Genomic DNA, 57671 nt, shown 5'->3' with positions numbered 1-57671 from the left:
GCATCAAATTCCACTTCATAGACCTCTCTGATCCTGAGGTCATCAGGGAACACCTTAACGACAATACCAAACTCATCTGGATTGAAACACCGACCAATCCTACGATGAAAATTGTAGATATCGAGGCTGTTGCGGCTATTGCTAAGGCAAATAACGTTTTGCTGGCAGTAGACAATACTTTTGCATCACCATACCTGCAAACGCCCATCGATCTGGGAGCAGACATCGTCATGCATTCTGCCACGAAGTACCTTGGCGGGCATTCTGATGTGGTGATGGGAGCGCTCATGCTGAACGACGAGGAGCTTTATCAAAGGCTGTGGTTTATTTACAACTCCTGTGGAGCTACCCCGGGACCTCAGGACAGCTTCCTCGTTTTAAGAGGGCTTAAGACCCTGCACCTGCGGATGAAGGCGCATTGTGAAAACGGACGCGCCATAGCTGAGTTTTTGAAGTCCAATCCTAAAGTTGATAAAATCTACTGGCCAGGATTTGAAGATCACCCGAACCATGAGGTGGCAAAAAAGCAGATGCGTGATTTTGGCGGAATGATTTCCTTCAGTTTGAAAGGGGCAGATCTTGCGGCAACATTCCAGTTAGCCTCCTCATTCAAAGTATTTTCACTGGCAGAGTCGCTGGGTGGGGTAGAATCGCTGATTAATCATCCGGCTTCCATGACTCATGCATCTATTCCGAAGGAAATACGTGAGGCGGCAGGAGTCACCGATAGCTTATTGAGGCTAAGCGTTGGAGTGGAAGATATTGAAGACCTGCTTGAAGATATTAAACAAGCGATAGGAGCTTAATAGTGGAATTGAACAGACAAGACTTAAAGTCGTTTCTGGATATGAAGGCTGATCAGTATAATCAGCCTTCATTCATTGAAAACGACCCCATTGTGATACCTCATCAGTTCAGCGTCAGGCAGGACATCGAGATCATGGGCTTCTTCGCGGCGATACTCGCCTGGGGGCAGCGTAAGACGATCATCAATAAGTGCAACGAGCTGATAGAGCGTATGTCGGGCACTCCCTATGCGTTTATCACCGGTCATCAGGATGAAGACCTGAAGTCATTACTCGGCTTTAAGCACCGCACGTTCAACGATACAGATCTCTTATACTTCGTGAGTTTCTTCAGACAGCATTATGCCCGCTTCGACTCTCTGGAAGACGCTTTTTTACCATCGCGCACCAGTCGGTTTTTTGAGTTCAGCGAGCATCCTGTAGAGCAGAATGAAGATCAGCAGGCAGTCCGCGCCATGATGGCACTGAATACGACGGAGCACCGGGTCGAAGTCATACTCAATCACTTCAGAAGGTACTTCTTCAGCCTTCCCGATTTTCCAGGGCGTACCATCAAGCATGTTAGCTCCCCATCGCAGAAGTCGACCTGTAAACGTTTAAATATGTTCCTGCGCTGGATGGTCAGGAAAGACGACAAAGGAGTAGACTTTGGACTCTGGGACAGGATCAGTCCCTCGCAACTTATTTGCCCATGCGACCTGCACGTCGATCGTGTAGCCAGAAAGCTGGGTTTAATCACCAGGAAACAAACCGATTGGCAGACAGCAGTTGAATTGACAGAGCATCTGCTGGAGTTCGATCCGATGGATCCTGTACGGTACGACTTTGCCCTTTTCGGGTTGGGCATTGAAGAAAAGTTCTAATAGCACCATCATGACAAACAACGATACTATTGTAGCATTGGCCACCCCCTCCGGAAGTGGAGCAATAGGGGTTATCCGCCTTTCGGGACCAGAAGCTATTACGATAACAGATAAAGTATTCAAAGGGAAGAGCCTCGCAAAACAGGCTTCGCATACGATTCATTTCGGTACCATCCGTGACGGAGAGGCAATATTGGATGAGGTACTCGTATCTCTCTTCATAGGTCCGCACTCCTACACCAAGGAGCATGTTGTAGAGATCTCAACGCATGGATCGCAGTACATCATTGAGAGCATTATTAAACTGCTCATTAGAACCGGTGCGCGCGCCGCTAAGCCAGGAGAGTTTACTCTGCGGGCTTTTCTGAATGGAGGGATGGATCTCTCGCAGGCAGAAGCCGTGGCCGATCTGATCGCTTCCAACTCTGCTTCTTCACACCAGGTGGCTATGCAGCAGATGAGAGGAGGTTTTTCCAATGAACTGCAGGTTTTAAGGGAACAACTTATTCATTTCGCTTCCATGATCGAGCTTGAGCTGGACTTTGGAGAAGAAGATGTTGAATTTGCTAACAGAGATCAGTTGCGCGATCTGATTAACAAGATTCACAGGGTGCTATATCGTCTGATCAGTTCCTTTGAGCAGGGAAATGTGATGAAGAATGGTGTACCGGTGGTCATTGCGGGTAAGCCCAATGTTGGCAAATCAACTCTGCTGAACGCACTGTTGAATGAGGAGCGCGCCATCGTATCGGAAATCGCGGGCACTACGCGCGACACTATTGAGGACGAGATGTCGATCAAAGGCGTGGTATTCCGGTTCATCGATACCGCAGGGATCCGCGAGACCGCTGATATCATTGAAGCAAAAGGGGTGGAGCGGACCCGGGAGAAGATGAAGCAGGCGAAACTTATTATGTACTTGTTTGATCCGGTGGTGCAGGCGCAGGAGGAGATTAACGAGCAGTTGGAGGAACTGAAAGTACTCGGTATTCCGTTTGTTGGCATTGTAAATAAAAAGGATCTTCTTGATCTGTCTTTGATTGATTCACTGGATGGCTTTGGGTTGAACTTTATCTCCGCCAGGGAGAAGGAGGGGATCGAGGAGTTAAAGGGTGAGATTTTGAGGAAAGTGAATCTGCATAAGATTAGCAATGATGATGTTATTGTAAGCAATATTCGCCATGTGGAGGCGCTGCAGAAGACTGAGGAGGCGCTGGGAAGGGTTCTGTATGGGTTGGATAACCCTGTAACTTCGGATTTCTTGGCTATGGATATCAAACAGGCTTTGTATTATTTGGGGGAGATAACAGGGGCGGTGACAACTGATGATTTGTTGGATAATATTTTTTCGAAGTTTTGTATTGGGAAATAAATGCATGTAAGTAGATAAAACTAGATCGTTGTAGATATGTGTAAAGCCTTGAAAATGAAATATTTTCAAGGCTTTTTGTTTGACTTTCACTATATTCGTTTTTATATGTTAATAGATGTTTTGTACGTGGAGAGTATTTTGTGTACGTGTGACGTACAAACATACAAATACAATAGGAGTTGATTATTATGACAGATAAATCTATACGCGTTACTTTAAGGGAACAAAAGAACAAGTCGGGAAGGACTAGTTTATACCTGGATTTTTATCCGGCTATTTACGATGAAAAGAAAAAGAAGGATACTAGGCGGAAGTTTATGGATTTATATGTCTTCGAAAAACCAGCAAACAAGATGGAACGAGAGCATAATAAATTTACAATGATCAAAGCTAGGCAGATAGAAAATGAATACCAGCTTGAGTTTCTTAGTGAAAGACTCGGTATGCCCTCCATCTCAAATAAAGACTTAGATTTTCTGCAGTATTTCAAAAGTATCGTAAAAAAGCGTTACACATCAAAAGGAAATTATGATAACTGGCTTTCGACTTATAATTATGTAGTACGTTTCACGAATGGAAGCTGCTTGGCCTCTCAGGTGAATGAACGATTTTGTAAAGATTTTAAGGAGTATTTGGACACAACTACCACTATCAAATCAGCAGGATCAAAACTATCGGCCAATTCAAAATATAGTTATTTTAATAAGTTTAGAGCGAGTATTAACCAAGCATTTGAAGATAAGGTTATTAAGGATAACCCATTACGGAACATAAAGTCGTTTCCGCAAGCCGAAACCTTCCGTGAGTTTTTGACTATTGAAGAGGTAATAAGACTAAAGAACACTCCTTTGGACAATGAATTACTTTTTAAAGCAGGTATGTTTTCCATCCGAACGGGATTGCGGTGGTCGAGCTGTGTTGCATTAGAATGGGGGCAAATTCATCATACGGAAGAATTGGGTTATTTTATTAGGTATTTTCAAAAAAAGGTTAAAACCTATGAGACTTTACCAATTAGTAAAGATGCATTTTTGGAACTTGGTGAACCAAATAAAGAACAAAACGCAAAGGTTTTTCAAGGGTTAAAATATTCGGCACATAATAATAATAAAATCAGAAATTGGATTTTAAGGGCTGGAATAAATAAAGATATTACGTTTCATTGCTTTCGACATACTAATGCTACATTGCTTCTTTCTTCTGGAGAGGATATTTATACTGTATCAAAAATGCTTGGACATCAGCATCTTAAGACAACGGAAATTTATGCTAAGGTGATTAATTCAAAGAAGGTTGATGCTGCTAATAAAATTAAATTCTAGCTCGTGAAAAAATTATTGAACTCTTATCCACTGGTTTTATTCGGAGAAACGATCGGCTCAAAAGAAACGCTCAGTAAAGGTGTCCGATATAAGCTCTTATCCCTCTGTTTGAAGGTTTTATCGACTGTAAAAACGGATGAAGAAATTTGGGAATTCTATCAATGGAGAAAGAACGTTTATAAGAACATTAGACTCTTTACTGTTTTTATGATTTTTTTCCTCTTAATAATGACTTACATACTCTCCAGTTCCTTGATTGCCGCCGTTTCAGCAGGCTTTGTTTTTTTACTGGTTTACGGTTTTATAGCTGCAACCGTCAAGGTGGAAAGGAAGTATGCGTATTTATGGGATGATAAAGACCTCTTTATGGAGTTCCTGAAGCTAAACAAATCTGAATTGTTCAATCCTGAAGAGTTCGATCAACACGTACGACGGGACAAAGTAGAGCTTAAAAAGAACGAACTTGATTTCGACGAAGAGTTGTTGATTTTGAAAAACCAAACCAATACCTTTAATTCGGTTCCGATGGAAAATGTGATTCAATACTTTGATATCATGCGTGAAAATACGGATCACCCGGAAAAATTAAAACAGGTGCAAATATCTGACAAAGATTTTATCCGATTTATTAAGGCAAGATTTGTGGATAATTCAAAAATCCACTTGGATATAGCTCATATAAAAGGGAATAAAAGCAGCATCAAAGCCCTCTTCTATAATTTTTATGTTCTTTCTACTACACTTTACGGCGAAGCTAAAACCGACACTCAACCTAGCTATGTTGAACTCTATCTTTATTCATTCAGTGAGTTTGATAAATTAAATTACAGCAACTTTAGCGATGCGCTGACTGAACCAGCTTTGGCCTTTCGCAAAGCCATCCGAGATTTTACCAAGATGCATTAATATCCCTTATTATATAAGTGCTTCAATTTGTAGAAGTATATTATTAAAACGGGGTAGATATTATTAAAACGGCTTTTCCGAGCTGTGAGGGCTATAGTATTGCAGAAACAAATTTTTTGCAATATGGAAAATCCCTTTATTACCCTAGACCAGAGATTGAGTCATATCGAGCAGATATTACTTAATATGCAGCAAAACTTTCATCATGTAAAGGAGGCTGTAAACTTCAATCCCACAGTATCTGAATTCATGGATACCACCGAAGTGGCTGAATTGGCTCGTGTGGAGCTTACCACTATTTATTCTTATAACTCTAGAGGTTCAATACCTATATATTCTTCTGAAACGCCATTGATTTACAAAAGAGAAGAGATTCTTGAATGGCTAGCCAATAACAAGAAGCTTACTCCTAAACTTCAGAAACAAATGGAGGAACGAAAACTCTTGAAAAAATAAAAAGCGAAAACACGCCAATGTTTTCGCTTTAAATAACTATGCGGAATGGTTTCCTTTAGACAGGTCAAATATAACCATTTCGTAATTGATTATCAACTAATTGATTAAAAATGAATACACGACCATGCTATAATTTAGGCGAATCAGAGAGTAAAAGTAGCACCATTGAAATGATCAAGTTTTTATTTGAAAAATATGATTTCTTAAATAACATCATTTTGAACGAGGTTATGATAAGTCTAAAAAATCAGAATACTTATCTGCCTGTAAATCCTAATACTCTATACATAGAAGTAAGGCAGGCTGGCAAAAGAACAACTGTCAGCGAAATAAATACATTCCTAAGCTCGGATTACATCGTTAAAGTAAACCCATTCGAAGAGTATTTCAAAAGCTTAGAAAGGAGATTTAAGGAATTCAAAGAAGATCATATACAAAAATTTTCGCAGTATATAGAAGTAGAGAATCAGGAAAGGTTCTCTATTCAATTTAAGAAATGGCTTGTTAGGTGTGTAGTTTGCGCATTGATTGATGATTATTTCAATAAGCAAGCACTGACACTTGTACAAGAAGAACAAAATAGCGGGAAATCGACGTTAACTCGTTTTCTAATACCAGATGAACTTTATAATTATCAGGCAGAAAATATAGCGGTTGATAAAGACAGCCTCATCGCTCTTTGCCAAAACTTTATAATCATTCAAGATGAACTCTCTACCCTCTCTAAAACAGAAATCAATGCACAAAAAACTTTGATGAGTAAATCATATATCAAGGTTAGGCACCCATATGATAGGAAGCCTAAAATGGAGCCGCGAAGAGCCTCAATCATTGGATCAACCAACAGAACTGAATTTCTAAATGATGAATCAGGCAGTGTCAGGTGGCTATGTTTTAATATAAAAAAAATCAATTGGAATTATAAAACAGAAGTCGACATCAATGCTGTTTGGGCTCAGGCTTATTACCTATACCGTACTGGTTTTAAATATGAAATGACACCAGCTGAAATTAAGGAAAATGAGATTTCAAATAACCAGCATACCACCTTTACTGTAGAGATGGAATTGATACAAAAATATTATTCGCCTGGATCAAGTGATGATTACCAACAATTTTATACTGCTACTGATTTGGTTGAGCATTTAACAACCAACATTGAAGGGAAGTTAAAAATCAATCCGGTTGAAGTTGGAAAGGCCCTAAAGATCCTTGGTTTCGAACAAGTGCAAAGAAGAGGTCATGAAAATCAGAAATATCCTGTAAAAGGTTACCTAATTAAATACAATCCTCTTACTACTTACTACAGCTAACTGTAAATACTTGTATAACAAGTTGTTATAATGTAGTAAGCCTATGAATTTTTACTTACTATAAGTCACTACAAATATGTAGTAAGTAGTAGGTGTAGTAGGTGGTTTTTTGACTTTTCACAAGAATCAAAATAGATAACAAGTAAACATACGCTATGACATCCCGAGAAATAAATAAAAGCAGCATAGTGGATTACCTATACACTATGTCCATCAAACCAGAACGAAAAATGAATGGCTACTACATGTATTATTCCCCAATAAGACCTGCAGAAAAGACGCCTAGTTTTAAAGTTTCAATAGGCTCAAATCTGTGGGTTGATTTTGGGATCAATGAGGGTGGTACACTGATAGATTTAATTTTGAAATTAAATCCAGATTATACCGTATCTAAAATTGTTGCTGATTTTAACAAAGGTATTTTTTCTTTTCACCAGCTTGAAGGAAATAACAAGCTGCCGATTGCAAGCAAAATTAAAATTATTAAAACTGAACCATTGAGAAATTGTCCAGGAGCTTGTACCTACCTAGAAAGCCGAGGTATTGAATTTAGCAAGGCATGTGATTATGTATCTGGCATATCTTACGAAATGAACGGTATAGTTTACCGCGGCATAGCAACCAAAAACATTAATGATGGATATAATATCAGTTCTCAAAACTTTAAATGTGCCACAAAACAGGGTGTGACTTTTTATTCCCACAATATCGGAATGAGTATTATAGTGACAGAAGGAATAATGGATCTTTTAAGCTTTATTATGCTTTATCCCAAGCAGGTCGGACTACATGACCTTTGCGTTCTTAATTCTGTTCACAATCTTGCTGGTATTTATCATCTCCTAAAAAATAATAACCGGATCATTTGCTTTCTCGACAATGACCTTGCAGGCGATAGAGCCACTTCACTGATAGAGAATTATTCAAAAGCCAATGAAATTTCCTTTTTTGATTACCGAAGAAAATATAAAGGCTACAAGGATCTAAATGATTATTTGCTAGGGAAACCTATGTGAATCGTAGTGGAGCAAGCCATGTGCAGAGGGACTCTGCACGCTTGCTCCAACATACAATAACCTCACTTCATTCAGTTATGAAAGATAAAAAACTACCCATTGAAGATAAGCGAATCTATGAAATTAAGATTCGCCTAAATACGAAAGAAAAGGAGAGGCTGGACCAGGTATTGACTGATTGCCGAACGCATGCGCCAGATGTATTTAGACGGCTATTGATGAAAAATAGTTTTCCCAAGGCACAATCTCCCTTGCTTGATATCAATACATACTATGAGCTAAGAAAAATTGGTGTCAACATGGATCAGTATGTCAAAGCTGTACATCAAGGTAGGCTTACTGCCATCGACACTGCCGTTATCAATGAGTTGAGCTCCATGCTGAAAATATTGAGGTCTAAAATTATCTCAATATGATCGCTATTCAAAAAGTACACAGCTTTAAAACGGCATTTGATTACAACCACAAGAAAACCGAACTACTTGATCCTAAAGAACAAGCAGAAGTGCTTGCCCACAATTTCCTTAAATATGATCGAAGTGATATCATGGCGGATGTGGAGTTGCTCAGGCAGCTTAAACCGAATGTAAAGAATGATGGGTATCACGTGGCTTTGAGTTTTGCCAAGGAGGATGTTTTAGATAATAAACGTATTGTTTCGATTGCTAAAGATTATATGCAGGGAATGGGCTTCGATCCCGACGCAAACTACTTCGCTCTTTGGAGACACAATGATGGTGAGGATCACGAACATGTACACGTTCATTTACTATTGACACGAATCGGATTTAATGAAGGCAAAGCCATTGTAGTTTCTGATTCCAATAACTACAAACACAGTGAGGCACTTTGTCGGCGTATAGAGCAAAAATACGGCTTAGCCGTTGTACGCTCGTCTGATGAAGCCCAGGATCGTGCGCCAAACAAGGATGAATTGGAGATGGTACAACGAACCGGAAAGCCTTCGGATAGAATGCTGATGCAAGAAAAAGTAAAGTTAGCCTTGAATCAGTCCGACTCTGTAGCAAGTTTTATTCGAAAATGTCAGGAACTAGGAGTTTACTTGCTTTTTAACCAATCAACAACCACAGACAGAATTTCTGGGATAACCTACGTTATGGACAACGGTTTTATGGCAAAAGGCCAAAAGCTCGGCAATATGTATAAATGGAATAACATATCAAATAGAATTCAATATGAACAAAGCACAGACAGCAAGGCAATTTACGAAGCAAACAGTCGAACACGAGTACGATTTGCGGACTTGCTTTCTAAAGGAGACGAACGACATCAAAAAAGGGATGATGGTTCTTGGGAACGGACAAAAGACCATCATGCAGAATCAACAGATTATTCACGAGGCGATCAGCGAATTGAAAGGAATGGAGACGAACCAGAGCCAAGCGGCAATACTTCAGGAACTTTTGGAAACGAAGAGAGAATATCTGAAGATGAAAAGGCTAATCGTGATCAGTTTCTTGACGTTGCTGGTGCCGCTATTAGCAATATTAGCGGCTTTGTTGGTGGTGCATCTGCTTACGACATAGACGATGACGAACTAAAGAGAAAAAGACGACGTAAACGCTAGTTCTCATGCATTTATGCAAATACGTTTGGTTAAGTCTATGCATTAACGTATTTGCGCAAGTATATAAGTACACAAAAATAATAAAACAAGATAGTATTATGAATGAAGAAACCTTATTTGAAGAAAGCTTAACCTTTATAAAGTCAAATTTAGATGCCACCTTTGATGTGGTTCCGGGATATTTAAGGGAATTTTGGATGATAGAAGGTGATTCAGATCCTAATGATCCTTCTACAATTAAGCAATGGAGTGTTTTTATGTACGCATTGCTTGAGTACAAAAAATCGAAAAACATTACGGAATTCCGACTGGCACAAGGCGAGTTGTATGAACTCTTTAACACGTGGCAAGTAATTTTGTCTTTAGCGGAAATAAATGAAAAAACCGATATTTCAATCAAACCAGTAAAGCTTTTTGATTTTGATCACCTTGCTACAGAAATAGAAGTAATTGTGAAGGATTTGGAGTGAGTAACATTAACTATAAACATATGGATTCAGTAGACGATGGAAATATAAAGTGGCGATATCAGCTTATAACTATGGAACCGACGATCAGCCTGATCTGAAGTTGCACGAAATATATTTTGACATGAACACTGGAAAAATCAATGGTTGGACGGAACGTTCTTATCAAATTTCTGGTTATGAAAATAGCGAGGAAATTGTGGAAGATTTGGAATTGATTTTAGAGACTATTCAAAGAAATGGAATAATTTCTTTAATAGACTTGGAGCACTAAAGCCTGTATGGGAATAATATAACAATAATGTCCAGTTTTTTAGCTAAAAAACTGGACATTATTGTTATATTTGATTTTTAATTTCACATGAAAGTAACTGATTATATATCGTTTAAGATAGATAGGCTTCCTCGAGGCTTCGTTTTCACCTATAAGGACTTTACTACGGAGGTGAATAAGAAAGAAGCAGTTATCAAAGCCTTAAACAGAATGGTTGCTTCGGGCAATATTAAAAAACTAACCAAAGGGAAATATTTTAAGCCGGAAGAAACGCCTTTTGGACAGCTGAAGCCTTCGCAAAAAGAAATTGTGAAGGACTTATTAGAAGAAAACGGAAAGATTACTGGTTATTTGACGGGTTATAGTAATTATAACGAGCTTAAATTGACGACCCAAGTTGCTAATATAATTCAAATCGGAGCAAATTCCGTTCGACATACATTCAAAAGAGATCAATATACCATTTCATTCATCAGACAAAAAAACACCATAACCAGAGACAATATTCCACTGTTACAAATCTTAGATGCGATCAGAAACATCCGTAAGATACCAGGTGCATCCATTGCGTTCAGCTATACGCGAATTCGGTCAATTTTTAAGGATTTTATGGATGAAGAGATCCATAAAACAGTTCGACTGTCGATGAAGTATCCACCCTCGACAAGAGCCTTATTAGGATCAATAATTGACGATTTGGGATTTGATGACGAAGCTAACACACTCTTACGGACATTGAATCCTATTACTAAGTATAATTTTAAAGAGTTAAAAAGAGAGACTGGTGATCCTTATAAATGGAACCTACTATGAGATTGCATGAAAATAAAAGATTGTTTGAACAAGCAGTCAGATTTACGTCTCAACGATTGTCCATTCTTGATATTTATGTTGAAAAAGACTACTGGGTTACCTACGCCCTGTTTCAAATCTTTTCCCATGAAATAGGAGAGGACGTTGTTTTTAAAGGCGGGACTGCTTTATCGAAGTGTTACGGCGAAATAGAACGGTTTTCTGAGGACATTGATCTAGTTGTACTAAGGCGCAAAGGTGAGACGGACAACAAACTAAAAAGGAAATTAAAAGATATTAGCTTACTCGTTGCTGGCACATTGCCAGAAGTGGCAATTGACAATGTCACGAGAAAAATGGGTATGAACAGAAAGACTGCTCATACTTATAGCAAACAATTTCTGGGTGATTACGGGCAAGTACGTGATTCAATCATTTTAGAATCGTCATGGTTAGGCTATTATGAGCCATACACCACGAGTAATATCAATTCCTTTATTGGGGCGATGATGGAAAGTGCGCAGCAATTCGATTTAATTGAAGAGTACGATATGAAGGAATTCCAAGTTCGTGTACTGGAACCTATTCGTACAATTTGTGAAAAGGTAATGAGCTTAGTTCGTTTTTCATATGAACGAGAGCCTCTTGTAGCACTCAAGAAAAAGGTAAGACATACTTACGATCTTCATCAGTTGCTTCAATTGGAAGAGTTTTGTTCTTTTGTCAATTCTTCAGCTTTTGACGATATGCTGCTAAAAGTAGCCCAGGATGATGTTAGAAGCTTCAGGAATAATAACCAATGGCTTATTCATCACCCGAATGAGGCCTATTTCTTCAGCGAAATTGATGAGGTCTTCAACGAGTTGTCTTCCGTTTATATTGAAGAATTTCGGCCATTGGTGTATGGCCAATTACCAAAAATCGAATCGATAAAAGGTAGTATGCTTTTCTTAAAAAACCGAATAGAAAGAATCGAATGGAAGATCGAACTTTGAGGTAACTAAAAAGAAACCTAATGAAAACTACTATCTTTAAAAATAAACGATATCTTAATGAGATTAACCAAACTGAAACCTAGTAAAGCATTAAATTTAGCATTCCGAAAAGTAAAACCTCAACGAGAGCAAATTGAAACCTTTAAATTAAATCTGATCAGCCTGATAAATCAGATCGATATCAAGGAATCGGAAGAATTTCATAAAAACATCATATCCAAATTTCTTCACGATACGTATTATAACACCCGCTTCTATATAAACACAAAGCATAGAAACGATCTGGTGATCCATAACGATAAGACAGCAAAGAGTGCTGTAGGTGTTATTATTGAGGCGAAAAGCCCCATTAACAAATCAGAAATGCTGAGGGTAGACAACATAAATACCAAAGCATTTCACGAACTGATACTTTATTATCTACGCGAGCGAATCACCCATAAAAATCTGGAAGTAAAGCACCTGGTTGTTACTAATATTAATGAATGGTTTGTTTTTGATGCCAACATATTCGAAAAGCTTTTTGCCCAAAACAAAGGCTTGGTAAAGCAATTTGATGATTTTGAAAGTGGAAGATTAGCGGGGAAGACTACCGACTTTTTCTATAAAGAAATTGCCGACCCGTTTATTGGCTGTATCAGTCAAGAAATTGAGTTTACTTACTTCGACATCCGCGACTATGAAAAACCGCTCAGGAATGCCGACCAAAAAGATGATAACAAGCTCATCTCTTTATTCAAACTCCTATCCCCTGAACATCTTTTAAAACTTCCCTTTACCAACGATAGCAATACCTTAGACAAACGCTTTTACAGTGAATTGTTGCATATTATTGGGTTATCAGAATCGAAAGAAGGCGGCAAAAAGATTATAGGACGGAACAAAGAAGGACAACGAAATTCTGGCAGTCTCCTGGAGGATGCAATCATTCAGCTGGACAGTCTGGATAAAATTAGTCGATTAGACAGACCAAGCCAATATGGAAGTACCCATCAGGAGCGACTTTTCAACGTTGCACTTGAACTTTCAATCACCTGGATAAACCGAGTTTTATTTCTCAAACTGTTAGAAGCGCAGCTCATTTCTTATCACAAAGGCGATAAGTCGTACTCGTTTCTAAATCAGGACCGTATAAAGGAATATGATGATCTAAATATTTTGTTTTTCCAGGTACTCGCGCGGCGATTTGAAGAAAGAAATAACGATATAAAGCAGCTGTATGAAAAAGTACCTTATTTAAATAGCTCGCTTTTCGAACCTACGGAAATGGAGCAGGTTACTCTTTTCATCAGTAACCTGAAAGATGATAAAACCATCCCAATAATTTCCACTACCGTATTGAAAGACAAGCAGGGCAAAAAACAGACAGGCAGTTTGTCTACTTTAGAGTATTTGTTTGAGTTTCTAAATGCCTATGATTTTAGCAGCGATGGTTCCGAAGAAATACAAGAGGATAACAAAACTCTTGTCAATGCCTCGGTCCTAGGACTTATTTTTGAAAAAATAAACGGTTATAAAGATGGCTCTTTCTTTACCCCTGGATTCGTCACAATGTATATGTGCCGTGAAACCATCCGTAAGGCGATTGTTCAAAAATTCAATGAGACTAAGAATTGGAACTGCGTCAACTTCAATGAGCTATACAATAAAATAGAAGATCGGAACGAAGCAAACATTATTGTAAATAGCATTAAGATTTGTGACCCCGCCGTGGGTTCTGGTCACTTCTTAGTGTCCGCACTTAATGAAATGATTTCTGTAAAGAACGATTTGAAAATCTTGCAGGACCGAAGTGGCAAACGTTTGAAAGAATACCAGGTTACAGTAGTGAACGACGAACTAATCGTAACTGATGAAGAAGGAGATCTTTTTGAATACAATCCTACGAACAAGGAAAGCCAGCGCATACAGGAAACGCTATTCCATGAAAAGCAAAACATTATCGAAAATTGCCTCTTTGGCGTAGATATTAACCAGAATTCAGTCAAGATATGTCGTTTACGTTTGTGGATAGAATTATTGAAGAACGCTTACTATAAAAACGCGGCTGAATTGGAAACACTTCCTAATATCGATATCAATATCAAATGTGGTAATTCATTAGTGAGCCGATTTGCTCTCGATTCTGATCTCAGACAGGCACTGAAAAAAAGTAAATGGACGATTGACAGTTACCGAATCGCCGTAGACACCTACAGGAATGCGAAAAGCAAGGATCAGAAAAAAGAAATGGAACGCTTGATAGCCGATATCAAATCCGATTTCCGGAGTGAGATTTCTCTAATTGATCCAAAAGTAAAGAAGCTAAGAAAGCTATCGGGCGAGTTGTTTCAGATGACTAATCAAGTTCAGCTTTTTGAAAAGAACAAAAAGGAAGCTGCTGAGTGGAATAAAAAAGTAGACCTACTCACTGTTGATACAAAAAAACTGGAAACCGAAATTGAGGAGATCAAAACTAATAAGATTTTCGAAAACGCTTTTGAATGGCGCTTTGAGTTTCCGGAGGTATTGAATGGTGAGGGTGAGTTTGTAGGATTTGATGTGGTGATAGGGAATCCACCGTATGGTGTGAATTTCAATAAAGAGAACGGAATGTTTTTTGAAAATGAATTTGACACTTTCAACCTTCGAGGAGAAAGCTATGTTTTGTTTGTTGAAAGGGCGATTAAAATCTTAAATATATCGGGGCATTTTAGTTTTATAATTCCTGATACGATGTTAAATCTTGGATTTACAGAAACAATAAGAAAATATGTGTTGAAAAATACAAAAATTTGTGAAGTGGATTTGTTGCCTTCGTATGTGTTTGACGATGCTGCCGTTGATACAATTTTACTATTCTTTCAAAAAAATATTTCAAATGGAGATTACAATAAGCAGGACGTTCTGGTAAATATTTTTCATAAGAAAAATAAACTGCAAAATTTAAATAATCCAATTCGTAGCTTTGAAATTAGCAGTAAAATTTGGTATGACACAAATAGTTTCAATGTCCAAAGTAACTCAAATGAGTTAAAAATCATTTCAAGGATTGATAAGGAATTTTCGCATGTAGAGAGCTTTACCGAAATGTTTTCAGGCATAAAAGCGTATGAAGTTGGAAAAGGTAAACCCGCACAAACAGCTGAAACACGGGACACCAAACCTTTTACATCAAAAGAAAGGAAAACGCCAGATTGGTTGCCATTTTTTGACGGAAAAGATATCGGACACTACTCTTTATTTTGGAAAAACAATAATTGGATTCACTATGGTGCATGGTTAGCTGCTCCACGAATTCCAGAAAATTTTGATGGGGAAAAAATTCTGATAAGAAAAATAACAGGTAAAACTTTAATTGCCAATTACATACCATATACATCTTATTGCAATACATTGTTATTTGTCTTGAAGCTAAAACCAGGTTCGGCGAAAATAAGCTACAAAGCATTACTTGGTATTTTAAACTCAAAGTTTATTGGTTGGTATTTTAGGAAGAAGTTTCAGATTGCGGACTCAGATACGTTTCCCCAAATTATGATTCGAGATATACAGCAATTCGCGCTTCCAAATGTCAGAAACCAAATAACTGATGAAATAGAAAATTTAGTTGATAGTATTCTGGCAAAAAAAGAAGAAACTCCGAAGTCTGACATCATCGATCTTGAATGCCAAATAGACGAATTAGTTATCCGACTCTACGAGTTGACAGAAGATGAAGTTGAATTAATTAAAGGGAGATAAACACCATTTGCAATAATTCGTAACGGTAAGCGCATATAGCTACGGAGGTAGCTACTTAAACTGAGATATGATTTCATCATTGTTGTCACGCCATATTCTACCATATTAAAGATGACTGTAATTGGTTTATGGTTTAGTTACTTCAAACCAAAACCAAGGCGGCCTTTCATCTTGTTTTCAATGATAACTAAAATAGCACGGTGACCATATCTCTTTTTAATAGCAAATTATATAACTTAGTGTTGATTTTCACGTAAATTACGTTCACCCTCGATGCCAAAAAACTACCAAGATTTTAAAAAACTATTATTTCACCCTAAAATCAATAAGAAACAGCTATTTGAAGAACTCAAAGTTAAATATAGCTTCGAAGAACAAGAGTCTGTCTTAAAGCAATTGCCTAAAATTTTTACTCCGTTTGTCACAGGAAATAGTTTAATGAAAGACAAAGCGGCTCTCGGCTTGGCAGTTAGAAATTCAGATTACAGTTTTAAAATCTCTCTAAATTGGTATTGCCAACAGATTAAGCTTAATCAGATAGAAGTCAATGAATTCCTACGTCTACGAGAGGATTATGAACAACAGTTTCTTTTAGGTAAATACTCCGAGTCTAACAAGACTCTATTGAAAGTAAGCAATTCGATAAGTCATTCCCTTTGGTCAATAGAGAACGAATTTTTACAAGTCCAGTTTGAAAAGGGCTTAGAGCATAACTTCAAGCTCTTAAATGCGTCGCAAGCAATAAATGTTAAGGATAGATCATTCTATTTTCTTTTACACTTTTTCAGTGTCAAAGTTGAGGAGGACATATCTTATTTCAATTATGAAACATCATTAAATAGCTCGTTCAGCTCAGTTCCGAAGCAATACGTCAATTTTTTTAATTATCGTCTGAATCCAATGAATTATTCGTTTGGAAATTTAGAGGATTTATTTACAGTCTACTCGAATTATTCCATACTAGACAGATATATTCTAGTACGTGATGTGTTGGTTCAGCTTTGTACTGACGAGAGGAGTGAGGAAGAGAAGCTTCTCTGTCTTGAGCGCAGCCGCTTCCTCAGTAAGTTTATAAATGATCCAGTATTATTAAAGATAATAGCGCTTCTAGGAGATGAACAAGATTTTACCCAACTGATTGAAATCAAAAAATGTAAGATCATCGACCACTACACTCAAGGACGATACATTGAGACTATTGAACTTTCTAAAAATTACTTGTTAGAAATGCCAAATGATTTTAGCCTACTAGAATTATATGTCAAATCTCATATTCACTTAAATATCGAGCTTGAGTGTATTTCTATTAACCCATGTTTTTTGGACATCATATCCAAGTTGACCTACACTTATTTAAGCAAAATAGGAGATCCAAATGAATCGTTAGTTGATCTGCTTACTCAGGCAAATGCAATTTCAAATTTTGATTTTTCTAAAGAAATTGTTTCTTTTCTTGAAAGAAATATGAAAATAGACTATTTCAAGGAAAATAGTCTGAGTTACTTCTATTCTAGGAGCTTAAATCCATTACACTACACCGTATTTAAAAACGAAGCAAAACGAGCTAGTTTTCTTGGTTGTCTTGACACCGAGACGTCATTAACTTTCAATTTTTTTAGAATGCTTAATGGTTCCATTGATAAGGAGAAATTTAAAGGTATAATTCCGGAGTATAGGATTAATTACTATACAGCCATAACACATTTTGTACGAGGTGAATTCGAAATAGCTAAAAATGGTCTCGAACAAATCTTGAAAGAAAGTAACCATGCTGGATTTTTCTTCGAATTAGTTGTTGACTGCTTATTTAAATGCTATGTTGCTCTTTTTGAGATAGATTGCGCAATTGACTTGTATGTTCATACCTATCTTACCAATGAAACACTAGTTTCTAGAATTGATAGTAGTAAAGCGATCGAAGTGATAACAAGTCAGCGTTTTAGAAATGTAAGGCATGATAATATTAATCTTCCAGTCTTCATTTACAACACAGCAAGTGAAACTCATGCGAAATTTATTGCTTATGATCTTTTCATGAGAGCGGTAAAAGCAAATAGACCTACAGAGCTTTTTAGTATTCTTGAAAAAACTGAAGCTGCAGAAATGTTTTTTTTGAGGTTTGTCGCAACCTCCAAGATTATATCGAGAAAAGCTTTAGTTTTTAAGAACTCCTTACAGGTAATTGAAGAGAGAATTGAAATATGTCAAGGCTTATCTAAAATTGATACTACAAATATTGAAGAATATAATAATGAGATTTCCGAACTTACAAAGCGCTTGACCGTACAGCTAAGGATCAAGGAAATAGATCAGAGTATGATTTATGTGGATGAAAATGGAATAGTTGGACATGAGCTTGGCGAAACAAATAAAGGATTTAATCGATTCAGAAGTATTGCTGAATTATTGAACCTAAACAAGATAGATGCGACTGGTATGAGCTATGATGCTCTCTTGGAGCTATTAATTGGTAATATTGATAGGGATACATACAAAAAATCCATTAGAAAGGCAGATATTCATTTTGAGCACTTCATACAATTATTTATTCAAATTAGGGACAAATTTTTATTCAGCAATTATTACGGTCTTGATTATTATTTAAGCCAACGAATTCGACATGGCACTATCATCGGGCAATTAAGGAGACAATTTCAAGAACTGAATCTAGTCACATCACGAAGTTCCGAAGATGGCGACTATTTGCCAAATTTATACTGGTCCAGCACCCAACTTGGGCTAGATAAGGAAGTGAAGGAGAAGTTTGAGTTACGTATGTCCCAGTTCTCGCAAGATATTGATGCCGTTATAACGGAATTGAAAGATAGATATATCCAGATCAAAACTGAGGATCCTAAGACGCAGCAATCTGGTTGGTTCAATTACATGTACATACCTAATTGGCATAAAGATCATTTGTATTCTTTATTTATTTCAAAAATTCAATTAATTACAGATTTTAATGAGTTTACTACTAGTATCTTTGATATACTATGGGATATGACTGCACAAAATCTACAACGGATAAGGACAGCTATAGACCAACAGGTAAAAGCAATACTGATTAGCCATCTTGACGAATTGGAGTCTGATTTAATGATTATCCTAAAGGATTCTCAGCCAGGAAAGATAATGAAAAGTATTGCAGATTGTCGAACTAACGTACAGTCAGACGTGGATACAGTTATACGTTGGTTTAATAGAAGTAAAAACGATGAAATTGATTTCACTCTTGCAGATGCGTTTAACACGAGCTTGACAATCGTAAACAATATAAATAGCCCATTTCTAATCCACTTTGATGAGAACCTCGAAACACAAACATTCTTCAAAGGTGCTTATTTTACTCATTTTGTAGACCTATTAAAAATTTTTATAACCAACATATTCAACTATTCTAAGGCTAATGAATTATTGAATGTTGCTGCCAAAGTACGGTTTCATTTAGAGGGAGAAATTCTAACAATAGACTTTAAAAACTCCTTAGCAGAATTAGATTCACAAGAAGCGTTACTGTTGAAAATTGATGAAATTAAAACCGCTCTACTGTCGAACAATTACTCAGCAACCCGTGGAGAAGTTAAATCTGGCTTCTATAAGGCAAACAACATTGTAAAAAATGTTTTCCGAGATAAGTCTAATGAGATCACTGTTGATCTACATGCAAATACGTTCAAAGTAAAAATTAAAATTTCTGTCAATAACTTGTTAGTATGAAAATTTTAATTGTAGAAAATGACCCAAATAAATCTTCTGTTGTAGAATTGTTTTTACTTACAGAACTGGATATTTCGCCTGAAGAAGTTGAAATAAGGAGGTCTTTCCAAAGTGGGTTAGAGGCTATTATACAAAATGAGTATGACTTATTACTTTTGGACATGAGTCTACCAACGTTTGATATTACAGATTTTGATGATGGCGGCGAGACATTAGATCGTGGTGGTGAGATTATACTTCAAGAAATGGAAAGAGAGAAAATTGAAATTCCATCGATAATCCTAACACAATATGAAGATTTTGGCGGTGTTTCACTTTCGAAGATTGATGAAGCTCTGTTCACTGAATTTCCAGGCATTTATCTTGGTTGTATTTATTATAATACTTCTCAAACTAGCTGGGAGAAAGAATTAAAACTCAAAATTAATAACCTTTAAATGATTTCAATTTTAATAGTTGACGATGATAGCTCAAAAGTTGCTGATATTAAACAAGTACTTTACGAATTCCCAGAGATAAATAATAAAATTAGTGTCGTTGCGGATACAAATAATGCTAGACGGCTATTAGAAGAATATAAGTATGACCTTTTAATACTTGACTTGGTTCTTCCGAATGATTTTGGCGATGAACCAAGTCCAGATAATGGAGTCGATTTTCTGAACGAAATCAAACTTGACCCGAACAAGAAATGCCCTTATCATATTTTAGGCGTTACTGGGAAACCAGAACATATTTTGAAATATTCTTCAGATTTTAGTAAAAATCTATGGTTTTTGATAGAATACCAGGCTGGTGTCGAATCTTGGAAAGAGCTTTTAAGAAATAAAATTGAATATCTTTTAGATTCCAAAAAAGATATACAATTCTTAAATCTTTTAGAACACGACTTTGATGTAGCTATTATTACTGCATTGGATAAAGAGTTAAAAAAGATTCTAGCGTTAGATTGGAAATGGAAAGAAAAGCTTCTGACGAATGATCAAACAAGTTATTACATTGGGCAATTTGAGAAAGGAAAGGAGACTATCAGAATTGTAGCAGCATGTACTCCACAAATGGGAATGTGTGCCTCGTCCACTCTTTCAATGAAACTTATTCATCATTTCAAGCCAAAATATTTGATTATGTCAGGGATTGCCGCAGGGATAAAGGGAGAAGTCAATCTTGGTGACATAATGATCGCTGATGAAATATGGGACGCCTCAAGCGGAAAAATAAAAGGTGATAAAGACAAAGGCACTCTGTTCCTGCCGGATCCAAAGCACAAAACTCTTAATGAAGATATCAAGGAACTCTTACTTAGGATTAAAAGAAACCGAAAATATCTTGATGAGATACGTTCGCAGTATCAAGCCGATGCTCCATCAACTATTTTGGATATGCACGTTGGTCCAATGACATCGGTTCCTGCGGTAATACAATCGGATGCAGAAATTACTAAAATAAGAGCACAAAGCAGAAAACTTATCGGGCTTGAAATGGAAGCATATGGTGTATTTTATAGTGCTGCACATTCGCCAAGACCAAAACCTATTGCAATTTCGATAAAATCCGCCTGCGATTTCGCTAATGAGGAAAAAGCCGATTCCTTTCAAGATTATGCTGCATACACCAGTGCATCTTTTGTATATGAACTAGTGATGAATGAGCTTAAGTTTTGAATTGTTTTTGCAGGAAATTGACAACGTTCAGATAAGGATATGTTACCCGTTTGTACGTTTTTTTTAGTAACTATCTGTAAATGAGTATGGATTACTTCCTGTATTGGAAAGTAAGGAGCCCACTACAGCTCCTTAAGCCTTATACAAAGACACTGCCTTTTTAACTCCTGTCATAATAAGCACAACCCCCAGACCGGCTATCATACCGAACGCCAGCTCTTTAAACGTGCCTTGTATCTTAGGGAATACATGATGGAAGTACTCAATGTTATGGACAAAAATGCCCCCGGAAACAAGCAGTAATGCAATAGTTCCGACGACTCCTAACACGCGTATAATGACAGGAAGCGATTTTACAAGTAAAGCACCCAGCTTAGCCAATAAGCCCTTGTCTTTTGAATATTTCATGAGCTTATATCCCGCATCGTCCATTCTGACGATAAGCGCGACTATCCCATAGACTCCGATAGTAGCCAGTACGGCAACTACAGCGACCGTTATTATTTGAGTGGAGAGGGTCTCTTCCAAAACGCTTCCTAAAGCGATAATGACGATCTCAACGGACAAGATAAAGTCAGTAGCTACCGCAGATTTAATTTTAGTAACCTCCGCAGCGCGGTCATCCTGTTTTACCTGTTCAACGACCTGGTGACCCTTCTTCTGACGATGAAAAAAGTACTCAATTATTTTTTCAACTCCTTCGTAAGCCAGATAGAGTCCTCCTAAAATCAAGACAAACTTAATAGCCGCTGGGAAAAAGGCGTTTAGCAACAATGCTATTGGAACGATGATCAGTTTGTTAAAAAGGGAGCCCTTTGTAATCGCCCACAGTACCGGAATTTCTCTGGATGACAGAAATCCCGTCGCTTTCTCGGCATTTACAGCTAAATCGTCGCCCAAAATGCCCGCTGTTTTATGTGTCGCTACTTTGGTTGCTACAGCAACGTCGTCCATGAGAGCAGCGATATCATCGAAAATTGCAAAAAATCCAGATGCCATATTATGTTATTACCAATATTAAGAAGTTTTACTTTATTCAGATTCGATACATAAGCAATTTACGTTCCGCATGTAGTTGGAATTACCGAAATTTGCAAGACGCACAAATAAAGATGGATCAGCCCCTGGATGGAAAGCAGTTTGCAAAGCAGGAATTGAAAGGGATTTTTAGTTTGAATCCTACTAACAGACCCTGGTCTGTGCCACTTTTAGCGACCTTGTGTGTAAGCATCCCGCTGCTAATTGGACTGCTGACAGGACGTTTCCATTCGGCATTAACCATCAGCACTGCTGGTCTGGTCATCCTCTATATGCCAATTCATTCAAGCTTTGTTGCGAGGATGGCGAAAATGTTGATCTGTTCCTTCGGATTTATGGTTTCTAATGGCGTAGGTGCCGTCTCCAGTTTCAATCCCATAGTCCTTTGTATTGCCTTCGGGATCTTCAGTGCTATCGTCCATTGGATGTCGCTGTACTTTAAACTTAACCCTCCAGCAAATTTCTTTTTTATCATGATCGCCTCGACTTCGGGCAATCAGGCTTTCAATATCGACCTGATTCCAGAAAAAATTGGCTTGATAGCGATAGGAACCATCTTCGCCTGTTTTCTTGCATTGGTTTATAGCTTGATCAAAAAGACGCCCGACCTAATTAAGGAGACAACAGACATTCTTCGAGTGGTAAGCGTAAAGAAATACACTGACTACGTTGAAGCATTCATCGTGGGTTTTTTTATGTTTTGTTCGATCCTGATCGGCCATCTTCTGGAATTGAAAAACCCCTATTGGATTCCCATTTCTTGTATTGCTGTTATGCAGGGAGCAACGGCGTTTCATATCTGGAGAAGGGGATTTTACAGAATTCTCGGAACTGTACTGGGAATGGGCTTATGCTGGATTATTTTATCATCAATCAAAGAACCCTTGTTCATCTGCCTGGCCATAGCCGGTCTTCAATTCATCATAGAAGCGACTGTGACCAGAAACTATGCTCTTGCAGTATTTTTCATCACTCCTCTTACAATTTTACTATTCGAGGCAGCTAGTCCAGTTGCACAAAATCCTACGGAACTTATAGCGACCCGAATGATTGATGTGTTGATCGGAAGTGCCATTGGTGCAGTAGGGGGTTGGTTCATGCATCACGAAAAACTGCGATACCAGGCAGTCAGGAAAATAAGGATTGCGAAGGTGGCCATGCAGAAAAGAAGATAGGATCTACCTGCTTTATTCTAAGATTTGCGAATACTGGAGAACACCACGCTTTCCAAAAATGCTACTATCTCCATCTCGTTTTTAGAACTGCCAAAATCAGTCAATGAAGGTAGATTTCGCATAAAAAACTTCTGGGCCTGTGCCATTTCGATGATTGTGCTAGACAGCGAAAAAGAATACTGATATTCAGGATTGGCTTCCTTAATAAAGCCGGCTATGCGAGCACAGAGGTCTTTATATGGCTTGAAGAATTTCGCCTTGTTATCTTCCGTTACATGCTTCGTCAGATACGATTTCGCACCCTCGGCCATGACGATCTCGTACAGGAGTTTTTCGTTTATATGGTTGGTAGATACGTCATCGACAACTTGATCGGCAAGCAATCTAATCGTGATTTTTAACTTGTCTGCGGGATTTTCTAAGTTGTTTGTCTGAAAAACAATCCGGTATTCCTGCCAGCTCCAGTACCAGTCTACCAGATATAACAGCAGTCGGTGTTTATTTTCAAAGTATCGGTAAATCGACGCTTCCGTCGTCCCAATTTCCTTCGCCAACTTTTTAAAGGTAAACGATTCGAAACCCATCGCATGAATCGATAGTATTCCATGCTGCAAGATTTTTCTTCCTAATTCGGTCTCTTCCGGATCCCGCAAGTATAGCTTTTCGTTGATGTTAAATTTCAAAGAATGAATCATTGTAAGACAAATGTAACAGTATTTATGTTGATAGTATTACTATTATAAACTGTGATGTTACTATCTTTGTCGGAGCGCAGGCCTCTATTAACGGCGGCAATATAAGTAAACTGCGATTTTAGGAACTGAATATCAACAATCAAGCAAAACAAGAATGAAAACACTAACAAAGGAAATGCAGGCAGCCCTTACACCTTCCATGGCTGTTGAACTTTTGAAAGAGGGCAACAAGAGGTTTATAAATAATCTGAAGGTTAACCGTAATCTATTACAACAGGTCAACGAGACTTCTGACGGGCAGCATCCTTTTGCGATTGTTTTGAGTTGCATTGATTCGCGCACTTCAGCAGAACTGATATTTGATCAGGGCCTGGGGGATATATTTAGCGCTCGCATTGCTGGAAATGTGCTGAATGAGGATATCCTTGGTAGTATGGAGTTTGCTTGTAAAGTTGCTGGTTCTAAAGTTGTTGTGGTTTTGGGTCATACCAGATGCGGCGCGATAAAGGGGGCTTGTGATGGTGTGAAACTGGGAAACCTGAGTACACTGCTCGAAAAAATTCAACCTGCTATTAACGCTGAGACATTGGTTACTGTGAACCGTAATGCGTCGAATTCTGAGTTCGTAGAAAGGGTGGCAGAGCTGAATGTGCATCTCACTATGGAAAGGGTGCTGAACGAAAGCCCTGTGTTAAAGGCGATGGTCGACGACAATGAAATAGCTGTGGTTGGTGGGTTATATAATGTCGAATCGGGGGAAGTCGAATTCTTTGAAAAGGACCGGGCGTTGAGTTTTAACATGAACAATACTGAGGCTCACATTGTTGCCTCTTAAAAAATAAAAATCATATGGAAGTCACGAGCACCTTTTGGATAGGCTTTAATCTTTTTGTACTCTTAATGCTGGCATTGGATTTAGGGGTATTCAATAGGAAGGCTCATGTGGTTTCTGTAAAAGAAGCATTAACATGGTCAGGGGTTTGGATCTGCCTTTCATTAGTGTTCAACGGTCTCATCTATCACTGGTTTGGGGAAGCTAAAGCAATAGAGTTTTTTACCGGCTACGTAATAGAAAAGTCCTTGAGCGTAGATAATATATTTGTTTTCGTGCTGGTGTTTAAGTACTTCCAAATCCCTTCCATCTACCAGCATAAGATCTTGTTCTGGGGTATTCTGGGTGCATTAGTCATGCGGGTTATTTTTATTTTTGCGGGAGTTGCTTTAATAGAAAAGTTCCATTGGACTATATACCTCTTCGGGCTGTTCCTGATTTATACGGGATACAAAATGTTTACCGAACAGGATAAGCAAATTGAGCCTGAGAAAAATCCTGTCATCAAGTTTTTCCGGCGGGTCATGCCTGTGACCCACGAACTCAGAGGCGACAAGTTTTTTGTTGCCGAGAATGGCAGAAGGCATGCAACTCCGCTATTTCTGGTTTTGATACTCATCGAAACAACTGACTTGATTTTTGCTGTCGATAGTATTCCGGCGATATTGGCCGTCACTCAGGATAGGTTTATTGTATATACCTCGAATGTCTTTGCCATCCTGGGCCTCCGTTCTCTTTATTTCGCGCTTGCTCATGTAATCCACCGGTTTGTGTACCTTTCTACTGGTTTAGCCGTAATCCTGGTTTTTGTGGGCTTGAAGATGGTACTGGTAGACGTGATCAAGATTCCAACTCACATATCGCTGATTGTAATAGCACTCATCATTACAGCGAGTATCGTCTTTTCGTTAATGAAAACGAAGAATGAAAAAGGGCTGGATTCCGATGTAGTGTAAGACTTGTGCTTAAATACTTGGCAATAGATAGATAATCAGTAAAACTGCAATTATCAGCATCGCTATGGTCAAGATCATGGAAAGCTTGAAAGACGGATAGTAGGTTTGGCTTAATAGTTTTCGCTCTATATTTCTGTACCTCAAATAGGCCAGCAATACAGATACAGCTCCGAGGGCAACTAGTAATATTCCGATCACTGAAGAGTATCCTTTCTCAGGAAGGATGACTTCTTCGTTCAGGGCAATCGATAGCTGCCTGATGAATAAGGAGAACTTTACTACCACGAAGCCAAAACCCATAATTGCGATACCTGTTCTGATCCATGCGAGGAAAGTACGCTCGTTAGCCAAATGATCATTTGGAATTATCTTTGCAGGTGTCTCAGTAGCCTTTTGTTCTTTCATTAAGTTATATCTTATTAATTCTTTAAGTCATCTAACGGCGGTAATTTAAATAAGGTATTCTGATAACCGGAAATTATCGATCTTACAAGCATCGAGAGCATTGCTTCCTGAACGAGCACTGGATTTGTTTTTTCTAAGGAGGAAAGCATCCCCTCTGTAATCTCGCGTTTCATACCAAGACCAACTAATAGAAAGCAAATAGCCATCAAGACATCATTGATCTAAAATGTGATCGGGGCTGATAACCTAAAACGACTTAACGGCGGAATCCTACAATTACTGAATAACCAGCTTCAAAGAATCCACAGCGAACCTGCTCTTCAACCACTCCTGCATTCTTACCCGTTCGGCAGTACTGACAGCGGTGTTAAAGTTTACAACCACCTGTGTCAGAGTATCTGTAGCAACCGTATCCATTCTCTGTTCAACAACATTATAGGCAGAATAAGATTTGAGTGTCGGATATAGAGCTCTAAGCTCTGCCTGGATATCCGGAATGGGGGTGGCGAGTTTATCTCTTTTGTTGTCTACGGCATTATTCGCCGAATCTTTCCGGAATACATCCTCCAGTATACTGGCCTTAATCTGAGTGAAATCTACTTCTTGACGGGCATTCAACCCCTGTCTGACAACAAGGTTGGTGTTCAATAGCTTGTAATCAGAGAGTTTTTTTCGGATGCTGTCTATTTCTTGGTCTGGCAATTCATATCCAATCAATAGTAGATCTATTTCCTTACCATCCGAGGTGTATTTGAATGTACGGTTGACAACTTGTGTATTTTTGAAGCGGAACTGCTCACTTACAAAGTTTCGCGCATTATTTTCAAAGATGCTTTTGTCTACAATCCTATACGCCAGATAGATGCTAGGTAATATGGTGATAGTGATGATCGCAATGATATAGCGAGAGACCTTTTTTTCGTATTTTTTATTTTCAAAGTGTTTCACTTTAAACTTAAGAAAGCGCACGATCAGAAAAGTACTTATTCCTATAAAAACGGTGTTGATTGAATAGAGATACATGGCTCCCAGAAAATAATAGAGATTTCCAGAAGCTATCCCAAATCCTGCTGTGCATAATGGTGGCATCAAAGCAGTGGCAATTGCCACTCCCGGAATTACGTTGCTCTTTTCTTTTCGTGTCCCCGCTACAATTCCGGCAAGGCCACCAAAAAAGGCAATAAAAACATCCCAAAGAGAAGGAGTGGTACGAGCTAACAGCTCGCTCTGAGCGTCATGCAGCGGAGTAAGCCAAAAGTAGATGGTTGATGTCGCGATACTGATGAGCGTTGCAATCAGCAGGTTTCTTGCTCCCTTTTTGATTAACTCGAAATCGTTGGTGCCCAATCCCAAACCTATACCCATTATTGGGCCCATCAGAGGCGATATGAGCATCGCTCCGATGATCACCGCTGTTGAATTTACGTTCAAGCCAATTGAGGCAATGAAGATGGCGAATATGAGTGTCCAAAGGTTAGGGCCTACGAAGTCTGTATTCTTTCTGATGGATAGGATTACGTCATCTTCGTCTGCTTTGTCAACATGTAAATTGAATCTCCTGGATATGAAAACCTTCGTAATTCTTAAAATCCGATTTTGCTTTTTTTGCATGGCAGGTCCAATAATAAAAAAATATTTCTACTTAGAAATCATTAAAAAAGTTCATTATCGCTTCCTACCTATAAAAGAATATAAAATTAAGTGGTGATAATCATGCTTGTTACCTTACTTTTGCAACAGTCTTCCATCTATATCTATCGGCTATTGAAAAGGTTTAACACTATTAAAAAGTTTCACAGCTTTCTGAGGTTTAAAAAGGATTTCACGAAGTATAGTGTCAAAAAGGTTTTTAGTTTCGAGATCTTTATTCATTGGTTAAAAAGTAAGCTTTCCAAAAACCAATTTTTGCTTTTGTCGGGTATTCTTGTTGGTCTCACTTCTGGCCTGGCTGGCGTTCTATTAAAAACCCTTGTCGGTTATATTCATTACTTTATTACCGGAAAAGTGCATTTTACAGATCAGGTGCTTTTCTATCTCATATTTCCGTTTTTAGGGATTGTGCTGACCACCGGGGTCGTGATCGTTTTTTTTAAAGGTCAAGACAGAAAAGGAATTCCGGCTATACTTTATGAAATTGCACAGAATTCCAGCCTGGTATCCTCTGTTAAAATGTATTCGCAGATTATTCAGAGTGCTATTACCGTAGGCCTCGGCGGTTCAGCAGGCCTTGAGAGTCCCATTGCTGTAACAGGTGCTGCCATCGGTTCTAATTATGCTAAGAGGTACCATCTCGATTATAGATACAGGACCCTCTTACTAGCCGCGGGAGCGACCGCCGGTATTGCTTCTGCCTTCAATGCACCAATTGCCGGGGTGATGTTCGCATTCGAGATTCTGCTCACAGGAGTGGTTTTTACCGATTTTATTCCACTGGTAGTAGCGGCTGTTTGTGGGAGCTTACTTTCTAAGATCATACTGAATGAGGATGTGCTTTTTCATTTTAACGCCCGCGAAGAATTCAACTACACCAACCTTCCTTTCTACCTGGTTTTAGGAATTGGATGTGGCTTGTATGCAAGATATTTTGTAGTTGTCTCTGCACGTATTGAGCACTTCTTTAAGTCTGTTAAATTGTCTAAATTTAATAAGGCATTACTGGGGGGGGCGATACTGTCTATTTTATGTGTTCTTTTGCCTCCGCTTTTCGGAGAAGGTTACCAGACGATTAAAGACATCACGAATGGTCACATTGCAGAGGTTATAAAAAACAGCTTCTTCGATTTTTCTGGTTCTAACGACTGGATACCAATTGTTTTTCTTGGACTAATCTGCCTGCTGAAAGTCTTTGCTACTGCAACGACCATTCATTCGGGTGGAAACGGAGGGAATTTCGCCCCTTCGCTTTTTGCGGGTGGAATTCTCGGATGTTTTATCGCCAGCCTCCTTACGTTCATGGGTATTGAGAATGTTCCCGAAACGAATCTGATACTAGTAGGCATGGCAGGGGTGATGAGCGGTGTCATGTATGCGCCACTTACTGCAGTCTTCCTGATTGCTGAATCGAGTGAGGGCTACGACTTGTTTATACCCCTAATGATCGTATCTGTTATATCTTATGTGATAGGTAGATGGTTTTCACCAATATCCCCGGATCTTAAAGAGCTGGCCGGGCAGGGTAAAATATTTACGAGGGAACATGACAAGAATCTACTTTCGCGAATTCAAATGGACGATCTGATAGAGAAGGACTTTCAGACTGTTTATGTAGAGTCTGCCTTTGCAGACCTTCTTGATCTGATTAAGAGTGGGAAAAGGAATCTGATTGGTGTAGTTGACGGAAATGGTCAATTAGCAGGCACGATTTCGCTGGATGATTTGAGGCCGCACATGTTTAATGCTGAATCTTTCAGCAGGTTGACGATCAGGGACTTAATGAGGCCACCATCTGTAGTTATCGAACTTGGAAAGGATGTTGTGAGTATCATCCGACTTTTTGATCAGTCGGGTGCTTGGAATCTTCCGGTTTCAGATAGTGACGGTAAATTTGTCGGATTTATATCAAAGTCAACGATCTTGACCAGATACAGACAACTTCTCAAAACTTACTCATAAAAAGCAAAACCATCTTGTCAGAAGGTAGTTGAATTTACATAATGAACAAACTTAAACATCTGTTCCACCGCAACACCTTTAAGAAAGGGATAGTGGTACCCAGTTTGATTTTCATATTATTCGTTACATTTATTTCGTCATTTTTCCCATCCGGGACTACTGCATTGCTGGGCGTCGTACAGGAGTGGATATTCACCAATTTGAACTGGGTTTATGTATGGTCTGTGACGTTCTTTGTGTTATTTCTGTTGTTCCTTGTTTTTAGTAAATATGGATCTATCACATTAGGAGATAACGATTCTGAACCAGAATATTCGTTTTTTTCCTGGGTGTCAATGCTGTTTGCGGCTGGTATGGGTATTGGTCTGATGTACTTTAGTGTAGCAGAGCCGATATCTCACTTCTCAGACCAAGCCTTTAACGGCGGTAGCGAAATTCGTCGGGCCAAGGATGCGCAACTATACACCTTTTTTCATTGGGGAATTCACGCATGGGCCATTTATGGAGTAGTTGGACTCTCACTTGCATACTTTACCTACCGTTTTAAATTACCTCTTTCACTCCGAAGCTGCTTTTATCCGATATTAAAGGGTAAGGTTAACGGAATAGCGGGCGATATTATTGATACGTTTGCTTTGTGCAGTACATTTTTCGGCATCACGACCACCTTGGGATTTGGTGTAGTGCAACTAAATGCCGGGCTTGTTCAACTGGGACTTATCGATGGAACTGGATTTGGCTACCAGGTTATCATCGTTCTGGTAATCATGACCATATCCATCTTATCAGCTACCTCAGGACTGGATAAGGGTGTCAAGTTTTTGAGCCAACTCAATATTGTAGCGGCGATGGTATTTATGTTGTTCATACTTTTTATTGGACCAACTGTTTTTCTACTTGGCTCGTTCTCTGAAGGCATAGGATATTACATCAATCAATTTTTTGATCTCACCTTCAATACGCACGCCTATGAGCCTGATATTCAACCCTGGTTTTTTCAATGGACGATCCTGTACTGGGCATGGTGGATTTCCTGGGCACCGTATGTTGGGTTGTTCATTGCCAAGATATCCCGGGGACGAACAATCAGGGAGTTCGTAGGTGCCGTATTAATAATACCTACAGCGTTCAATTTCCTGTGGATGACAATTTTTGGCAATAGTGCAATCTGGCTTGACAGAAATGATGCCGGCGGACTGTTAAGTAGCATGGCTCATAAATCAGATGAGTTGTTGTTCAGATTCCTGGAGTATTTTCCTGTTCCGGAGCTAAGTAGCGCACTTGCCATCTTTATTATTTTTGTGTTTTTTGTGACATCTGCAGACTCAGGAATTTTCGTTATGAACAACATAGCGACGAATAACGCAGCCAAATCACCGAAATGGCAGTTGGTGTTCTGGGGAGTATTGCTGGCGTTATTAGCGCTGGTACTGCTAAACGCCGGCGGATTACAATCGTTACAAACAATGACGCTTATCACTGCTCTGCCTTTTTCAGTCATTATGATTATGTTCTGCTATAGCCTGTTGAAAGGACTGGCGGTTGATTACAGCTACTATACAAGGATGCTTTCGCCTGCTACTAACTATTGGTCTGGAGAGCGATGGAAAGAACGTCTGGAAGGCATCCTTTCTTTCAAGAACAGAGAGTTAGTATCCAACTTTATGCTAGGAACGGTCAAACCGGCTTTGGATGAACTTGCCGCTGAATTCAACAGGTCTGGGATAACGGCTACGGTACATACGAAAGATAAGCCGATGGAGCTGTCGCTTACCATTAAACATGATCTCATCGAAGACTTCACCTACGGTGTTCGCAATCAATCAAAAATGATCTCTGATTTTCTTGTGAATGAAGATAATATGCCTGGCGCTGACGAGAATAAAACGTTTGTGCCTAAGACATTTTTTGGAGACAGCCGTCCTGGTTATAATATCGAATACTTCACCAAAAACGAAATTCTGGCTGACGTGTTAAAACAGTATGAGCGGTTTTTAGAATTGTCATCTGAAGTAAGGAACGAGATATTTACTGATACAGCGTCTCGTAGGATTAGAAACGAAGGCAATGGCTCGACTCAACTTTAAAAGATGCTCGGTTACGCGAATCATCTGGACTCGTATGCTGAGATGCTTGGAATATTGGGAGAGCACCTTGGGAATGTTCTCCAGGTCCTGAAGTGTTCTGCCACTTCCGCTAGCCATTAGACCATTTAAGAAGTCTTCAAGATCTGCTATGTTTGCAGTTATAGACAGATGAATAATATGCAATACTCTTTTAGAAAAGCCACAGAGAAAGATCTGAATCAGGTCTGGGATATCCTCCAGGACGCAATCAAGCGAAGAAGAGAGGAAGGGAGCAATCAATGGCAAGACGGCTATCCGAATGCGGAAGTCATTCAAAAAGATGTTGAGAAAGATGGAGGCTATGTGTTAACGGACGGTGAAACCATCGCTGGTTATTGCGCCATATTTATAAATGATGAACCGGAATATGCTAATATTAAGGGTGAGTGGCTGACGGACGGAGATTTTGTGCTTTACCATAGGGTAGCTATCTCCGAAAAGTATCTGGGGCAGGGCTTGGCTCAGAGGATGCTAAGGCATGTTGAGGACTTTGCCCGTACGAGCAACATCTGGAGTGTCAAGGCTGATACTAATTTTGACAATATTGGAATGCTCAGAATATTTGAGAAAATGGGATATACGTATTGCGGAGAAGTTACCTTTCGAGGCAGTGCGCGAAAGGCTTTTGAAAAAGTGCTGGACGAATGATTATGCTGACTCTTTGAAGGTGTTAAGCGCTCTTTACCTTACGGACTTTCTCATTTTTATCTGATTTATCAATTATTAAAAGTTTCCCGTCAATTTTTGAAATGAAAGAATGCCTTTCATAATTACGTTTGCAGACCAAGAAACCAGTTATTGTTCTCAGATAAGTAATCTAATGAAGATAGTATTTCTATTCCTTTTCTCTTTTATATGTTCTCAGGTCGTTCAGGCGCAAAAAACCGGAGTTCTTTTTGCTGAATCAGAAATGAAACGTTTCCCAGAAGCATGGCAACTGGATCATGGTAAAAGACTGTATTTCGGCTATGCGCAGGGGGTGGGCTGTACTGCTATGTTACTTGCCTGGAAGGAAACAGGCGACCGTAAATACCTCGATTATGTGGAGCAATGGGCTGATACTATAATCAATGAGAAGGGCGAGATCCATCTTTATAAGCAGGAAACCTATAACCTGGATTATATAAATCCCGGTAAAATCCTGTTCGACCTGTATAAGGAAACGGGAAAAGCCAAGTATAAGCTGGCTATGGACCTGCTCATGAAACAGCTGAACAACCATCCCCGGACACTCGAAGGCGTATACTGGCATAAGTTGATTTATCCTCATCAGATCTGGCTGGATGGATTATATATGGCAGATCCATTTATGGCTCAATATGCGGTGACTTTTGATCAACCAGCACTGATCAACGATGTGGTAAATCAGTTTTTGGTTACTGCAAAACGAACATACGATTTCAAGACAGGACTTTATTATCATGCCTTTGACGAAAGTAGGAAGGAGAGATGGGCAGATAAAGTGACCGGGCATTCTCCCAATTTCTGGGGGAGGAGCATCGGCTGGTGGTTTATGGCTTTGGTTGACGTACTGGATTTTGTTCCGGAAAATCATCCGCAAAGGCCTGAGATTATTAAAATTATACAAGGATTGGGAGATACGCTTCCTAAGTATCAGGATACGAATGGCTTATGGTATCAAGTAATGGATAAGCCTACCTATAAAGGAAATTACCATGAGGCGTCAGTTTCTTCTATGTTTATGTACGGATATGCCAAAGCAGTCAAGATGGGCTATTTGAATAAGAAGTATCTGAGGATTGCGGAAAAGGCGTATGAAGGGATCATGAAAGATCTAATCGTAAAAAACGCCGACGGTACGCTTACTTTGACGAAATGTTGTGCGGTGTCTGGACTCGGCGGTCGCCCATATCGGGATGGAAGCGTTGGCTATTACGTGAACGAGCGCATAAGAGACAACGATTCAAAGGCCACAGGTCCGTTCATTATGGGCTGCTTTTATCTGGGTAAGTAAGCCTCTTATCCGATTACAGTATCTCTTACTTGTACTTTTTCCCAGTATTTCGAATATTCCTGAGCGGCTTTTATATGGTCGGGATGCGTTTCGTAAACATTAATGTCTTCAAGTGTTGCGAAAGTAATAATGAGATTATAGTCGAAAGTGTTGTCGGTAACTTCTCGGGTGGTAGTTGGAGCAGGCTTTCCGAACGTTAGAGTGTTCGTAATGGGTATATTTTTCAATACTTGAAAAAAATTTAGGAATTCCATTTTTTCTGAAGTTGTGAGACCCTTTTTCAGCCAGAAATAGACCGAATGTATGATCGTACCCGGAGTCTGGGTGCTTTCTGGTTTTGGCTGGGAAAGTGCTTCTGGCACCGACGAAGCGAATATGGCTGCTGCAGTGCCAGCGATCGTCGTGCGCTTGATAAATGATCTTCTTTTCATGATCGGCTTGGTGGAATTAGAGAGTTCCTGCGAATTTAGATCATCCGGAGTGTTTTCCGGATGATCTTTAAGTCGAGAACCATTAACGTTTCTTTGCTGTTGCTACTATTGCGATTCCCCCGATGATTAGAAGCCCTCCGAGGTACGGTGGCCAGTTAACCGTTTCTTGTTTGTCGGCAGACACTTGTATAGGACCTGCGTCAATAATCTTTTCTTTTTTAGTATAACTGAACCCTGTCCAGATTAACATTACTGCTCCAATTACTATTAGGATTAATCCAATTGTCCTATTCATAAGTTTATATTTTTTAATAAAAGGATTGAGATATCGCTATTGTTTTAACTAATACTTAAGATGTGTGCTTCATGAATGGAACTATAAAGGAGATACGCTAAATCGAAGCAAGCAGTAGTCGGTCATTAATCGAGACAGCCCGAGGTGCCTCCGGTTTTGTACTTCAGTAAAATCTGGTAAGGACCAATGACAGACGCCGGTGATTTGCAGTCTACTTCTTTATTAGTGGCGGTTTCTGATCGGGGATTATTGCTTGCTTTAGACCGTATTACGTAATTCTTCTCCAGGCATCGGATCGGAAGTTGATTAACAACATAAATACGCAGTTCTCTAACGTTGTCTCTCGTACCACCTCCGTCTTCAAAAGACCATGATACACCGTTTAAGTATGCGAAGTATAGCCTGTCATCCTCCACAAAGTAACTGTCTACAGCAGAATAATGGTCGTATTCATTGTATCGGTGAACAATTAGTCGGAGCCGGCCTTCATGAGAGAAATAGGTTACCGCTCCATTTTTTTCCCCTTGGCACGAGTACTTGAAAGATGTGGAGTCCATTGCTGCCCCCTCAAGTTGTTTCATCACAGAAGCGTAGCGTTCCTGTATGTCGGCCACTGCACTCAGCGTTTGGTTGGCCTTCACTGCGGTATCAACCGAATCGCTAAGCGTGTCTTTAGTGTGCATGTGTTTATGCTCAGAGGTATTGCTATCTGGTTGTTGGCTACAGGAGGCAAGTAGAAAAATTACAAAGCCGTAGAAGATCTTGTTGTATAATCGTGTTTTTTGAATCATCACCTATTATAACACAAGATAAATTCGATCGGTTTGGCGAATGACCATTTAGCTCAATCTCCAGGGTTTATAAAGGCCATGATGAGTATTACAGATTGATGTTATGGGTATTCTTGTTTTCGCACATCACAAATGTACTATGCGTGCTGCCGATACTTCTTACTGACCCCAGCTTGTTGAAGACGAAATCCTGATAGTGTTTCATGTCTTTGGCATATACTTTTAAAAGAAAATCGTAATCGCCCGAAATATTGTAACATTCAACCACCTCTTTTAATTGCAAAATGTCATTCACAAACTGGCGTCCTACCGTCTTGTCATGTTGCTTAAGCTTAATATTACAGAAAACGATAAGCCCGTAGTTCAGCTTTTCGGCGTCAATAAGTGCAATATATTTTTGGATATAGCCGTTACCTTCAAGGCGTTTTACTCTTTCAAATACCGGAGAGGAGGAGAGGTTAACCTTGGCAGCCAGTTCTTTCGTAGTCAAATTTGAGTTCTCTCCCAAAGACTTCAATAGTTGAATATCCGTTTCGTCCAATTCGTTCATAGAATAATCTTCTTAAAATGACCGTTTTTAACCTGTGTGTTAGTGATTAATACTGTCATTTACGACAAATGTAGATAATTGTCCTTAGTTAATTCCAATAACGAAGTTAATTAGTCCTTATGGTTAGATTTGCTTAGAATATTGTTCCACCCTAGAAATAACCGGATTGGGTCTCTTGGGTATCTAGAGGACTCCGGTGTCGGGTTGTTAACAAATAATATCTTTGTCAGTGGATGTCGAACGTACAATAAAACAGTAACTATATACACTATGTTTCTAGACCAGATCAAAAACGGAAAACCCGGGATTTTGACCTACGGAATTACACCGCCAAAAGCAGGAACGCCTCCTGCACGTATCGCTGAGATTGCGGAAAGAACAATGGCCAGGTTGGTTGGCCTGGATATCGACGCATTGATTGTGTACGATGTTCAGGACGAATCTGCCCGCACATCGGAGGAGAGACCTTTCCCTTTTCTAAATGCTTTGGATCCGTTTACGTTTGCTAGTGAATACCTTGGGGGGCTGAATGTTCCGAAGGTAATATACCGTCCTGCCGGAAAGTTTTCAAAAGCAGAATTGACAGCGTGGCTGGATCAGCTGGGAAGACATAACTGCTACCCGGTGTTTGTCGGTGTGCCGTCACCCGGGTTTCCGGTTAAAACCACACTGCCCGAAGCCTACCAGCTGTGGAGTAAGCGCGTAAGCACGTCTGTCATTGGTGCCGTAACAATTCCCGAGAGACACTCCGTTTTGAAGGATGAAGATCAGCGGATATTGGACAAGGCCGCAAGCGGAGTATCCTATTTTGTTTCCCAATGCGTTTTCAATGTCGACTTCGCCAAGAAGCTTGTGGAAGATCTTTGTCAGGCTTGCAGAGAGCAGCAGATATCACCGCCGTCAATTCTGTTTACACTAACAGCATGCGGGTCCTTCAAAACCCTCCAGTTCATGGAGTGGTTGGGTATTCATATTCCGGAAGCACTGAAGGAGGAACTGAGGCAGACAGAAAATATGCTAGAAAGATCAGTTGAAGTCTGTCTGGCTATTGCTGCTGAATTAACAGCTTTCTGCGCAGATCGATGTGTACCTTTCGGATTTAACGTCGAAAGTGTAGCAATCAAAAAAGACGAGATTGAGGCATCGATATACATGGTTAATCAGATAGGCAAAATGTTGTCAGAGAAAGGTTTGAGAAATGCTCCCAGACCATTTCTCGCTTCGCTCTAGGACACAAAGACATATAAGCGTTCATGTATATGATTACTGCATCTAGCCTTCCATGGCAAACTATCGTCCATTATAGCCTCCATTTTCTTGTTCCTGCCGGAATCGCATTTGTGTTTTTTAATTCTCAATGGATACGAGCCTGGGGAATGATGATTCTAACCATGCTGGTTGATCTCGATCATCTGTTGGCTACCCCTGTTTTTGATCCGGGCAGGTGTAGCATCGGGTTTCATCCTTTGCATTCGTATTATGCTGTAGGCGTATATTTTTTGCTGGTATTTTTTCCTAAGACAAGAATAGTTGCTGTCGGACTACTTTTTCACATGTTTACTGACTGGCAGGACTGTATGTGGTAGGTTGAAGATAAAGGTAAAAAGATAAAGAATATGTATTTTAGTGACGAACCTTCGTGCCTAACTGACAATTGCACGCGCACTAACCAACCGTAAATGAAAAAGCTTCTCTTAATTTGTGTGCTCTTAGTATCAATATTCGCTTCTACGTCAAAAGGACAAGAGATCTACAAACCGCTAAATGCCGCTGATCCGATAAGGTTTGAAGGAGAATATATCGTCTACAAGGGACAGAAGATCTTGCTTGGACCTCATGCTTTCTTTATCGATGGTCAGCTGACGTCCGCGCAAGCGGCCAAGTATCCGTTTGTATATAACTCTATCAATGAGGCGGCTAAGTATATAACCGACGGGTCGGAAAAATCACCGATGACACTATATATAGCACCATATGTTTATTGGATCGACAACCCGGACGACCCCTCTGAGCGTGTCGGTCAGGGCGGGGAACCGCCGTATGGAATGATTATCAAATGTGAGTGGCTGAGATTTTATGGTCTTTCGCAGAAGGCTGAAAATGTTGTGCTGGCAGCGAATAGGGGGCAAACCATAGGCGCAAAGGGAAATTTTACTTCGTTTAAGTTCATAGGTCAGGGAACGAGTTCTGAAAATGTCACGTTTGGTAATTACTGTAATATTGATCTTGAATTTCCTTTGAAACCAGTACTTAACAGGAAAAAAAGAGCATCTGCTATTGTTCAGGCGCAGCTAATACACTGCAATGGCGATAAAATTGTCGCGCGCAATACGCGCTTTGTCAGCAGACTTAACTTGTGTCCCTTCGTCGGTGGAAAGAGGATTCTTTTCGACAGGTGTCATTTTGAATCTACGGACGATGCATTAAGCGGAACAGCAGTTTACCTGAATTGCACGCTTGAGTTTTACAGCTCTATGCCATTCTATAGGACGACAGGAACAGGTGCTGTGTTCCTTAATTCCGATATCACATCCTTTACCGTCGGAGACCAGTATTTTACCAAGGCTGATGATGGTCAGCTGGCACTTATCGACACGCGTTTCCATTCGAAGACTTTATCATATATCGGCTGGCAGGATGTCTCTCCGCTCGAAATGCGTAATTACCAATACAATGTTTCGTTGAATAAAAGTCCTGTATTTGTAAGCGAAAAGACCCCTTCCTTTACAGTCGACCTGACAAATAAGCCTCTGCTGAATGCGTATCGTTTTGAGTATGAAAGAAAGGTGTTCTACAATATCTATAATCTATTAAGGGGCGACGATGACTGGGACCCGATGAATATGAAGGAGCTGACGCTGAAAGCCGAGAAGGGGCAAAGAGGAAAATTTACCGGTGTTCCCGTTAAGCTATTAATTTCACCTGCAAAAACCAACGCTGAAACGGGCAAGGATACACTGAGGTTAACGGCAAAGGTAAACAGGTTCGGGAACTTCCCGGTTAGCGGAGAAGCGGTAACGTGGAAGGTGTCGGGAGATAACGGATCGGTGTTGAAATTGAAACCGAATCATGATGGTTCCATTTGCACTTTAGTTCCGACTAATCATACTGATGATAGCAGAAGGGTTATTGTAACCGCAAAAACCGCCTCTGGTCTGGAAGCTGCCAGCATTATTCAGGTAGCACCTTCAAAACTGGAACCTCCGAAATTTGTTTCGTCCCCAAAACTGAAGTCAGATGAAACGGGCGTTCTTACAGTGGAGTACAAAACGGATACCAGATATACAGATCAGTCTCTTGTAACATGGTACCGGTGTGCGGATGCAGAAGGCCGTAATCCTATTGAAGTTGCGGTATCTCGGTTTAGTATTCCTTTGAAGAACTACATACTTACACCGGGTGATGTAGGTTACTATATTATGGCTTCTATTGCCCCTAAGCACCAGCGGTCTGATGCAGGCGATGCTGTCAGGGTGATCACGAGAAAGGAGATCCTTGCCACGGAAGTGAAAAAGGGTGCTAAACTGCTGGCTACCGACTTTAGGGATATGTCCACTAAAGACCAGCCATTGGTTAAGCCAGGGTTCTGGACGTTAACCAAGTTCCAGTCGGATAATACAGACAAATCCAGAAGCGATAAGGATGCCTGGTATTATGGCGAGGGCAGCGGGGGATCAGCAGGTCATACCGGTCTTCTGCAGAATCAATTTGCCCGACTTTATTATACACCTGTCGGCGATGCCTTTACTGGCATGAAAATGACCCTAACCGTTGTGCCTTTTAAGACTGCAGGACAGGGTTTCAGCGTAGCCCCATTGTATATGGATTTTCTGATTAAGTTTGATGCGAGAACCCTGACGGGATACGGGCTACGATTTATCAGAACCACCAAATACCATGATGCCGTGGATTGTTATTTTATCAGATATGAAAGCGGCACGGTGAACAGAATCAGCGAACCTGTTTCCACATCGGCTTTTAGGCCGGTATGCGATATCACCGTTGAGGTAAAAGGGGACAGGTTGATTGCATCTGCCAGGTCCCGGGAAGAGCGGGCTGCTTCAGCCGAAGGAGATGTGGTGGCTGAAGTGAATATTGATCAAGAAGTTACGCCCGGCAACTTTGGAGGTTTCGGAATAGAATATGCGGGAGGGGCCACTGTACTGATTAAAAATATTAAGGTGGAATGGGAATAAATCCATCTGTGGCAGACGATCTTTTAGCCAGCCGCACTGGATGATATCGTTAGTTACTCTTTTGATTGTAATACGATGAGTTAAGGTTATCGTTAGCCATCTCGGCATTTTCGATTATACCAAAATCTGTAAGGATGATAGGGCTGCCTTTTCTAACACAAATATCCTGTTCGAAATGGACGGATGGTTCGCCATCCATCGTTAGAATAGTCCAGTTATCTTTTGCAAGATAAACCTTTGCGGAACCTAGGTTGATCATCGGTTCAATAGCAAGTACCATGTTCTCCTGCAATAATTTGCCATCACCCCTGCGACCGAAGTTAGGTACGTCTGGCTTTTCATGAAGTTCTTTGCCGAGGCCATGTCCGACAAGGTCTTGAACGATACCAAAGCCAAACTTATTGACGTGGGACTGAATTGCATAACCAATATCGCCGGTTCTGTTGCCATGTTTCGCATTCTCGATGCCATGGGCAAGAGATTCTTTCGTTACACGAACAAGGTTCAAGATCTCGTTGGAAACCTCTCCAATGACAAAGGTATAGGCCTGGTCTCCATGGTATCCGTTTTTATATGCCCCCACATCTACTGACACTAAGTCTCCCTCTCGCAAAGGCTCGTTATTTGGAAAGCCGTGGACCACTGCATTATTAACGGAAGTACAGATATGAAATGGAAAGCCTTCGAACTGGTAGAAAGAGGGGGTGGCGCCGTTATCCCGAATATACTCGTTGGCGTACTTGTCGAGAGTGAGCGTTGTAATGCCTGGTTTGATGATGGAGGCCAGCTGGGCTAGGGTCTTGCTTACAAGCAATGCACTTTCGGCTATTAATGATATTTCTTTTTCTGTCTTTGTGAGCATTTTAATTAGATCTATCTGATGTTTGCAAAGGTCGTCTAACCTCTATCTTCCGAAAAGTAAAAAATGGACACTTCGCTGGGAGGTAGTTATGCTTATCTTTGCGAAGTATGCCAATATCGCTATTAACGGACATGAGGCTTTCCGGCCAACCTCTTCTCGACTTTACTGACGAGATTGACGGTCATCTTGGAACAAATGGCGGCGGACATATTATTGAGGCATATGTTTTTTCTTGTAAGCATTTGGAAATGAGTCAACCGCTCTTTAACGATGGCATCCCTACTGTTATTTTCATGCCGAATTCGGCAGATGAGGTTTCTTTGGTTAAAGATGGACAGCTAATCAAGTTAAAGTCGGTCTGGGTTTGTTGCGGCGTAATCAAAAATATCCAATGGTTAATGCCCGAACAGCTCGAACACATCTTCGTTCTACGGTTTAACCTTTCCGTTTTTTATTCCGCTTTCAATGTCAGTCCGTCCATGTTTCTTTCTAATCCTGTATGCAGCTTCGAGGATCTGGTTGATGAAAGGTGGCTGGGGATTATAAACGAAATATATCAGACGGATAATTTTGAAGATAAGATCGCGATGATGAAGAATGCCTTGTCAATGTCTGAGAAAAGCAGTTATCTACCCTACCTGGTAAAGATTGCGATTGCTCATATTGATCAACGCAAGGGAAATACAACGGTTTCTGAGTTATTATCAGCAATTGGGGGCAAAGTAAATCAAAGATGGTTGCAGCGTAATTTTATTAAGTATGTTGGGATGGCTCCTAAAAAATACATTTCCCTTCAACGGTTTATTTGTACATATGGCCTTTATAACATCGATAAGTCTTCCGGTTTATCAGATGCTGCAATGGTATCTGGCTACTATGATTACAACCATTTTCAAAAAGACTTTAAACAGTATTTGGGGATTGCTCCATCAAGATATAGCTGGGTGTCAAGATAAACGCACCTCAGAGCAATAGGCCCAAACCGAATTCCCGGTATTACTTAAATATTATGTCGCAGAAATTAGAAGTCTGGCAAAGAGGACCAGTTCCGGAAATAGGTTCATTGCTACAGCCTGTAGCTCACGCCTTGCTGCAAGCAAGAGAAGAGCTTAATGAGTATATGGAGGGCTTTCCAGCTGATTTGCTTTGGCTCCGTCCTGCAGGAATGGCTTCTGTGGGATTTCATCTTCAGCACTTAAGGGGGGTGCTCGACCGTGTTTTTACTTACGCGAGGGCTGAAAGCTTAACTCAGGTCCAGTTTCAAGAACTTGCTGAAGAAGGAAACGATACATCGGAAGGGGGATATTCGGTTAAAGATCTGGTGGAACGGTTTAATCAGCAGGTTGATCTTGCACTTCAGCAAATTAAGGAAACCGATGAAGCGACACTGCCAGACTTTAGGAAAGTCGGGAGAGCCGGTTTACCGTCGACAGTCATTGGGCTGCTTTTTCATGCTGCGGAGCATACCATGCGGCATCTCGGCCAGCTTATGGTAACAGCGGCGATAGTAAGGGAACAGAAACAGCGGGGTTGAAAGATTCGCCCTGTTGCTGTTGCTCCTGCGCATTTAAGCCCATCCTAATTTCCGAAATTATCATGCTGATCTACACTTGCAAATAACTTGCCACACCAAGACAAGGCACAGAAAATTAGCCCGGCTGCTCTGATAGAAGGATTTGGTGAGACGAGGATAGTTTCTTTACTTTGTCGCGACTATCCGAGCGACTTATGCATAAAATTCTTACACTTCTTATCGTCTTCATTACCGCAAGCACTGTTTCCGAAGGTTCTTCAGGAAAATGGAAGAGTCGGGTAACGGGAGGCGATATTGTATACACTCTTAATGAACCGAATCTGACCGTTCCCGATTTCAAAGGAGGCTATCCAACAGTTGTTTACCTTGAGAACCTTAATATAAAGAAGATAGGCAGGAACAAGAATTTTGATGATGTTGCCTGGCTATTATTGGAGGGCTACCGTGTTATTGAACTGGACTACAAGAAAAATGTAAATTCTACCGCTATATCGATTAACGCAGATATTATTGCTATCAATGATTCACTCGCTGCAGGCTCTTTCTGTGGTATTAAAGGTTCTTCCAGATACCAGTCTTATGTACTTTTCGAAGGTTATCGCATCTCACGGAATGTTCCTTATTTTAAGGATGATCCGAGCGTTTATAACACACCAGCCGAGTACGAATCGGGTGATATGCTACACATGGATATCATTTATCCAGCTAATACAGCTGTTAAGGTTCCAGTTATCCTATCTTTTTCTTACAGTAACAGCTACGCCACATACGATCCTGATAAAGAAACTTTGACAGACGCCAATAAGAATCAGCGGTTGAATCTGGGCTATACCCTCGCAGGTTTCGATGACTCATTTCTGGAAGGAGCACCGGCTAATGGCATAGCATGGGCTATTGCCGACCATCCTAAGTATTGCCCTTGGGGAAAAGGGAGGCCGATTAATGGCAAAAATGATACCTACAAATCATATCAGACAAATCCGGACGCAGTACAAAAGGTGAAATCTGCTGTGCGTACATTGCGATTTTTTGGCTCACAATTGGGCCTCTCTGGAAATATCGGTATTTATGGCTTTTCACGCGGATCGACTGCTGGCTCGCTGGCTGCAGGCGATAGAAGTGTACCGGATTTCGAGAATGCCGGTTTTCACAGAGATGTCAATGATGACGTACAGGCAGCAGCTCTTGGTCCCGGGGTTTTTGACTACACCATAATCTATAAAACGCCTGATGACGGCGACTCTAACCTGGAATCCAGATGTCCATGGGCCTGGGGATCCCTCGAAAAGAACATAGGTCATTGGGAAACTATGGGTGCCAGTTATCTGGTCAAATCTGCCGCTACAGCACCCGTACTATTTTTCTACAACACCACTGATGAACGCTACTATCAGGGTCAGGTGGCAAACTTCAAGTCGAAGCTGGACTCACTACAGGTCCCAACCACTACACTTATTGACTATGGAGAGGGTCACTCTGTTCCGAAAACCGAGGATTCGTTAGTTAAGATGTATAGCTTTTTTAACCAATATCTTCATCCTCCTCAGGTTTCTATTCACAAAGGGAGAAAAAGAAAGTGATGCAGACCGATAAAATAATTTCAGAGCGCAAAAACGAAACTAACTGATCTTTTGATATAAGGCTAATGAGTCTAAAACGACCAAAGAACTATAAGTTTGTTGTTTAACCTAAACATATTAATGAAATATCTTGTACACCTGATCTTGGCTACCGTGTTGTGTAATACCACTATTGCACAACAATTAAGATCTGAAAAAGGGAGCTTAACATTAGCTTCTTCCAAAGCTAAAAGCGAAAACAAGCCGATATGCTTATTGATAATTCCTCCTGAAAATGTGCCTGTACCACCGGGGCTGCTCAACGTTAGAAAAGACAGCCGTATAACTCCTTTCCTAAATGATCATTTTATTAACTACATACCTTCAGTAGATGACAGGGAATATGGATCTTTAAAAAAGAAATATCATGTCCAGCAAACTCCCGTTTTGCTGTTTCTGGATGGAAATCGTCAGTTGCTCTATAGAATATTTCCGAACTTTAAAGATGCTGATGGTTTATTGGGAGATTTGAAAAATGCTCTCAACAAAGCCAAGAGCGCCACTTCGATTGGCTGGTATGAATCGGAGTATTTTAAAGGCAACAGAGATACGATGTTCTTGAAAGCATATATAGCTGAAAGGGAAAGCCTCGGCATCTATTTCAATTATCGGTTAGTTCAGGACTATGCTGACCAGCTTACGTTAAAAGAAATAAGGACGGTTCCAATCACCGCTTACCTTTTGCACCGTGGGATGATTTACGGAAGTACGCTCTATAACCTGGTGGTATCAGACATAAAGCTTAGAGACAGTGCATGGGCGAGTTTTCCGCTTAAGGAGAGAGCAGAAATAAACGACCGCATCACGCTTAATACATTTGAGCAGGCTGTAAAGACAAAAGATCGAAATCTAGGCGCAAAGTCGGCTGATTATCAGCGGACTATATGGTCTGATAAAAATTATCGATTTGCACAGTTTCGATATGACTCGGAACTAATAAGGTTCAATCGTGCCATTAAAGATACGTCACGGTTATTAGACTTGTTACCATATTACATCGAAAGATATTATTTAAATGTGACTATCGACACGTTGCAGAAATACAAGAAATTGTATCCCATGCTCCTCGTAGAGGGGGAGAAGAATATGACGACGCGGCCAGCGTTATATGATCCTGAAAACTGGAAAGTAGTGTTAAGGCAACTTGAAGCCAGGCAGGTCCTTAGTGCACCAGTTGAGCTTAATAGTGCTGCATGGACTGTATTTGAGTATTCAAAAGATCGCAGAATGTTGATGAAAGCATTATTATGGAGCCAGACTTCGATCAAGCTAGATCCGATAGCAGAATTCTATGACACCCTTGCTCATCTTCTCTATCGCCTTGAGTTTTATCTTGAAGCAGAGCGCACTCAGCTAAAAGCGATCGCACTGGCTAAAGGCGCTGGCAGAAGCTCTGAAAGATATAAAGCAGCACTCGTGAAAATGAGAGAAAAAAAAATATAGCCGCTTTCGGTAGGTCTGATTTAGCTTAGAAAGAAGGCTTACCGAAAGTGTTACTAAGACATTACTCCGTAAGCTTATACTGCCAGACTATTAATATATTTTTCCAGCATCGTGTATCCATCTTGAGCTACAAGATTTCGGTCGTCTGCATATTTGGGGTTAAGTTTATTTTTAATTTCCCATTCATCAGGCATACCGTCGTGGTCCGAATCAACGGGCGGCTTGCTTGATTTAAGCTCCGGCCAGCCGCCGACACTTTTCTGTGTGTCGATGATTCCTTTATTACGACCGTATGTACCGCTTCCGGAATGCTTTATTTTACCGGAAGCCTCATTTACCACTCTCGTGTCGATAGCATCCCTGGTTGGAAAGATAGCCCCCGATTTGAGTAGCACAGACTGGTAAGCCTCTTTTGCGGTTTCTGTGTGAGGTCTTTCTACCTCGAATTCACTTAGAGAGCGGATGTTCTCGGCTGAACCAACTTTACTCATATCAACTCCCTTCCAGTTGTCGCCGTTCAGCGAGCCAATTCCGCCTTCCATAAAGTTTCCGCTGAAGTACCATTTCGCATATCCTTTCGCCGCGTCTTTTCTGGATTCATAAGATGGCTGAGCAAAAAAGTGATCAGATGCAGTAGCTGGTCCAGGTTTATAATAGTTATTTACCCAGTTGATATAGCACCCTGCCTTCGGATCATTTACTTCGAGCTCGCCTCCGTAAACAGCACCCAACTTTCCCCAGTTGTAGATCACATTATTGCGATAATCACATAAGGCTACGGTATCGTGAGACCTGGAACCGTTAACGCGGGGAGAACGGCTGACATTGCTTGCAATCAGATTATGGTGGTAGCTCGCATATTGTCCGCCCCATTGTGCAGCGTAACTTCTCGCACCTTTCGAGTCAAATGATTTGTATAGACTTTCGCTGAGGATACACCACTGAACCGTAATGTACTTATTGTCGTAGCAAGTATGGCTTTCTTCGTTTGACCAGCTTAGAGAACAATGATCAATGATAACATTTTGAGAATTTTCATTGCCTAAACACGAAAGATCGCTAAGTCCAGCCGCGTCACCAGGCCTGAACCGCATGAAACGTATGATAAGATTGCTTCCGCTAAATTTTAGATATCCGTCTTTAATACAGATTCCCTCGCCAGGAGCTGTTTGGCCGGCAATTGTCATGTTTGACCTGCCAACCTTCACCTGACCGTCAGTTAAACCAATGTTTCCTGATACACGGAATACAATGGTGATCGGATCTGATCCGGGTGTTTTAAAAGCCGCCCTCAAGCTGCCTGGAGACTCGTCTCCCTTAAGGTTTGTCACTTCTATCACCCGGCCGCCTCTGCCGCCCGTTGTGAATTTGCCATAACCTTCCGCTCCGGGAAACGCGATTTGTTGTGCCTGGGATAGTAGGGAAAGAGTTAGGAGAAGAATGCTTAGAGAGATGCTTCGTACGAAATTGGGCGCCATTATTTGTCGGTTTATAAAGTCTAAAGCTAACTTGTAAGCTTCCAGAAATATTATAGTTTCTTTACAAAGAATTGTAGCATATTATCGCATTATTGCCACATATGTTAAACAAAGTAAGCTGAAAGACGTTGACTTAAAGCATGTAAATATTTACCTGTAACCGGGAAGTTATCCTATTACGTTATATCAAAGCGAAACAATGGACCGAAAGCAATTTATCAGTTCCCAGGCATCTATCGCATCAGTGGGAGGTGGTTCTGTTCCCGAGTCGGCCAGTAATGTTTCGGCGGTATCATCAGTACAGAATATGACAAAGTTTATAAATTCAAATCAGCACAAGCGATTCAGACCGGCTAACAAATCCGGCTTTGGAGGCGTTGCCATAGGTAACGGATTCAACATCAATCCGGATGTCGAATGCTTGCAATCCATATCAGCAGCCTGGAATGCAGGCGTTCGCTATTTTGACACCTCTCCATGGTATGGACTAGGTATTAGCGAGCGAAGGTTAGGTTTGTTCTTAAAAGATAAAGTCCGTGAGGAATACGTGTTGTCTTCCAAAGTTGGTAGGATTTTAGAGCCGAAAGAAAATTTTGACGTAACTCAAGCGATATGGAAGGGTAAAGTAAACTTCGGATACCGGTACGACTTTACGGCTGACGGGGTACGCCGGTCGATAGAAGATAGTTTGCAGCGACTTGGTGTATCTTCACTTGACATTGTATATATCCATGACCTTTCTCCAGATAACGGCGATATGGGCAAAGATTGGTTAAAGTATTTTGAAATTGCGAGAAAAGGGGCTATGCCTGAACTTACCAGGATGAGGGAAGAGGGAATCATTAAGGCCTGGGGCTTGGGAGTAAACACCGTAGAGCCGATCTTAAAAACGATCGACGCAGCAGACCCCGATATATTTCTTTCCGCCTGCCAATATTCCCTGATCCATCATGAGGATGATCTGAACAAGGTATTCCCGAAGGCTGCAGAAAGGGATATTTCCATAGTGGTAGGGGCTCCTCTGTGTGCAGGTTTTCTCTCCGGGAAGAATCGTTATCTATATGAAGATGATTTTCCTGAAGGAGTAAAAGAGAAGCTTGCTGCTTTCAAAAGCGTTGCAGCCAGTCACAACGTAGATCTTCGTACGGCTGCTCTGCAATTCTGCGCGGCACCAGAGGTTGTATCTGCGGTTATTCCGGGAGCACACACCGTCCAACAAGTCGTGGAAAACGCAGCGTCCTTCTCTAAGGCAATTCCAGCTGATTTCTGGGCTGAGCTTAAAAACGAGAAGTTGATTCATGCTAATGCCCCTCTTCCTCAAGGATAAGGGCTTAGAGTTTCATTTGCTTCATGTTGATCCAAAAGCCAAGCGCGGCTACCCCCGTCACAAGTCCCGTTAATAACCAAAGCGTGTCGAAGCCAAAGTTATGTGCAATCCGTGTTCCGAGGTAAGGGGAGAGGACATATGCTACTGAAAAAGCAAGAGAATTCATTCCCATGTAGGCTCCCCTTGTTTCGGTGGTTGCCCGCTGCATAGCCACTGTCGACATGAACGGCATCGCAAGGATTTCCGAGATACAGAGAACAAAGATTGAGGCGTAGAGGATCGGAAGCTTTCCTGGATATAGTAACATCAGATAAGACGCTCCACAAAGTACAGTCCCCAATATGATGATGGTTGATGCGTTTAGCCGCTTCTCTGCAATATGGACCAAAAGCATTTCCAGAAGGAACACCACGAGTCCACTAAATCCAAGGATCAGACCAATATCCCACTCATCAAGCAAATGCACCTCTCTGTAAAACAGAGGCAATGTGTTTAGAAGTTGGAAGAAACAGATCGTATAAAGGCAACACAGTAAGCTGAATAATACAAATTGTGTGTCTTTCCATGGAGACCTCCCCGCATTTCCAATTGGTTTGGTCCCGTGTTTTTCACGTTTTTCACCGGACCTGTTTCTGAAATATAAATAGAAAACAATTGCCGCTATTGCACAACTTAATGCGTTACCGTAAAATAAAAGACGATACGAAAAGGCCGCAAGAAAGCCGCCTAGAGCCGGTCCGATAGAAAATCCCAAATTCACCGCCATACGGTTCAGGGAGAATGCCTTGGTAATATTCTCCTTCTTAGTGTACGAAGCGATAGCTACCGAATTTGCCGGCCTGAAAGTCTCCGAAACCAGGCTGAGAACGAATACACCGGATGAAAGCGTTAGTGGTTCAGTGAGAAGCGGGAGAAAACAGAATATGGGTATGCAAAGCAGCAAACAAAATAGCTGGATATTGAAATGATCGATCCGGTCGCTGAGCCATCCTCCGATCCAGGAACCGCAAATAGCGCCAATACCAAAGCAGCTTAGTACGGTGCCAGTCTCTGTTAATGTGAAATTTAGTGACTGCGTCATGTAGACTCCAAGAAACGGTATGACCATCGCTCCGCTACGGTTGATCAGCATGATAAGCGAAAGCATCCAAACCGGCTTAGAAAGGCCTTCGTAGGACCCTAAATATAGTTGCCAGAGACGTTTCATATTTTTTCGGGAGGAATAATGACCTTGCCGGTAAAGTTCAGAGTTGTCATTGCATTTAAATGAAGCTGCTAAGTTAACGTATATGGCTGCAGCTATAAACACTAATCTGATTTCGTTTTGCTGCTAATGTTCTTAATAATTCTGTATTTTTAATAGACCATAAATTAACTTCAAACCTACACACCCCATGAAAGAAATAAAAAAGGAAGACATCAAGCAGGAGGTATTTGATCTGTACGACGACTACGCCCACAATCGTGTAAACAGACGGGATTTTTTGCAAAGGTTGTCATTGTTTGCGGTTGGCGGACTGACGGTAACCTCGCTCATGAGCTTTCTCAGTCCCGACTATATTGACGCTATTCAGATTAAGAAAGACGACTCGCGATTGCAGTCAGATTCTATTTCCTATAACTCTCCAAAGGGAGGAGGCCAGATCAAAGGACTTTTATCGCGACCTGTCAGTGCGAAAGGCAAGCTTGGAGGTATTATCGTGGTACATGAAAACAGAGGCCTGAACCCACACATAGAGGATGTTTCGAGAAGGGCTGCATTAGCCGGTTTCATCAGTTTGGCACCTGATGCGCTAACACCCCTTGGCGGATATCCGGGCAATGATGATGATGGCAGAACGATGCAAAGCAAGCGAAACAGAGACGAAATGCTCGAGGATTTCATTGCTGCGTATGAGTATCTCAAACACCATAAAGATTGTAATGGCAAAGTTGGAGTGATAGGCTTTTGCTTCGGTGGCTGGATATCCAATATGATGGCTGTGCGGATACCGGACCTCGCTGCGTCTGTCCCGTTCTATGGCGGACAACCTCCTGTGACTGACGTTCCGAAGATAAAAGCGCCTTTACTTATTCACTACGCCGAACTGGATACGCGTGTAAATGAAGGCTGGCCTGCGTATGAAGCTGCTTTAAAAGAGCACAAGAAATCCTACGAGGCTTTTATCTATCCTCAAGTTAATCATGGTTTCCATAACGACACAACGCCGCGGTATGATAAGGCAGCGGCCGAGCTTGCCTGGAGTCGTACGATAGAGTTCTTCAAAAAGAAGCTCGGTTAACACGATTATTACTATTATTGAGCAACTAAAAGACGTTATGAAACTTGAACACTTCGCTATCAACGTAGAAGACCCCATCAATATGGCCAAATGGTATGTGCAACATCTTGGCCTCTCTATCATAAAACAGCAGCAACAGGCTCCTTTTATGACGTTTTTGGCAGATGATAGTGGACAGATAATGATTGAAATATACAAGAATCCCATTGATCAGGTACCTAAGTATCGTGACATGCATCCCTTAATTGTTCACCTGGCGTTTGTGTCTGAAACTCCGGATCGGGATAGAACAAGACTCGAAGAGGCTGGTGCTATCACCGTGTCTAACGACATTTTAGATGACGGATCACATCTGGTGATGATGCGCGATCCCTGGGGCTTAGCTATTCAACTTTGTAAGCGCGCAACTGCAATGCTCAGATAGAGTTCTGATTTTTTGCTTTAAGTGCAAATTCTTTAGGAGAGGTGCCGCTTTTGCGTTTAAAGAATTTACCAAAAGCTGACTGGTCTGAGAAGTGGAGTTCTTCGGCCACTTGCTGTACTGAAAATCTCGGCTGCTGCAACAATAGCTTCGCTTCGCTGAACAGCAACTGAAAAATCAGGTCGGTAACCGTTTGCCCACTAACGCGTTTGACTATCAACGTGAGGTAGTGGGTGGTTATATGCAGCTTCTCTGCATAGAAATCGACATGGTGCTGCGACTTATAGTGAAGAACCAGCTGCTCAAGAAACTGTTGAAAGTAAATTTCGTCGCGACTCGGCTGAGAAGCCAATAAATCCCGTTCATCTTTCTCTATAATATTACTAAGATCTAGGAAGAAAAATAGGAGTGACGCCAAAATCATTTCTTTATGATACCGGTGCTGCTCATTCAGAACCACGCCCTGTATAAATTGCAGTCTTTGATGTAATAAATGTGCCTCTTCATTATTTAACGTTAAATGCGGCTTTCTATGCATCCTCACGCCGTATTTAATTCGCTTGTACACCATATCCGTGGAGAACATATCGTCAATGTAGCCTTTGCTTACATACAAGACTATGCATCTTAAATCTTCGCTCAAATGGGAGATTTTAAAGAAATGACCGAATGAGAGAAGGATAATTTCGTCGGTAGAAACTTCATACCTACGGAAGTTGATCTCTATTGCGCAGGTTCCACTTAGAACCAATATAAACATAGAAGACCTTAGATAGACCGTGGTGTTCAATTGCTTCTTCAAGTGCAAGGAGCTCAGCTCCATAATGTTAATATTGGCAGAGTTTGCTAAACTTTCCCCGGGGGCTCGAAATAATTCGTCGTCTGTCTTAATGAGTTCGGGTGCTTTCAACTGTTGTTAATTCTATTAGTTATACGAACTACTGGGATTCTTTGTTTCAAAACAAACCAATTTTATCCTTTTTCGGAAGAGCGCCATCAAGGTTAAAAAGCGGATTTTTGCAGCCGATAAATAATTCCACTCTTATGAATAAAACTGTTCATCTCTTCCTTATAGTTTTCTCGGTCATCAACACTCCAAATTTATTTGCCCAGAGGTCCGATACTCTTCGGGTTGAGCTTCTCGATCTGTTTGAAATGGCAGATAAGAACAACCGCGTGCTCAAGATTGCTTGCTACAATGAGGAGCTTGCGGAACAGGAGATTCAGCAACAAAAAAACAAGCTTTTACCCTCCGTTGATGTATCATTTAACTTTAGTTACAATGGCGACGGTTGGCTATGTGACCGGGATTTTACGGGTGGCATGAATGCACCTATACCTGACTTTGGCAATAACTTTGCTTTGCAAGCCACGCAGTTGATCTACGGAGGAGGAGCTGTCAAAACCTCTATCAAAGCCGGCGAGTTGAATTTGATGATTTCAAGATTGGAAAAGGATGACAATAAGCAAGATATCAGATTCATGATTTCCGGATACTATCTGGAGTTGCAGAGGTTACAGAACCAGAAGAAAATATTACAGCACAATATGCTGCAGACCGAAAAGTTGTTGCAGCAGCTGCGAAATAAGTTTAGTCAGGGTGTCTCGCTGAGAAGTGCCGTAACGCGGTATGAACTGCAAAAACAATCCCATGAGTTAGGCTTAATCCGCCTGGAAAGTTCTGAAAGGATAATTAATAACGAGCTGGTCAAAACGTTGTCGTTACCCGAAGGTACCAAACTCCTTGTCAGTATGGATACTCCCCCTGTTGTTGAAGCTGCTCAATTAAAGACGGATTGGAGGGCCCTTTCACAGGAGAATGCTCCTGTGTTGAGCAAGATGCGTTTGCAGGTCGAAAAGGCTAGGCTTTCAGAAAAACTGGCTCAGGCAGATAGCAAGCCCGAACTGTTTGCTTTTGCAGCTGATCGTCTGGATGGTCCGATTACAATAGAGGTGCCCCCATTGAATAAGAACCTCAATTACTGGTATGTTGGGTTGGGTGTTAAGTATAATATCGCGTCGCTTTATAAATCCAAACCAAAGCTGAGGGCATCAAGGATCTATCGCCAAATGGCACTCGAAGAGAAAGCTATTGTCGAGGACAAGCTTACGACAGATATAACGACTGCAATCATCCGGACTGAAGAAGCTCAGAAAATTTATGAAACAAAACTCAAAGGAGTGCAGCTGGCGACAGAGAACTATACAGTAGTAAAGAACCGGTATCTGGATGATCTTGTATTGATCACTGAAATGCTCGATGCGGAGAATTCAAAGATTGATGCCGAAATGGAGACTGCGAACGCACAAATTAATATCCGTTTTCATCACTATCAACTTAGAAAACTAGCCGGAACTCTATAATCATCACAAATCAATCATGACACACAAAAAGAAAAAACTATTTTACAATATCCTTGCGGTTATTACAGTAGGGGCAGGAATCGTCTATGTGGCTGCAAAATTCGTCCATCTGGGAAACGTGGAATATACAGATAACGCCCAGGTCAAGCAACTCATCGTTCCTGTTAACTCCCGTATATCGGGCTTCGTCAAGGAAATACGGTTTGATGAGTATCAGGAGGTAAGGAAGGGCGACACGTTACTTTTAGTCGAAGACACAGAATTCAAATTTCGTTTAGCACAAGTAGGGGCAGACTACGAAAATGCACTCGCTGCTAAACGAGTAGCTACTTCATCCGTTACTACTGCACAAAACAATATTATCGTCTCAGACGCTGCTCTCGCTGAGGTGAAAGCCTTGCTCGATCATGCCGAGAAAGAGCATAGGCGCTATAAGAACTTATTGGCTCAAGAATCTGCTACTCAGCAGGAGTACGACGGTGTTTACGCCAAATACATGTCCCTGAATGCGAGATACAGATCCCTTCAGAGTCAGAAGCAGTCGAGTATTTTGTTAACGAGAGAACAAAACAGCCGATTGTCGCAAAATCAAGCAGGAATACGACTTGCAAAAGCGGCGCTGGATCTGGCTGCACTGAATCTCTCTTACACCGCGATTCTCGCACCGACAGACGGATTTACTGGCCGGAAGAATCTACAGGTCGGCCAGCTGATCCAGCCCGGTCAGACGATCGTTGACCTGGTAGACAAAAATGAAAAATGGGTTATAGCGAATTTTAAAGAAACACAAACGTCGCACATTAAGGAGGGCCAGAACGTGGAAATGGAAGTAGACGCACTTCCCGGCGTCAAGCTAACTGGCGTAGTCAAATCGATTTCAAATGCAACTGGCGCTAGCTTTTCTGTTATCCCACAAGACAACTCAGCAGGAAACTTTGTCAAAGTTGAGCAACGAATCCCGGTACGCATCGAATTTGCGAAAGATAACGACGCAAGATACATTCAGCGACTTCGTGCAGGAATGAATGTGCAGGGATCTGTAAAATATTAATATTCTATGCAACATCACGGACCTTTTTCGATCCCCGCAATCAATGACTTCGTACCTGAAAAGCTTAAGCCCTACATAATTATCGTATTTGTCTTAATTTTTCAGCTCTCGGGCGGTGTCTATCTGGCAACAGCAAACGAGATGGCTGGTTCTACAGCATTACTGCAGGAAGATATTTTGATGGCAGGATATGCGTCCCTGGCAGGAATGGCGTTAGTGTTTGCTTTTATGCTTCGCCTGAAAATGAGATTTACATCTAAGTTTTCTTTTCTTGTTTGCAGCGTAGCCTTAGTCGTTTGTAACATTATCTGTATCTATACTCAAAATGTCTTTGTCCTGGTAACGACATGTTTTTTTGCCGGGGTATTCCGGATGTGGGGAACTTTTGAGTGTAATTCAACTATCCAGCTATGGCTTACACCTAAACGCGACTTGAGTATTTTCTTTTGTTACATATACCTGTTGGTACAGGGCAGTATCCTGCTTTCGGGTATTCCGAATATGTATCTCGCACTTTTTTCTAACTGGCAGTACATGCATTGGTTCGTTGTAGGCGCTCTGCTATTTTTGGTCATGATGACATTGCTTATTTTCAACAATAACCGTTATGGAAGGGCATTTCCTCTGTTCGGAATAGACTGGCTGGGAGGATTGATGTGGGGGCTGATCCTGTTATCTATCAACTTCATCAGCATTTACGGTGAACACTACGACTGGTGGAGTAGCGAAGAAATTCGAACTGCCAGCTTGTTTTTATTTGTCCTTCTTTGCCTGAATATTTATCGCGCATCGTTCATCCGGCATCCTTTCATTGCATTACAGACCTTCCGGTATAAAGCGGTCTACATTCCACTTATATTATATGTCATCATCGATGTATTTCTCGCACCGGCTCATCTCATCGAGCATATTTACTACGATGAAGTCTTGAGGTACGATGCAACGCATCTGATTCACGTTAATCTGATGGGACTTCTTGGTGTGGTAGCTGGTTCTGCCTTTGCCTTCTACTTCTTCGCATCAAAGAAGAACTCATACAAGGCAACTTTTTTGATCGGCTTCGGAGCGGTCATGGTCTATCTTTTTTTGATGTACTTTATGATCGATTACCAGACAACCAAGCGAATGTTAATAGCTCCTGTCTTTTTCCGGAATTTCGGCTATGTGACTATAGCCATTGTATTGCTTACCAATCTGGTAAAAGTTCCGTTTCATCATTTCTTTCAAGCGGTTTCTGTTCAGGCATTTGTTAGTGCTGCATGCGGTAGCGCCATTGGCTCTGCCATTATTCACCATTTATTCAGCGATATTGCCAAAAAGAACTTTCAACTACTTACAGCAAATCTGGACCGGGTTAACCATCAGCTTTTAAGTGTATCCTCTACAATGCTGGAAGAAATACTTCAGAAACAGGTTCTGATGGTTTCTTTTAAAGAGCTTTACGGTTATCTGTTGATCTGGTGTATGGTATGCTTCATATTATTTATCTTCTACAAGTACCCTTACCTTCCTGTCAAGGCATTATATCCCAAGATGCGGACGATTAGAAAGATGTTAAGGAAAGAAATAACTGAAGAAAACTGATCCCGGGAGCGATATTTCAGGCCTGAGCACAGAGTTGATTCTTCGGACTGGCTTTGTGCTCGCTTAATGCCTGTTCTCATGGTATCCTATTTCCTGGTAAAGCAGCAAACGGTGATTTTTTATCTCGTTTTGAAGGTGATTTTTCCGCGGAATTGATTAAGTTAGTACGTATAGAAGCCTTTATACGTCATACCTATCACTAACGAACCAACCAGATGTCAGTTTTAAAGAGAATCTATCAACACCCTTTATTATCTCCCGAGGATGTTAACACAATAATCAATGCCCATGAGAAAGTTCACTTTAAAAAAGGAGACTATTTATTAAAAAAGGATCAGATCGCAAAAAAATATTTCTGTGTGGAGAAGGGTCTTATACGATCATACGTATATGACTATGAGGGAAATGATATAACAACAGGCTTTGTTGGTGAAAATGAACTGGCGATTGATGTGATATCGTTATTCCATGAGATTCCCGCGGTTGAATACTTTCAGGCACTTACAGATTGTGAATGCTATTCAATTCCTTTGAATGATTTTCAAATTTTATATCACTCCATAAAGGGGTTTAACGAGTGGGGCCGCGCGTGGATGTCCGGAAGCTTGTTTGAGTTAAAGCAACGCACTATTTCCATGATAACAGAATCGGCAAGCGAAAGATACAAAACCCTGCGATCAAAGCATCCGCAAATTCTTCAACAGTCGCCTTTGAAGTATATCGCCAGCTATTTGGGAATCACAGATACATCTCTTAGCAGAATCAGAAAGGAACTTGTACGCGAAAGTTGAGAGTAGTTTCTTGTCTTATGGCAAGTGGATTTTCCTGAGGTTATCATAGTTTTGGTTGACCAGCATAGGTTCAATCAATTACACAACTAAATTAAATCTCAACATGAAGCTCAATCCGTATCTTAACTTTGACGGCAACGCCGAGAAAGCGTTCCAGTTTTATCAGTCTGTCTTTGGCGGTGAATTATTTATCCAAAAAATGGGTTCCGCACCCGGGACAGAAGGGCTGTCGGATGAGGAGAAAAACCTTGCCTTGCACGTTTCCATACCAATAGGCGACGGCCAGTTTCTAATGGCGTCTGATTGTATCAAATCCCAAGGTCATACATTGGTGAACGGCAACAATAATTATATATCCGTTTCTCCGGAGAGCCGGGAGGAAGCAGAAAGGATCTTCAATGGGCTCTCCGAAGGAGGAAAGATCGAAATGCCCTTGGAAGACATGTTTTGGGGCGACTATTTTGGCTCATTCCAAGACAAGTTTGGTACTTTCTGGATGATAAATTATGCTAACCAACAACCAACATTATGAAACGCTTAGGATACCTGTTACTGGTGCTACTG

General features: G+C 40.7%; 54 protein-coding genes (2 of these 54 cut by a window edge). 41 read left to right on the top strand and 13 right to left on the bottom strand.

Annotated features, from left to right (window positions below):
* The 18 genes from B0I27_RS09760 to B0I27_RS09675 all read left to right on the top strand — a co-directional run.
* Positions 1-806 carry the 3' portion of a cystathionine gamma-synthase gene (locus B0I27_RS09760; protein WP_106293058.1) on the top strand. 337 nt of this gene lie to the left of the window's left edge, so 806 of the gene's 1143 nt are visible here — the last part of the coding sequence; its start codon lies off the left edge, out of view; it ends in the stop codon at positions 804-806.
* Between the two features lie 41 nt (positions 807-847).
* A complete protein-coding gene (locus B0I27_RS09755) occupies positions 848-1669 on the top strand; it encodes a TIGR02757 family protein (protein WP_181276752.1) in 822 nt (273 codons plus the stop codon).
* Between the two features lie 10 nt (positions 1670-1679).
* On the top strand, positions 1680-3041 hold the full coding sequence (mnmE, locus tag B0I27_RS09750) for a tRNA uridine-5-carboxymethylaminomethyl(34) synthesis GTPase MnmE (protein ID WP_106293267.1): 1362 nt from the start codon (positions 1680-1682) through the stop codon (positions 3039-3041).
* A gap of 188 nt (positions 3042-3229) precedes the next feature.
* Positions 3230-4363: a tyrosine-type recombinase/integrase gene (locus B0I27_RS09745; protein WP_106293056.1), complete on the top strand. Its 1134-nt coding sequence runs from the start codon at positions 3230-3232 to the stop codon at positions 4361-4363.
* A 228-nt stretch (positions 4364-4591) separates the two neighbouring features.
* Positions 4592-5269: a hypothetical protein gene (locus B0I27_RS09740; RefSeq protein ID WP_181276736.1), complete on the top strand. Its 678-nt coding sequence runs from the start codon at positions 4592-4594 to the stop codon at positions 5267-5269.
* 123 nt (positions 5270-5392) lie between these two features.
* Complete coding sequence (locus tag B0I27_RS09735; protein WP_106293054.1) at positions 5393-5725, top strand: helix-turn-helix domain-containing protein; 333 nt, start codon at positions 5393-5395, stop codon at positions 5723-5725.
* Between the two features lie 110 nt (positions 5726-5835).
* On the top strand, positions 5836-7038 hold the full coding sequence (locus B0I27_RS09730; protein ID WP_106293053.1) for a VapE domain-containing protein: 1203 nt from the start codon (positions 5836-5838) through the stop codon (positions 7036-7038).
* A 206-nt stretch (positions 7039-7244) separates the two neighbouring features.
* Positions 7245-8054: a toprim domain-containing protein gene (locus B0I27_RS09725; protein WP_181276735.1), complete on the top strand. Its 810-nt coding sequence runs from the start codon at positions 7245-7247 to the stop codon at positions 8052-8054.
* Positions 8055-8131: 77 nt separating this feature from the next.
* Complete coding sequence (locus B0I27_RS09720; RefSeq protein WP_106293051.1) at positions 8132-8470, top strand: hypothetical protein; 339 nt, start codon at positions 8132-8134, stop codon at positions 8468-8470.
* Positions 8467-9642 (top strand): relaxase/mobilization nuclease domain-containing protein, encoded by a 1176-nt coding sequence (locus B0I27_RS09715; RefSeq protein WP_106293050.1) that lies wholly within the window; start codon positions 8467-8469, stop codon positions 9640-9642. The genes B0I27_RS09720 and B0I27_RS09715 overlap by 4 nt, the downstream gene beginning before the upstream one ends.
* Positions 9643-9740: 98 nt before the next feature.
* Entirely contained in the window at positions 9741-10112 is a 372-nt protein-coding gene (locus B0I27_RS09710) for a hypothetical protein (protein ID WP_106293049.1), read from the top strand.
* 121 nt (positions 10113-10233) lie between these two features.
* Positions 10234-10383, top strand: a complete 150-nt coding sequence (locus B0I27_RS17475; RefSeq protein WP_181276734.1) for a hypothetical protein — start codon at positions 10234-10236, stop codon at positions 10381-10383.
* 87 nt (positions 10384-10470) lie between these two features.
* Positions 10471-11196 carry a DUF6088 family protein gene (locus tag B0I27_RS09700; RefSeq protein ID WP_106293047.1) on the top strand — a complete coding sequence of 242 codons (726 nt, stop codon included), beginning with the start codon at positions 10471-10473 and terminating at the stop codon, positions 11194-11196.
* Complete coding sequence (locus B0I27_RS09695; protein ID WP_106293266.1) at positions 11193-12170, top strand: nucleotidyl transferase AbiEii/AbiGii toxin family protein; 978 nt, start codon at positions 11193-11195, stop codon at positions 12168-12170. The genes B0I27_RS09700 and B0I27_RS09695 overlap by 4 nt, the downstream gene beginning before the upstream one ends.
* Before the next feature lie 57 nt (positions 12171-12227).
* The gene (locus tag B0I27_RS09690; protein WP_106293046.1) at positions 12228-15893 is read left to right on the top strand and encodes a DUF7149 domain-containing protein; all 3666 of its coding nucleotides are present in this window, start codon (positions 12228-12230) and stop codon (positions 15891-15893) included.
* Positions 15894-16166: 273 nt separating this feature from the next.
* Entirely contained in the window at positions 16167-19610 is a 3444-nt protein-coding gene (locus B0I27_RS09685) for a hypothetical protein (RefSeq protein WP_106293045.1), read from the top strand.
* Positions 19607-20047: a response regulator gene (locus tag B0I27_RS09680; protein ID WP_106293044.1), complete on the top strand. Its 441-nt coding sequence runs from the start codon at positions 19607-19609 to the stop codon at positions 20045-20047. The genes B0I27_RS09685 and B0I27_RS09680 overlap by 4 nt, the downstream gene beginning before the upstream one ends.
* Entirely contained in the window at positions 20048-21274 is a 1227-nt protein-coding gene (locus tag B0I27_RS09675; protein WP_106293043.1) for a phosphorylase family protein, read from the top strand.
* A gap of 132 nt (positions 21275-21406) precedes the next feature.
* Here the strand turns inward: B0I27_RS09675 and B0I27_RS09670 are convergent, their stop codons facing one another.
* A complete protein-coding gene (locus tag B0I27_RS09670) occupies positions 21407-22273 on the bottom strand; it encodes a DUF808 domain-containing protein (RefSeq protein WP_106293042.1) in 867 nt (288 codons plus the stop codon).
* A gap of 113 nt (positions 22274-22386) precedes the next feature.
* Between B0I27_RS09670 and B0I27_RS09665 the strand changes: the two genes are divergently transcribed.
* On the top strand, positions 22387-23487 hold the full coding sequence (locus tag B0I27_RS09665; protein WP_106293041.1) for an FUSC family protein: 1101 nt from the start codon (positions 22387-22389) through the stop codon (positions 23485-23487).
* A gap of 17 nt (positions 23488-23504) precedes the next feature.
* Here B0I27_RS09665 and B0I27_RS09660 read toward each other — a convergent pair whose 3' ends face one another.
* Positions 23505-24182 (bottom strand): TetR/AcrR family transcriptional regulator, encoded by a 678-nt coding sequence (locus tag B0I27_RS09660; protein ID WP_106293040.1) that lies wholly within the window; start codon positions 24180-24182, stop codon positions 23505-23507.
* A 154-nt stretch (positions 24183-24336) separates the two neighbouring features.
* Here B0I27_RS09660 and B0I27_RS09655 point away from each other — a divergent pair, with 154 nt between their 5' ends.
* On the top strand, positions 24337-25017 hold the full coding sequence (locus B0I27_RS09655) for a carbonic anhydrase family protein (RefSeq protein WP_106293039.1): 681 nt from the start codon (positions 24337-24339) through the stop codon (positions 25015-25017).
* Positions 25018-25031: 14 nt separating this feature from the next.
* Entirely contained in the window at positions 25032-25970 is a 939-nt protein-coding gene (locus B0I27_RS09650) for a TerC family protein (protein ID WP_106293038.1), read from the top strand.
* 9 nt (positions 25971-25979) lie between these two features.
* On the opposite strand, the gene B0I27_RS09645 is transcribed toward B0I27_RS09650, so the two are convergent.
* The 3 genes from B0I27_RS09645 to B0I27_RS09635 all read right to left on the bottom strand — a co-directional run bounded on the left by B0I27_RS09645 (position 25980) and on the right by B0I27_RS09635 (position 27986).
* A complete protein-coding gene (locus B0I27_RS09645; RefSeq protein WP_106293037.1) occupies positions 25980-26375 on the bottom strand; it encodes a YidH family protein in 396 nt (131 codons plus the stop codon).
* A 14-nt stretch (positions 26376-26389) separates the two neighbouring features.
* Positions 26390-26584, bottom strand: coding sequence for a Na+/H+ antiporter NhaA (locus tag B0I27_RS17900; RefSeq protein ID WP_106293036.1), 195 nt, complete (start codon positions 26582-26584; stop codon positions 26390-26392).
* Positions 26585-26651: 67 nt separating this feature from the next.
* Complete coding sequence (locus B0I27_RS09635; RefSeq protein WP_106293035.1) at positions 26652-27986, bottom strand: TIGR00341 family protein; 1335 nt, start codon at positions 27984-27986, stop codon at positions 26652-26654.
* A 102-nt stretch (positions 27987-28088) separates the two neighbouring features.
* On the opposite strand from B0I27_RS09635, the gene B0I27_RS09630 reads away from it, so the two are divergent.
* The 4 genes from B0I27_RS09630 (at position 28089) to B0I27_RS09615 (ending at position 34088) form a co-directional block, all read left to right on the top strand.
* Positions 28089-29987 carry a chloride channel protein gene (locus tag B0I27_RS09630; protein WP_106293034.1) on the top strand — a complete coding sequence of 633 codons (1899 nt, stop codon included), beginning with the start codon at positions 28089-28091 and terminating at the stop codon, positions 29985-29987.
* Positions 29988-30028: 41 nt separating this feature from the next.
* A complete protein-coding gene (locus tag B0I27_RS09625) occupies positions 30029-32074 on the top strand; it encodes a BCCT family transporter (RefSeq protein WP_106293033.1) in 2046 nt (681 codons plus the stop codon).
* Positions 32075-32251: 177 nt separating this feature from the next.
* Positions 32252-32761, top strand: a complete 510-nt coding sequence (locus B0I27_RS09620) for a GNAT family N-acetyltransferase (protein WP_106293265.1) — start codon at positions 32252-32254, stop codon at positions 32759-32761.
* 172 nt (positions 32762-32933) lie between these two features.
* Positions 32934-34088 (top strand): glycoside hydrolase family 88/105 protein, encoded by a 1155-nt coding sequence (locus B0I27_RS09615; protein WP_106293264.1) that lies wholly within the window; start codon positions 32934-32936, stop codon positions 34086-34088.
* A 5-nt stretch (positions 34089-34093) separates the two neighbouring features.
* Here the strand turns inward: B0I27_RS09615 and B0I27_RS09610 are convergent, their stop codons facing one another.
* From B0I27_RS09610 to B0I27_RS09595, 4 genes are all read right to left on the bottom strand, one after another.
* On the bottom strand, positions 34094-34519 hold the full coding sequence (locus tag B0I27_RS09610; protein ID WP_106293032.1) for a Dabb family protein: 426 nt from the start codon (positions 34517-34519) through the stop codon (positions 34094-34096).
* Between the two features lie 82 nt (positions 34520-34601).
* On the bottom strand, positions 34602-34814 hold the full coding sequence (locus B0I27_RS09605) for a hypothetical protein (protein ID WP_106293031.1): 213 nt from the start codon (positions 34812-34814) through the stop codon (positions 34602-34604).
* A 125-nt stretch (positions 34815-34939) separates the two neighbouring features.
* Positions 34940-35497, bottom strand: a complete 558-nt coding sequence (locus B0I27_RS09600) for a hypothetical protein (protein WP_146133112.1) — start codon at positions 35495-35497, stop codon at positions 34940-34942.
* 196 nt (positions 35498-35693) lie between these two features.
* Positions 35694-36155: an Lrp/AsnC family transcriptional regulator gene (locus tag B0I27_RS09595; protein ID WP_106293029.1), complete on the bottom strand. Its 462-nt coding sequence runs from the start codon at positions 36153-36155 to the stop codon at positions 35694-35696.
* 270 nt (positions 36156-36425) lie between these two features.
* On the opposite strand from B0I27_RS09595, the gene B0I27_RS09590 reads away from it, so the two are divergent.
* The 3 genes from B0I27_RS09590 (at position 36426) to B0I27_RS09580 (ending at position 40351) form a co-directional block, all read left to right on the top strand.
* Positions 36426-37385 (top strand): methylenetetrahydrofolate reductase, encoded by a 960-nt coding sequence (locus B0I27_RS09590; protein WP_106293028.1) that lies wholly within the window; start codon positions 36426-36428, stop codon positions 37383-37385.
* Positions 37386-37414: 29 nt separating this feature from the next.
* Positions 37415-37741, top strand: a complete 327-nt coding sequence (locus tag B0I27_RS09585) for a DUF6122 family protein (protein ID WP_106293263.1) — start codon at positions 37415-37417, stop codon at positions 37739-37741.
* 93 nt (positions 37742-37834) lie between these two features.
* Complete coding sequence (locus tag B0I27_RS09580; RefSeq protein ID WP_106293027.1) at positions 37835-40351, top strand: hypothetical protein; 2517 nt, start codon at positions 37835-37837, stop codon at positions 40349-40351.
* A 49-nt stretch (positions 40352-40400) separates the two neighbouring features.
* On the opposite strand, the gene map is transcribed toward B0I27_RS09580, so the two are convergent.
* Complete coding sequence (map, locus tag B0I27_RS09575) at positions 40401-41213, bottom strand: type I methionyl aminopeptidase (RefSeq protein ID WP_106293026.1); 813 nt, start codon at positions 41211-41213, stop codon at positions 40401-40403.
* Positions 41214-41320: 107 nt separating this feature from the next.
* Here map and B0I27_RS09570 point away from each other — a divergent pair, with 107 nt between their 5' ends.
* From B0I27_RS09570 to B0I27_RS09555, 4 genes are all read left to right on the top strand, one after another.
* Complete coding sequence (locus tag B0I27_RS09570) at positions 41321-42169, top strand: helix-turn-helix domain-containing protein (protein ID WP_106293025.1); 849 nt, start codon at positions 41321-41323, stop codon at positions 42167-42169.
* A gap of 53 nt (positions 42170-42222) precedes the next feature.
* Positions 42223-42747 carry a DinB family protein gene (locus B0I27_RS09565; RefSeq protein ID WP_106293024.1) on the top strand — a complete coding sequence of 175 codons (525 nt, stop codon included), beginning with the start codon at positions 42223-42225 and terminating at the stop codon, positions 42745-42747.
* A gap of 194 nt (positions 42748-42941) precedes the next feature.
* Positions 42942-44327 (top strand): alpha/beta hydrolase family protein, encoded by a 1386-nt coding sequence (locus B0I27_RS09560; protein WP_106293023.1) that lies wholly within the window; start codon positions 42942-42944, stop codon positions 44325-44327.
* 120 nt (positions 44328-44447) lie between these two features.
* A complete protein-coding gene (locus B0I27_RS09555; RefSeq protein WP_106293022.1) occupies positions 44448-45809 on the top strand; it encodes a hypothetical protein in 1362 nt (453 codons plus the stop codon).
* Between the two features lie 74 nt (positions 45810-45883).
* Here B0I27_RS09555 and B0I27_RS09550 read toward each other — a convergent pair whose 3' ends face one another.
* Entirely contained in the window at positions 45884-47287 is a 1404-nt protein-coding gene (locus B0I27_RS09550; protein WP_219905004.1) for a pectate lyase family protein, read from the bottom strand.
* 199 nt (positions 47288-47486) lie between these two features.
* Here B0I27_RS09550 and B0I27_RS09545 point away from each other — a divergent pair, with 199 nt between their 5' ends.
* Positions 47487-48614, top strand: a complete 1128-nt coding sequence (locus B0I27_RS09545; RefSeq protein WP_106293021.1) for an aldo/keto reductase — start codon at positions 47487-47489, stop codon at positions 48612-48614.
* A gap of 4 nt (positions 48615-48618) precedes the next feature.
* On the opposite strand, the gene B0I27_RS09540 is transcribed toward B0I27_RS09545, so the two are convergent.
* Entirely contained in the window at positions 48619-49821 is a 1203-nt protein-coding gene (locus tag B0I27_RS09540; RefSeq protein WP_106293020.1) for an MFS transporter, read from the bottom strand.
* A gap of 187 nt (positions 49822-50008) precedes the next feature.
* Between B0I27_RS09540 and B0I27_RS09535 the strand changes: the two genes are divergently transcribed.
* Positions 50009-50896: a dienelactone hydrolase family protein gene (locus tag B0I27_RS09535; RefSeq protein WP_106293019.1), complete on the top strand. Its 888-nt coding sequence runs from the start codon at positions 50009-50011 to the stop codon at positions 50894-50896.
* Between the two features lie 37 nt (positions 50897-50933).
* Entirely contained in the window at positions 50934-51320 is a 387-nt protein-coding gene (locus B0I27_RS09530; protein WP_106293018.1) for a VOC family protein, read from the top strand.
* Here B0I27_RS09530 and B0I27_RS09525 read toward each other — a convergent pair.
* Positions 51313-52227, bottom strand: a complete 915-nt coding sequence (locus B0I27_RS09525; protein WP_106293017.1) for a helix-turn-helix domain-containing protein — start codon at positions 52225-52227, stop codon at positions 51313-51315. The genes B0I27_RS09530 and B0I27_RS09525 overlap by 8 nt on opposite strands.
* A gap of 134 nt (positions 52228-52361) precedes the next feature.
* Here B0I27_RS09525 and B0I27_RS09520 point away from each other — a divergent pair, with 134 nt between their 5' ends.
* The 6 genes from B0I27_RS09520 to B0I27_RS09495 form a co-directional block, all read left to right on the top strand.
* Entirely contained in the window at positions 52362-53681 is a 1320-nt protein-coding gene (locus B0I27_RS09520; protein WP_106293016.1) for a TolC family protein, read from the top strand.
* A gap of 16 nt (positions 53682-53697) precedes the next feature.
* A complete protein-coding gene (locus B0I27_RS09515) occupies positions 53698-54732 on the top strand; it encodes an HlyD family secretion protein (RefSeq protein ID WP_106293015.1) in 1035 nt (344 codons plus the stop codon).
* 6 nt (positions 54733-54738) lie between these two features.
* On the top strand, positions 54739-56316 hold the full coding sequence (locus tag B0I27_RS09510) for an MFS transporter (protein ID WP_106293014.1): 1578 nt from the start codon (positions 54739-54741) through the stop codon (positions 56314-56316).
* A 215-nt stretch (positions 56317-56531) separates the two neighbouring features.
* Entirely contained in the window at positions 56532-57107 is a 576-nt protein-coding gene (locus tag B0I27_RS09505; protein ID WP_106293013.1) for a Crp/Fnr family transcriptional regulator, read from the top strand.
* Between the two features lie 103 nt (positions 57108-57210).
* Positions 57211-57639 (top strand): VOC family protein, encoded by a 429-nt coding sequence (locus B0I27_RS09500; RefSeq protein ID WP_106293012.1) that lies wholly within the window; start codon positions 57211-57213, stop codon positions 57637-57639.
* A protein-coding gene (locus B0I27_RS09495; protein WP_106293011.1) for a DinB family protein crosses the window boundary here: on the top strand, positions 57636-57671 show its 5' portion. 597 nt of this gene lie beyond the right edge of the window; the window shows 36 of its 633 coding nt (coding positions 1-36); its start codon is at positions 57636-57638; its stop codon lies beyond the right edge, outside the window. Before B0I27_RS09500 ends, B0I27_RS09495 begins: the two co-directional genes overlap by 4 nt.

The sequence above is a fragment of the Arcticibacter pallidicorallinus genome, assembly GCF_003002875.1.
Taxonomy (GTDB): Bacteria; Bacteroidota; Bacteroidia; order Sphingobacteriales; family Sphingobacteriaceae; genus Arcticibacter; species Arcticibacter pallidicorallinus.
This window is presented reverse-complemented; position numbering and strand designations above follow the sequence as displayed.

Coding starts and splice junctions, on each gene's coding strand:
- B0I27_RS09755 (WP_181276752.1), top strand. CDS start 848: ATGAAGGCTGATCAGTATAATCAGCCTTCATTCATTGAAAACGACCCC.
- mnmE (WP_106293267.1), top strand. CDS start 1,680: ATGACAAACAACGATACTATTGTAGCATTGGCCACCCCCTCCGGAAGT.
- B0I27_RS09745 (WP_106293056.1), top strand. CDS start 3,230: ATGACAGATAAATCTATACGCGTTACTTTAAGGGAACAAAAGAACAAG.
- B0I27_RS09740 (WP_181276736.1), top strand. CDS start 4,592: ATGACTTACATACTCTCCAGTTCCTTGATTGCCGCCGTTTCAGCAGGC.
- B0I27_RS09735 (WP_106293054.1), top strand. CDS start 5,393: ATGGAAAATCCCTTTATTACCCTAGACCAGAGATTGAGTCATATCGAG.
- B0I27_RS09730 (WP_106293053.1), top strand. CDS start 5,836: ATGAATACACGACCATGCTATAATTTAGGCGAATCAGAGAGTAAAAGT.
- B0I27_RS09725 (WP_181276735.1), top strand. CDS start 7,245: ATGTCCATCAAACCAGAACGAAAAATGAATGGCTACTACATGTATTAT.
- B0I27_RS09720 (WP_106293051.1), top strand. CDS start 8,132: ATGAAAGATAAAAAACTACCCATTGAAGATAAGCGAATCTATGAAATT.
- B0I27_RS09715 (WP_106293050.1), top strand. CDS start 8,467: ATGATCGCTATTCAAAAAGTACACAGCTTTAAAACGGCATTTGATTAC.
- B0I27_RS09710 (WP_106293049.1), top strand. CDS start 9,741: ATGAATGAAGAAACCTTATTTGAAGAAAGCTTAACCTTTATAAAGTCA.
- B0I27_RS17475 (WP_181276734.1), top strand. CDS start 10,234: ATGAACACTGGAAAAATCAATGGTTGGACGGAACGTTCTTATCAAATT.
- B0I27_RS09700 (WP_106293047.1), top strand. CDS start 10,471: ATGAAAGTAACTGATTATATATCGTTTAAGATAGATAGGCTTCCTCGA.
- B0I27_RS09695 (WP_106293266.1), top strand. CDS start 11,193: ATGAGATTGCATGAAAATAAAAGATTGTTTGAACAAGCAGTCAGATTT.
- B0I27_RS09690 (WP_106293046.1), top strand. CDS start 12,228: ATGAGATTAACCAAACTGAAACCTAGTAAAGCATTAAATTTAGCATTC.
- B0I27_RS09685 (WP_106293045.1), top strand. CDS start 16,167: ATGCCAAAAAACTACCAAGATTTTAAAAAACTATTATTTCACCCTAAA.
- B0I27_RS09680 (WP_106293044.1), top strand. CDS start 19,607: ATGAAAATTTTAATTGTAGAAAATGACCCAAATAAATCTTCTGTTGTA.
- B0I27_RS09675 (WP_106293043.1), top strand. CDS start 20,048: ATGATTTCAATTTTAATAGTTGACGATGATAGCTCAAAAGTTGCTGAT.
- B0I27_RS09670 (WP_106293042.1), bottom strand. CDS start 22,273: ATGGCATCTGGATTTTTTGCAATTTTCGATGATATCGCTGCTCTCATG.
- B0I27_RS09665 (WP_106293041.1), top strand. CDS start 22,387: ATGGATCAGCCCCTGGATGGAAAGCAGTTTGCAAAGCAGGAATTGAAA.
- B0I27_RS09660 (WP_106293040.1), bottom strand. CDS start 24,182: ATGATTCATTCTTTGAAATTTAACATCAACGAAAAGCTATACTTGCGG.
- B0I27_RS09655 (WP_106293039.1), top strand. CDS start 24,337: ATGAAAACACTAACAAAGGAAATGCAGGCAGCCCTTACACCTTCCATG.
- B0I27_RS09650 (WP_106293038.1), top strand. CDS start 25,032: ATGGAAGTCACGAGCACCTTTTGGATAGGCTTTAATCTTTTTGTACTC.
- B0I27_RS09645 (WP_106293037.1), bottom strand. CDS start 26,375: ATGAAAGAACAAAAGGCTACTGAGACACCTGCAAAGATAATTCCAAAT.
- B0I27_RS09635 (WP_106293035.1), bottom strand. CDS start 27,986: ATGCAAAAAAAGCAAAATCGGATTTTAAGAATTACGAAGGTTTTCATA.
- B0I27_RS09630 (WP_106293034.1), top strand. CDS start 28,089: ATGCTTGTTACCTTACTTTTGCAACAGTCTTCCATCTATATCTATCGG.
- B0I27_RS09625 (WP_106293033.1), top strand. CDS start 30,029: ATGAACAAACTTAAACATCTGTTCCACCGCAACACCTTTAAGAAAGGG.
- B0I27_RS09620 (WP_106293265.1), top strand. CDS start 32,252: ATGCAATACTCTTTTAGAAAAGCCACAGAGAAAGATCTGAATCAGGTC.
- B0I27_RS09615 (WP_106293264.1), top strand. CDS start 32,934: ATGAAGATAGTATTTCTATTCCTTTTCTCTTTTATATGTTCTCAGGTC.
- B0I27_RS09610 (WP_106293032.1), bottom strand. CDS start 34,519: ATGAAAAGAAGATCATTTATCAAGCGCACGACGATCGCTGGCACTGCA.
- B0I27_RS09605 (WP_106293031.1), bottom strand. CDS start 34,814: ATGAATAGGACAATTGGATTAATCCTAATAGTAATTGGAGCAGTAATG.
- B0I27_RS09600 (WP_146133112.1), bottom strand. CDS start 35,497: ATGCACACTAAAGACACGCTTAGCGATTCGGTTGATACCGCAGTGAAG.
- B0I27_RS09595 (WP_106293029.1), bottom strand. CDS start 36,155: ATGAACGAATTGGACGAAACGGATATTCAACTATTGAAGTCTTTGGGA.
- B0I27_RS09590 (WP_106293028.1), top strand. CDS start 36,426: ATGTTTCTAGACCAGATCAAAAACGGAAAACCCGGGATTTTGACCTAC.
- B0I27_RS09585 (WP_106293263.1), top strand. CDS start 37,415: ATGATTACTGCATCTAGCCTTCCATGGCAAACTATCGTCCATTATAGC.
- B0I27_RS09580 (WP_106293027.1), top strand. CDS start 37,835: ATGAAAAAGCTTCTCTTAATTTGTGTGCTCTTAGTATCAATATTCGCT.
- map (WP_106293026.1), bottom strand. CDS start 41,213: ATGCTCACAAAGACAGAAAAAGAAATATCATTAATAGCCGAAAGTGCA.
- B0I27_RS09570 (WP_106293025.1), top strand. CDS start 41,321: ATGCCAATATCGCTATTAACGGACATGAGGCTTTCCGGCCAACCTCTT.
- B0I27_RS09565 (WP_106293024.1), top strand. CDS start 42,223: ATGTCGCAGAAATTAGAAGTCTGGCAAAGAGGACCAGTTCCGGAAATA.
- B0I27_RS09560 (WP_106293023.1), top strand. CDS start 42,942: ATGCATAAAATTCTTACACTTCTTATCGTCTTCATTACCGCAAGCACT.
- B0I27_RS09555 (WP_106293022.1), top strand. CDS start 44,448: ATGAAATATCTTGTACACCTGATCTTGGCTACCGTGTTGTGTAATACC.
- B0I27_RS09550 (WP_219905004.1), bottom strand. CDS start 47,287: ATGGCGCCCAATTTCGTACGAAGCATCTCTCTAAGCATTCTTCTCCTA.
- B0I27_RS09545 (WP_106293021.1), top strand. CDS start 47,487: ATGGACCGAAAGCAATTTATCAGTTCCCAGGCATCTATCGCATCAGTG.
- B0I27_RS09540 (WP_106293020.1), bottom strand. CDS start 49,821: ATGAAACGTCTCTGGCAACTATATTTAGGGTCCTACGAAGGCCTTTCT.
- B0I27_RS09535 (WP_106293019.1), top strand. CDS start 50,009: ATGAAAGAAATAAAAAAGGAAGACATCAAGCAGGAGGTATTTGATCTG.
- B0I27_RS09530 (WP_106293018.1), top strand. CDS start 50,934: ATGAAACTTGAACACTTCGCTATCAACGTAGAAGACCCCATCAATATG.
- B0I27_RS09520 (WP_106293016.1), top strand. CDS start 52,362: ATGAATAAAACTGTTCATCTCTTCCTTATAGTTTTCTCGGTCATCAAC.
- B0I27_RS09515 (WP_106293015.1), top strand. CDS start 53,698: ATGACACACAAAAAGAAAAAACTATTTTACAATATCCTTGCGGTTATT.
- B0I27_RS09510 (WP_106293014.1), top strand. CDS start 54,739: ATGCAACATCACGGACCTTTTTCGATCCCCGCAATCAATGACTTCGTA.
- B0I27_RS09505 (WP_106293013.1), top strand. CDS start 56,532: ATGTCAGTTTTAAAGAGAATCTATCAACACCCTTTATTATCTCCCGAG.
- B0I27_RS09500 (WP_106293012.1), top strand. CDS start 57,211: ATGAAGCTCAATCCGTATCTTAACTTTGACGGCAACGCCGAGAAAGCG.